The 52,060-nt window shown below is 72.8% G+C and carries 45 protein-coding genes and 1 tRNA gene; 24 read left to right on the plus strand and 22 right to left on the minus strand.

The window, feature by feature from the left end:
• Positions 1-1,459: DEAD/DEAH box helicase (locus IEY71_RS07355; RefSeq protein WP_189084586.1), on the minus strand; the 1,459-nt coding region annotated here is incomplete at its 3' end.
• Positions 1,460-1,589: 130 nt separating this feature from the next.
• Here IEY71_RS07355 and IEY71_RS07360 point away from each other — a divergent pair.
• Positions 1,590-2,333 (plus strand): ferritin-like fold-containing protein, encoded by a 744-nt coding sequence (locus IEY71_RS07360; protein ID WP_229781568.1) that lies wholly within the window; start codon positions 1,590-1,592, stop codon positions 2,331-2,333.
• Between the two features lie 58 nt (positions 2,334-2,391).
• On the opposite strand, the gene IEY71_RS07365 is transcribed toward IEY71_RS07360, so the two are convergent.
• Positions 2,392-2,700: a hypothetical protein gene (locus tag IEY71_RS07365; RefSeq protein WP_189084588.1), complete on the minus strand. Its 309-nt coding sequence runs from the start codon at positions 2,698-2,700 to the stop codon at positions 2,392-2,394.
• A 1-nt stretch (position 2,701) separates the two neighbouring features.
• The gene (locus tag IEY71_RS07370; RefSeq protein ID WP_189084589.1) at positions 2,702-2,926 is read right to left on the minus strand and encodes a DUF3107 domain-containing protein; all 225 of its coding nucleotides are present in this window, start codon (positions 2,924-2,926) and stop codon (positions 2,702-2,704) included.
• A 92-nt stretch (positions 2,927-3,018) separates the two neighbouring features.
• On the opposite strand from IEY71_RS07370, the gene IEY71_RS07375 reads away from it, so the two are divergent.
• Positions 3,019-6,144, plus strand: coding sequence for a UrvD/REP family ATP-dependent DNA helicase (locus IEY71_RS07375; RefSeq protein ID WP_189084590.1), 3,126 nt, complete (start codon positions 3,019-3,021; stop codon positions 6,142-6,144).
• Positions 6,141-9,587, plus strand: a complete 3,447-nt coding sequence (locus IEY71_RS07380) for an ATP-dependent DNA helicase (RefSeq protein ID WP_189084591.1) — start codon at positions 6,141-6,143, stop codon at positions 9,585-9,587. Before IEY71_RS07375 ends, IEY71_RS07380 begins: the two co-directional genes overlap by 4 nt.
• Here IEY71_RS07380 and IEY71_RS07385 read toward each other — a convergent pair.
• Positions 9,476-10,810, minus strand: coding sequence for a phosphotransferase (locus IEY71_RS07385; protein WP_189084592.1), 1,335 nt, complete (start codon positions 10,808-10,810; stop codon positions 9,476-9,478). The genes IEY71_RS07380 and IEY71_RS07385 overlap by 112 nt on opposite strands.
• An 87-nt stretch (positions 10,811-10,897) precedes the next feature.
• Here IEY71_RS07385 and nudC point away from each other — a divergent pair, with 87 nt between their 5' ends.
• Together nudC and IEY71_RS07395 are read left to right on the plus strand one after the other, a co-directional pair.
• Positions 10,898-11,854 carry an NAD(+) diphosphatase gene (gene nudC, locus IEY71_RS07390; protein WP_189084593.1) on the plus strand — a complete coding sequence of 319 codons (957 nt, stop codon included), beginning with the start codon at positions 10,898-10,900 and terminating at the stop codon, positions 11,852-11,854.
• Positions 11,839-13,608, plus strand: coding sequence for an ATP-dependent helicase (locus IEY71_RS07395; protein WP_189084594.1), 1,770 nt, complete (start codon positions 11,839-11,841; stop codon positions 13,606-13,608). Before nudC ends, IEY71_RS07395 begins: the two co-directional genes overlap by 16 nt.
• A gap of 819 nt (positions 13,609-14,427) precedes the next feature.
• Here IEY71_RS07395 and IEY71_RS07400 read toward each other — a convergent pair.
• On the minus strand, positions 14,428-15,747 hold the full coding sequence (locus tag IEY71_RS07400) for a zinc-dependent metalloprotease (RefSeq protein ID WP_189085118.1): 1,320 nt from the start codon (positions 15,745-15,747) through the stop codon (positions 14,428-14,430).
• Between the two features lie 207 nt (positions 15,748-15,954).
• Between IEY71_RS07400 and IEY71_RS07405 the strand changes: the two genes are divergently transcribed.
• The 3 genes from IEY71_RS07405 (at position 15,955) to IEY71_RS07415 (ending at position 20,985) form a co-directional block, all read left to right on the plus strand.
• Positions 15,955-17,082, plus strand: coding sequence for a YlbL family protein (locus IEY71_RS07405; protein ID WP_189084595.1), 1,128 nt, complete (start codon positions 15,955-15,957; stop codon positions 17,080-17,082).
• A gap of 130 nt (positions 17,083-17,212) precedes the next feature.
• Positions 17,213-20,137: a UPF0182 family membrane protein gene (locus tag IEY71_RS07410; protein WP_229781569.1), complete on the plus strand. Its 2,925-nt coding sequence runs from the start codon at positions 17,213-17,215 to the stop codon at positions 20,135-20,137.
• Positions 20,134-20,985 carry a class I SAM-dependent methyltransferase gene (locus tag IEY71_RS07415; protein ID WP_189084596.1) on the plus strand — a complete coding sequence of 284 codons (852 nt, stop codon included), beginning with the start codon at positions 20,134-20,136 and terminating at the stop codon, positions 20,983-20,985. The genes IEY71_RS07410 and IEY71_RS07415 overlap by 4 nt, the downstream gene beginning before the upstream one ends.
• A gap of 70 nt (positions 20,986-21,055) precedes the next feature.
• Here IEY71_RS07415 and IEY71_RS07420 read toward each other — a convergent pair whose 3' ends face one another.
• Positions 21,056-22,408, minus strand: coding sequence for a glycoside hydrolase family 18 protein (locus tag IEY71_RS07420; RefSeq protein ID WP_189084597.1), 1,353 nt, complete (start codon positions 22,406-22,408; stop codon positions 21,056-21,058).
• Between the two features lie 357 nt (positions 22,409-22,765).
• Between IEY71_RS07420 and IEY71_RS07425 the strand changes: the two genes are divergently transcribed.
• Together IEY71_RS07425 and IEY71_RS07430 are read left to right on the plus strand one after the other, a co-directional pair.
• Positions 22,766-22,839, plus strand: a tRNA-Met gene (locus IEY71_RS07425).
• Positions 22,840-22,995: 156 nt separating this feature from the next.
• On the plus strand, positions 22,996-23,430 hold the full coding sequence (locus IEY71_RS07430; protein WP_189084598.1) for a pyridoxamine 5'-phosphate oxidase family protein: 435 nt from the start codon (positions 22,996-22,998) through the stop codon (positions 23,428-23,430).
• On the opposite strand, the gene IEY71_RS07435 is transcribed toward IEY71_RS07430, so the two are convergent.
• Genes IEY71_RS07435 through IEY71_RS07455 form a run of 5 tightly spaced genes read right to left on the minus strand, consistent with a single transcriptional unit; the run spans position 23,393 to position 29,637 of the window.
• Positions 23,393-25,045, minus strand: a complete 1,653-nt coding sequence (locus tag IEY71_RS07435; protein ID WP_189084599.1) for an ABC transporter ATP-binding protein — start codon at positions 25,043-25,045, stop codon at positions 23,393-23,395. The genes IEY71_RS07430 and IEY71_RS07435 overlap by 38 nt on opposite strands.
• On the minus strand, positions 25,042-26,730 hold the full coding sequence (locus tag IEY71_RS07440; protein WP_189084600.1) for an ABC transporter ATP-binding protein/permease: 1,689 nt from the start codon (positions 26,728-26,730) through the stop codon (positions 25,042-25,044). Before IEY71_RS07440 ends, IEY71_RS07435 begins: the two co-directional genes overlap by 4 nt.
• The gene (locus tag IEY71_RS07445; RefSeq protein WP_189084601.1) at positions 26,727-27,716 is read right to left on the minus strand and encodes an ABC transporter substrate-binding protein; all 990 of its coding nucleotides are present in this window, start codon (positions 27,714-27,716) and stop codon (positions 26,727-26,729) included. The genes IEY71_RS07440 and IEY71_RS07445 overlap by 4 nt, the downstream gene beginning before the upstream one ends.
• Positions 27,713-28,522 (minus strand): ABC transporter ATP-binding protein, encoded by an 810-nt coding sequence (locus IEY71_RS07450; RefSeq protein WP_189084602.1) that lies wholly within the window; start codon positions 28,520-28,522, stop codon positions 27,713-27,715. The genes IEY71_RS07445 and IEY71_RS07450 overlap by 4 nt, the downstream gene beginning before the upstream one ends.
• The gene (locus tag IEY71_RS07455; RefSeq protein WP_229781570.1) at positions 28,519-29,637 is read right to left on the minus strand and encodes a FecCD family ABC transporter permease; all 1,119 of its coding nucleotides are present in this window, start codon (positions 29,635-29,637) and stop codon (positions 28,519-28,521) included. Before IEY71_RS07455 ends, IEY71_RS07450 begins: the two co-directional genes overlap by 4 nt.
• A 166-nt stretch (positions 29,638-29,803) precedes the next feature.
• Here IEY71_RS07455 and IEY71_RS07460 point away from each other — a divergent pair, with 166 nt between their 5' ends.
• Entirely contained in the window at positions 29,804-30,205 is a 402-nt protein-coding gene (locus tag IEY71_RS07460) for a helix-turn-helix domain-containing protein (RefSeq protein ID WP_189084603.1), read from the plus strand.
• On the opposite strand, the gene IEY71_RS07465 is transcribed toward IEY71_RS07460, so the two are convergent.
• The 5 genes from IEY71_RS07465 to IEY71_RS07485 all read right to left on the minus strand — a co-directional run bounded on the left by IEY71_RS07465 (position 30,187) and on the right by IEY71_RS07485 (position 33,547).
• Complete coding sequence (locus tag IEY71_RS07465; protein WP_189084604.1) at positions 30,187-30,816, minus strand: ClpP family protease; 630 nt, start codon at positions 30,814-30,816, stop codon at positions 30,187-30,189. The genes IEY71_RS07460 and IEY71_RS07465 overlap by 19 nt on opposite strands.
• Entirely contained in the window at positions 30,813-31,433 is a 621-nt protein-coding gene (locus IEY71_RS07470; protein WP_189084605.1) for a ClpP family protease, read from the minus strand. Before IEY71_RS07470 ends, IEY71_RS07465 begins: the two co-directional genes overlap by 4 nt.
• A gap of 129 nt (positions 31,434-31,562) precedes the next feature.
• The gene (locus IEY71_RS07475) at positions 31,563-32,036 is read right to left on the minus strand and encodes a peptidase inhibitor family I36 protein (RefSeq protein WP_189084606.1); all 474 of its coding nucleotides are present in this window, start codon (positions 32,034-32,036) and stop codon (positions 31,563-31,565) included.
• A gap of 39 nt (positions 32,037-32,075) precedes the next feature.
• Positions 32,076-33,020, minus strand: coding sequence for a hypothetical protein (locus IEY71_RS07480; RefSeq protein WP_189084607.1), 945 nt, complete (start codon positions 33,018-33,020; stop codon positions 32,076-32,078).
• Positions 33,008-33,547, minus strand: coding sequence for an RNA polymerase sigma factor (locus tag IEY71_RS07485; protein ID WP_189084608.1), 540 nt, complete (start codon positions 33,545-33,547; stop codon positions 33,008-33,010). Before IEY71_RS07485 ends, IEY71_RS07480 begins: the two co-directional genes overlap by 13 nt.
• Positions 33,548-33,655: 108 nt before the next feature.
• Here IEY71_RS07485 and IEY71_RS07490 point away from each other — a divergent pair, with 108 nt between their 5' ends.
• From IEY71_RS07490 to IEY71_RS07505, 4 genes are read left to right on the plus strand one after another with little or no spacing between them, the layout of a single operon-like run.
• Positions 33,656-34,828, plus strand: a complete 1,173-nt coding sequence (locus tag IEY71_RS07490) for a PP2C family protein-serine/threonine phosphatase (protein WP_189084609.1) — start codon at positions 33,656-33,658, stop codon at positions 34,826-34,828.
• Positions 34,828-36,780: a glycosyltransferase family 2 protein gene (locus IEY71_RS07495; protein WP_189084610.1), complete on the plus strand. Its 1,953-nt coding sequence runs from the start codon at positions 34,828-34,830 to the stop codon at positions 36,778-36,780. The genes IEY71_RS07490 and IEY71_RS07495 overlap by 1 nt, the downstream gene beginning before the upstream one ends.
• A complete protein-coding gene (locus IEY71_RS07500; RefSeq protein ID WP_189084611.1) occupies positions 36,777-37,109 on the plus strand; it encodes an STAS domain-containing protein in 333 nt (110 codons plus the stop codon). Before IEY71_RS07495 ends, IEY71_RS07500 begins: the two co-directional genes overlap by 4 nt.
• Entirely contained in the window at positions 37,099-37,530 is a 432-nt protein-coding gene (locus IEY71_RS07505) for an ATP-binding protein (protein WP_189084612.1), read from the plus strand. The genes IEY71_RS07500 and IEY71_RS07505 overlap by 11 nt, the downstream gene beginning before the upstream one ends.
• Before the next feature lie 13 nt (positions 37,531-37,543).
• On the opposite strand, the gene IEY71_RS07510 is transcribed toward IEY71_RS07505, so the two are convergent.
• Complete coding sequence (locus IEY71_RS07510) at positions 37,544-39,280, minus strand: L-aspartate oxidase (protein ID WP_189084613.1); 1,737 nt, start codon at positions 39,278-39,280, stop codon at positions 37,544-37,546.
• A 71-nt stretch (positions 39,281-39,351) separates the two neighbouring features.
• Between IEY71_RS07510 and IEY71_RS07515 the strand changes: the two genes are divergently transcribed.
• Positions 39,352-40,287, plus strand: coding sequence for a LysR family transcriptional regulator (locus IEY71_RS07515; RefSeq protein WP_189084614.1), 936 nt, complete (start codon positions 39,352-39,354; stop codon positions 40,285-40,287).
• A 194-nt stretch (positions 40,288-40,481) separates the two neighbouring features.
• On the opposite strand, the gene IEY71_RS07520 is transcribed toward IEY71_RS07515, so the two are convergent.
• Positions 40,482-41,021: an Rv1352/Rv1906c domain-containing protein gene (locus tag IEY71_RS07520; protein ID WP_189084615.1), complete on the minus strand. Its 540-nt coding sequence runs from the start codon at positions 41,019-41,021 to the stop codon at positions 40,482-40,484.
• A 208-nt stretch (positions 41,022-41,229) separates the two neighbouring features.
• On the opposite strand from IEY71_RS07520, the gene IEY71_RS07525 reads away from it, so the two are divergent.
• Positions 41,230-42,630 carry an APC family permease gene (locus IEY71_RS07525; protein ID WP_189084616.1) on the plus strand — a complete coding sequence of 467 codons (1,401 nt, stop codon included), beginning with the start codon at positions 41,230-41,232 and terminating at the stop codon, positions 42,628-42,630.
• A gap of 96 nt (positions 42,631-42,726) precedes the next feature.
• On the opposite strand, the gene IEY71_RS07530 is transcribed toward IEY71_RS07525, so the two are convergent.
• On the minus strand, positions 42,727-42,990 hold the full coding sequence (locus IEY71_RS07530) for a putative antibiotic biosynthesis monooxygenase (RefSeq protein ID WP_189084617.1): 264 nt from the start codon (positions 42,988-42,990) through the stop codon (positions 42,727-42,729).
• Between the two features lie 103 nt (positions 42,991-43,093).
• On the opposite strand from IEY71_RS07530, the gene IEY71_RS07535 reads away from it, so the two are divergent.
• The gene (locus IEY71_RS07535) at positions 43,094-43,690 is read left to right on the plus strand and encodes a TetR/AcrR family transcriptional regulator (RefSeq protein WP_189084618.1); all 597 of its coding nucleotides are present in this window, start codon (positions 43,094-43,096) and stop codon (positions 43,688-43,690) included.
• On the opposite strand, the gene helR is transcribed toward IEY71_RS07535, so the two are convergent.
• The gene (helR, locus tag IEY71_RS07540; protein WP_308426127.1) at positions 43,665-45,962 is read right to left on the minus strand and encodes an RNA polymerase recycling motor ATPase HelR; all 2,298 of its coding nucleotides are present in this window, start codon (positions 45,960-45,962) and stop codon (positions 43,665-43,667) included. The genes IEY71_RS07535 and helR overlap by 26 nt on opposite strands.
• A 76-nt stretch (positions 45,963-46,038) precedes the next feature.
• On the minus strand, positions 46,039-46,572 hold the full coding sequence (locus IEY71_RS07545) for a hypothetical protein (protein ID WP_189084619.1): 534 nt from the start codon (positions 46,570-46,572) through the stop codon (positions 46,039-46,041).
• A gap of 436 nt (positions 46,573-47,008) precedes the next feature.
• Here IEY71_RS07545 and IEY71_RS07550 point away from each other — a divergent pair, with 436 nt between their 5' ends.
• From IEY71_RS07550 to IEY71_RS07570, 5 genes are all read left to right on the plus strand, one after another.
• A complete protein-coding gene (locus tag IEY71_RS07550; protein WP_189084620.1) occupies positions 47,009-47,677 on the plus strand; it encodes a GntR family transcriptional regulator in 669 nt (222 codons plus the stop codon).
• Positions 47,677-48,315: a GntR family transcriptional regulator gene (locus tag IEY71_RS07555; protein WP_189084621.1), complete on the plus strand. Its 639-nt coding sequence runs from the start codon at positions 47,677-47,679 to the stop codon at positions 48,313-48,315. The genes IEY71_RS07550 and IEY71_RS07555 overlap by 1 nt, the downstream gene beginning before the upstream one ends.
• 486 nt (positions 48,316-48,801) lie before the next feature.
• Complete coding sequence (locus IEY71_RS07560; protein ID WP_189084622.1) at positions 48,802-49,107, plus strand: helix-turn-helix domain-containing protein; 306 nt, start codon at positions 48,802-48,804, stop codon at positions 49,105-49,107.
• A gap of 47 nt (positions 49,108-49,154) precedes the next feature.
• Entirely contained in the window at positions 49,155-49,652 is a 498-nt protein-coding gene (locus tag IEY71_RS07565) for a ClbS/DfsB family four-helix bundle protein (protein ID WP_189084623.1), read from the plus strand.
• Positions 49,649-50,458, plus strand: a complete 810-nt coding sequence (locus IEY71_RS07570; protein ID WP_189084624.1) for a carbon-nitrogen hydrolase family protein — start codon at positions 49,649-49,651, stop codon at positions 50,456-50,458. The genes IEY71_RS07565 and IEY71_RS07570 overlap by 4 nt, the downstream gene beginning before the upstream one ends.
• 21 nt (positions 50,459-50,479) lie before the next feature.
• On the opposite strand, the gene IEY71_RS07575 is transcribed toward IEY71_RS07570, so the two are convergent.
• Positions 50,480-51,697 (minus strand): aminotransferase class I/II-fold pyridoxal phosphate-dependent enzyme, encoded by a 1,218-nt coding sequence (locus tag IEY71_RS07575; RefSeq protein WP_229781571.1) that lies wholly within the window; start codon positions 51,695-51,697, stop codon positions 50,480-50,482.
• 166 nt (positions 51,698-51,863) lie between these two features.
• Between IEY71_RS07575 and IEY71_RS07580 the strand changes: the two genes are divergently transcribed.
• A partial coding sequence (locus IEY71_RS07580; protein WP_229781572.1) for a hypothetical protein occupies positions 51,864-52,060 on the plus strand: 197 nt, incomplete at its 3' end.

Consider the following 52,060-nt stretch of genomic DNA (forward strand, 5'->3'; position numbering starts at 1 on the left):
CGCTGCTCGAGCTGCCGCCGCGACGACGACGGCGTCGGCGCGGGGCCGCGTTGCCGTCGTGGTGCTCCTTGCCCTTGCCGTCGTGCGTGCCGGCGCCGACCTCGCGCTCGGCCCCGTCGCCGGCGGGCGTCTCGGCCGAGCCGGAGTTCGCGCCATCGGCGACCGGTGCGCCGCCGCGGGTGCGACGGCGGTTGCGGCTGCGGGGCGCGCGCTCGGCGTCGCCCTCGGAGCGGCCGGCGGTCGCCGAGCGGGTCGCCTGCGCCGCGGGGGCGGCCGGCTTCAGACGGCCCTTCGTGCCGGCGGGGATGTCGAGGTCCGTGTAGAGGTGCGGGCTGGACGAGTAGGTCTCGGTCGGCTCCGGCTGCCCGAACTCGAGCGCCCGGTTGATGAGCGCCCACTTGTGCAGGTCGTCCCAGTCGACGAAGGTGACCGCGATGCCGGTCTTGCCCGCACGGCCCGTGCGGCCCGCCCGGTGCAGGTACGTCTTGTCGTCGTCGGGGATGGTGTGGTTGATCACGTGGGTCACGTCGTCGACGTCGATGCCGCGGGCGGCGACGTCGGTCGCGATCAGCACGTCCTTCTTGCCGGCCTTGAACGCGGCCATCGCGCGCTCGCGCTGGTCCTGGTTCAGGTCGCCGTGCACGGCCGCCGCGTTGAAGCCGCGGTCGTTCAGCTCCTCGACGAGCTTGGCCGCCGCGCGCTTGGTGCGCGTGAAGATCACGGTCTTGCCGCGGCCCTCGGCCTGCAGGATGCGCGAGATCACCTCGTCCTTGTCGAGCGAGTGCGCCCGGTAGACGAGGTGCTTGATGTTCGCCTGCGTCAGGCCCTCGTCGGGGTCGTTCGCGCGGATGTGGATCGGCTTCGACATGAACCGGCGCGCGAGGGCGACGATCGGGCCGGGCATGGTCGCGGAGAACAGCATGGTGTGCCGCACGGCCGGAACCTTCGAGAAGATCTTCTCGATGTCGGCGAGGAAGCCGAGGTCGAGCATCTTGTCGGCCTCGTCGAGCACGATCTCCTGCACCTCGCCGAGGTTCAGGAGGCGCTGGCTGGCCAGGTCGAGGAGACGGCCGGGGGTGCCGACGACGATCTGCGCGCCGGCCTTGATCTGCTCGATCTGCCCCTCGTACGCCTTGCCGCCGTAGATCGAGACGATCTTCGTCGGGCGCTTGGAGGTGGCGAGCTCGAGGTCCTCGGTCACCTGCACCGCGAGCTCGCGGGTCGGCACGACGACGAGCGCCTTGACGCCGGGCTCGGGGTCGTCGCCGAGGCGCTGGATGAGCGGGAGGCCGAAGCCGAAGGTCTTGCCCGTGCCGGTCTTCGCCTGGCCGATGATGTCCTGGCCGGAGAGGGCGAGGGGGATGGTCTGCTCCTGGATGGGGAAGGCATCGACGATGCCCTTCCCGGCGAGGGCATCGACGATGTCCGACGCGATGCCGAGCTCGGTGAAAGTAGTCAAGAGGTTCTGCCTTGTCGTGTGCGTTCGCGGTGCGAATGATGGGGTGCGCCCTGCATTCGTCCACAGGCGCACGGCCGCGGGTCCGATGCCCGCGAGCCCGTTAAGACTAACGGAGGCTCGCCGTGAGGCCGTGCAGGCTGCCGATAAGCTGTCGCACGTGGTCTTCTGGTTGAAGCGGCGCAGGCCGCGCGCTGAGGCGCCCCGGCTGCGTCCGAGGGTCGCCGCGACCGAGCTCGCCCGGGTCGACTTCACGGAGCTGGTGCCCGACCCGCTGCCGTTCCTCGGGCAGGCGGCGTCGCTGCAGCTCGCGTTCTTCGAGTCCCTGGCGAAGGCCGTGGCCACCTCGCCCGACCTCGTGTCGAAGGAGGGGCTGTCGGTCGCGTCCGGTGAGGCCCTCGCGAAGCACCACGCGCTCATCGAGGAGCTGCGCCGCGCCGACGCCGAACCCGCCGAGTACCTGGCGATGTTCCAGGCGGCGACCGATCACTTCCGGCAGCTCACGAGCAGCGCCGACTGGCACGAGCTGCTGCTCGGCATCCACCTCACCTCGGGCATGCTCGACGACTTCTTCCTGCGCCTGTCCGACGGGCTCCCGGTGGAGCTCGGGCGCCGCGTGCGCGGCATCCTCGGCGATCGTCAGGGCGCCCCCGTGCTCGAGCAGCTGTTGACCCAGGCGATCGCGAACGAGCCGGGGCTCGCCGACCGCCTCGCGCTCTGGGGGCGCAGCCTCGTCGGCGACACGCTGCTCGTCGCCAGGAAGGCGCTCGAGGCCGCGGAGCCGGAGGCGCGCCACGGCGAGGACGTCGAGCCGGTCTTCACCGAGCTCATCGCCGAGCACACCCGACGCATGGATGCGCTCGGCCTGACGGCCTGACGGCCTGACCGCTGGGCGGTCCGGGCGCGCGCGACGCGCAGCGAGCGGATGCCTCGGCTCAGGCCTTGGCGCCGGCGCCCGGCCGGGCGAGCCGCTCGAACAGCTCGACGTCGTGGCGCTCGCGGCTCGGCCCGATCAGGAGGGCGGCGAGCGCCGAGACCACGCCGGACGCGGCGAGCGAGACCACCCAGATCCATCCGCCGTCCCACGGCCAGCCGAGCCAGGTGAGGCCGACCCACACGACCGCCGCGACGGCGGTGCCGATCGCGGGGATCAGCGCGACGCCGTGCGTCGCCCGCCCGGGCAGCGAATACCGGGCCGCGAGGCCGAGGATCGCGCCGCCCAGGGCGACGAACAGGAGTTCCATGTCAGGCGACGAAGCCGACGCGACGCGACTCCTCGGAGCCGATCTCGACGTAGGCGAGCGCCGCGCCGGGGATCACGTAGACCGTGCCCTTCTCGTCGCTCAGGCGCAGCGAAGGCGACTGCCCGGAGAGGGCCGCGGTGACGGCCTGCTCGACCTCTGCCGCGGTCTGCGCGGCCTCGAAACCGAGTTCACGGGGGGAGTTCTGGATGCCGATGCGAACGTCCACTGTGCGCCTTTCTCGTCGTGCTCTCACCCTATGTCACCCGGCCTCGGCGGTGCTTCGCGTTCACTGTCGGCGGAACGGGTTAGCGTGGCCGCATGCCCCGCCCCGAAGCCCTCGTCGAGCAGCCCGCGCTCTTCACCGACGACACCTTCGCGGGGCTCGAGCTCGAGCACCTCGGCACCGAGCGGTCGGCCGCGGTGTTCGGCGCCCCCGGCTCGGGAAAGACGAGCCTCGCGATCGAGCTCGTGGCCCGCCGCATCGAGCGCGGCTACGGCGCCGACGAGGTGCTCGCGCTCGCCGCGACGCGCACCACGGCGAGCCGCATGCGCGACCGCATCGCGGTCCGCCTCGGCGCGACCACGCGCGGCCCGCTCGCCCGCACCGCGAACTCCCTCGCCTTCCAGCTCGTGCGCGCCTACACCGGCGAGCCGGTGACACTGCTCACCGGGGCCGAGCAGGACCAGATCATCGCCGAGCTGCTCGAGGCCGCCGAGGCCGACGGCGGCGGCCCGGAGTGGCCGTTCGAAACGCGGGTGCGCGCGCTCCGCGGCTTCCGCACCGAGCTCCGCGACCTCCTGATGCGTGCGGTCGAGGAGCACGTCGACGGGGCGGCGCTGTCCAAGCTCGGGCGTGCCAGCGGCCGCCCCGAGTGGGTCGCGGCCGGCCAGTTCCTCGAGGAGTACACCGAGGTCAAGGAGCAGCTGCGCGGCGGCCAGTTCGACTCGGCGGAGCTCGCGGCCTTCGCCGCCGCGATCGTGCAGCGCAGCGTGCACGACGAGCGGGCGGCCGCGGCGCTCGGCACGCTGTCGCGACTGCGGCTCATCGTGGTCGACGACGCGCAGGAGGCGACGGCGGCGACCGCGGCGCTCCTCGCCGCCTTCGCCGCGCGCGGTGTGCACGTCGTCGCGCTCGGCGACCCCGACGTCGCCAGCAACGGCTTCCGCGGCGGCCGTCCCGAGCTGCTCGGCACGCTGTCCACGCTGCTCGGCACCCCCACCGATCGACTCGAGCTGCCGATGGTGCACCGCGGCCGGCCGGAGCTGCGCCGACTCGTCGCCTCGGTCACCGGGCACATCGGCGCGGCGCTCGGCGGCGGGCACCGGGCCGCGAGCCTGCCGGCCGACGCGCCGGCCACCCGCGATCCGCTCTCCCCGGTGGTCGGCATCGAAGCGGCCTCGCACGCCGGGGAGTGCCAGCAGATCGCCGCGCTGTTGCGCGAACGGCACTTGCTCGACGGGGTGCCGTGGTCGCAGATGGCGGTGGTGCTGCGATCCGGTGCCGACGCGCCCTCGTTCGAACGCGGGCTCGCCCTGGCCGATGTGCCGACCGCCGGCGCACTCGTGCGCACCGCCCTGCGCGACGCCCCCGCGGCTGCGGCCCTGCTGCGCGCCGCCTCGCTCGTGCTCGAGCGCGAGCCGTTGACGCCCGAGCTCGCCGTCGAGCTGCTCACGGGCCCGCTCGGCCGGCTCGACCCGGTCGGGCTCCGTCGGCTGCGCCTCGCGCTCCGGCACGAGGAGCTCGCCGCGGGCGGCGACCGCACCGGCGACGAGCTGCTCGTCGACGCGCTCTCCGCCCCGGGCGGGTTCGAGACGGTGGACGCCGCTGCGGGTCGTCGGGCCGCCCGACTGGCGAGGCTGCTCGCCGCGGCGCGCACCCGCGTCGGCACCGGCTCGACGATCGAGGAGATCCTCTGGTCCCTCTGGGACCGCAGCGGCCTGGCCGAGGAGTGGGGCGCGCAGGCCGCCGGCACCGGCGTGCTCGCCGAAGAGGCGAACCGCGCGCTCGACGCCGTCGTCGCGCTGTTCTCCGCCGCGCAGCGCTTCGTCGAACGCACGCCGGGCGCCCCCGCGGTGCGGTTCGTCGAGGAGCAGTTCTCGAGCGAGCTGCCAGAGGACTCCCTCGCGCCCCAGCGCGCCGCCGAGTCGGTGTTCGTCGGCACGGCGCCGGCGCTCATCGGCCGCGACTTCGAGGTCGTCGTGATCGCCGGGCTCCAAGAGGGGGTGTGGCCGAACCTCCGGCCGCGCGGCACTCTGCTGCACGCGGCCCTGCTGCCCGCCGTCGCGGCGGCGTCCCGCGCCGGGGCCCCGCTCCCCGCTCCCGACTCGACCGCCGACGCCCGGGCGGCGGTCCGCAGTGACGAGCTGCGCCTCTTCGCGCTCGCCGCGAGCCGGGCCACCCGGCAGCTCGTGCTCAGCTGCACGGCCAACGACGACGAGCAGCCCTCGATGCTGCTCGGCTACGCGGAGGAGCGGCTGACGCCGCGCCGTCGCCCGCTGCACCTCCGAGGGCTCGTCGGCGCGCTGCGCCGCGAGGCGGTCGCCGATCCGGGCGGTGAGGCCGCACCGGCACTCGCCCTGCTCGCCGAGGCCGGCGTGCCCGGGGCACACCCCGAGGAGTGGTACGGGCTGCGCGCCCCGTCGAGCACGGCGCCGATCGTCGACCTCGAGGCCGACCCCGAGGCCCGGGTGCCGGTGTCGCCGTCGCAGATCGACCGTGCCGAGGAGTCCCCGCTCGGCTGGTTCATCGACCGCGTCGCCTCGCCGCCCTCCGGGCTCGCCGCCTCGATCGGCACGATCGTGCACGCCGTCGTCGAGGAGGCGGGCGCGAGCGGCGAGACCGAACTGGAGGCGCTCTGGGCCGGGGTCGAGGCCAGACTCGAGGCGCTGCGCTTCGAAGCCGGCTGGGTGGCCGAACGCGAACGTCGCGGCGCGAAGCGCATGGTGGAGGGCGCGGCCGACTACCTCGGCCAGTTCGCCGACGACGCGAAGGTGCTGCTCGGCGCCGAGGGCCGCTTCACCCTCGAACTCGGCCGGGTGCGTCTCAGCGGCACCATCGACCGCGTGGAGGCCTCGCCCGACGGCACGACCGTCATCGTCGACCTGAAGACCGGGCGCACCACGCCGACCGCCGCCGAGACCGCGGCGCACCCGCAGCTGGCCGCCTACCAGCTCGCGGCCCGGCACGAGCAGGTGCCGAACCTCGGCAGGCTGGGCGGGGCGAAGCTCGTCTACCTCGCCCGGCCGCTCCGCGGCGCCGCCTACACCGAGCGCGCGCAGCAGCCCTTCGACGACGCCGACGAGCAGGCGTTCCGCGAGCGCCTCGACGCGGTCGCTGCGATCATGAGCGGCGCGAGCTTCGAGTCGCCGGTCGAGATCGGGCCGCGCTCGCGCTTCGGCGCCTGGCACTACCGGGTGCACCTCGTGCCGGCGGTGTCCGCATGATCGCCGCGGCGGAGATCGCGAGCCGGCTGGGCCTGCACCCGCCGACCGAGGAGCAGCGGGCGGTCATCGAGGCCGACCCTCGGGGCCGCTCGCTCGTCGTCGCCGGCGCCGGCAGCGGCAAGACCGAGACCATGGCGAACCGGGTCGTCTGGCTCCTCGCGAACGGCCACGTGCAGGTGCCAGAAGTTCTCGGGCTCACCTTCACCCGCAAGGCCGCGGGGGAGCTCGCCGAACGCATCCGCGCCCGCATCGGGCAGCTCGTGGCCGAGGGCATCGCCGAGCTCGAGCTCGATCCGCTCGAGGCGGCGACGGTATCGACGTACAACGCCTTCGCGAGCGCCATCTACCGCGAGCACGCCCTGCTCATCGGTCGTGAGCCGGATGCCGCGGTGCTGGGCGAGGCCTCCGCCTGGCAGCTGGCCCGCTCGATCGTCGCGGCGGCGGCCGACCCTCGGCTCGTCGAGCTCGACGCCTCGCTCGACAAGGTGACCGGTGCGGTGCTCGGGCTGAGCCGGGCGCTCGGCGAGAACGTCGCCGACGCCCGCGACGTGCGGGCGATGGCGCGCGAGTTCCTCGGCCTGGCCGATCTGCCGATCGGGGCGCCGCGCAAGCGCACCCCCTACGACTCCTTCGTCTCCGCGCTGGGCGCGGTGGACGCGCTGCCGCCGCTGCTCGAGCTCGCCGAGGCGTACGCGGAGGCGAAGCGCGCCCGCGGCTACGTCGAGTTCTCCGACCAGGTCTCGCTCGCTCTCGAGATCTGCACGGCGCACCCCGAGGTGGCGGTCGCGCACCGTGAGCGGTTCCGCACCGTGCTGCTCGACGAGTACCAGGACACGAGCGTCGTGCAGACCCGGCTGCTCGCCGCGCTGTTCCGCGGGCACTCGGTGATGGCGGTCGGCGACCCCGACCAGTCGATCTACGGCTGGCGCGGCGCGAGCGCCGCCAACCTCGCCCGCTTCGGCGGCGACTTCGCGGCCGAGCGAGCCGAGGCGAGGGCCGGACACCGCGACGATGCGAGCGCGGCGAGCGACGCCGTCGTCTACGACCTCTCGACGAGCTGGCGCAATCCGCGGATCGTGCTCGACGCGGCGAACGCGATCATCGAACCGCTCGACGGCGGCATCGACAAGGCCCCGCTCGCCGCTTCGCCGTTCGCCGGAGACGGCGTGCTCGACTGCGCCTGGGCCGAGACCATCGACGAGGAGGCGGAGCACGTCGCCCGATGGTTCGCCGAGCGCCTCGGGCACGCCGCGCCCGGTGGCCCGTCGAACGGGGACGCCGCCCGCCCGCGCGGCAGCGCATCGGCGGCCGCCGCGCGCACGGGTGCACTGCTCTGCCGCACCTTCGCGAACGTCGACGTCTTCACCGCCGCGCTGCGACGGCACGGGGTCCCCGTGCACGTCCTCGGCGTGGCCGGGCTCCTCGATCAGCCCGTCATCGCCGATCTCGTCAGCACCTTGCGCGTGCTGCACGACCCGACCGCCGGGGCGGAGCTCGTCCGCGTGCTCGGAGGCGCCCGCTGGGCGATCGGCCCCGCCGACCTGTCCGCGCTCGCGGGCCTCGCGCGCTGGCTCGTCGACCGCGACCAGGCGATGCGGCGGCTCGAGGACGGCGTGCGCGCGGGCCTGCGGGCCTCGATCGCGGCCGAGGAGTCCCCGTCGATCGTCGATGCGCTCGACTTCCTGCTCTCCGCACCCGACGACCACCGCGCGCTCGCCGCCTTCACCGCCGAGGGGCTCGCCCGTATGCGTCGGGCCGGCGCGCAGCTCCAGTCCCTGCGCCGGCGCGCGGGGCTCGGCCTCGTCGACTTCGTCAGCCTCGTGCAGCACGAGCTGCTCCTCGACATCGAAGTGGCCGCGAACGCCGAGCAGCCGCTCGGAGCGCCGAGTCTCGAGGCCTTCGACGAGCTGCTCGCCGGCTTCGTCGACGTCGCTGAGCATCCGAACCTCGGGGCGTTCCTCGGCTGGCTCACCGAGGCCGAGCAGCGCGACCGGCTCGCGCCGCGCCAGGACGAGCCCGAGCCGGGTGCCGTGCAGGTGCTCTCCATCCACGGGTCCAAGGGGCTCGAGTGGGACGTCGTCGCGATCCCGCGGCTCGTGACCGACGAACTGCCGGGCAAACCGCGCTCGGCGAAGGGCTGGCTCGCGTTCGGCGAGTTGCCGAACGAGTTCCGCGGCGACCGCGACGAGCTGCCCGAGCTCATGTGGCGCGGCGTGCAGAGCCAGCTCGAGTTCGACGAGGCCGTCGCCGGCTTCGCCGAGGAGAACCGGGAACGCCATGCCGAGGAGGAGCGCCGGCTCGCGTACGTCGGCCTCACCCGCACGCGCGACGAGCTGCTGCTCACCGGCTCCTGGTGGGCCTCGCAGAAGCAGCCGCGGCAGCCGAGCGTGTTCCTGCGCGAGCTCGTCGCGCACGGGCTCGTGCCGGCTTCCGCGCTGCCCGACCGCCCCGATTCCGACGAGAACCCGCGCGCGATCGGCGAGGAGCGGGTGAGCTGGCCGCTCGATCCGCTCGGTCGGCGCCGGCTCGGTGTGGTGCGCGCGGCCGACGCGGTGCGCGCCGCCGCCGAGGGGCCGAGCGGCGTGGGCATCGGTCAGCGTCTCGGCGACCAGCTCCGGCTCCTGCTCGAGGAACGGCGGCGGCGGATGGCCGGTCAGGCGGCCCCCGAGATCCCCGCGCGCGTGCCGGCGTCGCGCTTCAAGGACTACGTCGACGACGCCGCCGCCGTCGCCGAGCAGCTGCGCCGCCCGATGCCGCAGCGACCGTATCGCGCGACCCGTCTCGGCACGCTCTTCCACCGCTGGGTGGAGCATCGCTCGACCGGGGAGCTCGAGGCGAACGCGCTCGACTGGACCGAGGGCGCCGCTGATGACGAGCTCTTCGCGTGGCCGGAGCCCGAGGCCGGGAGCGAGACGGCATCCGCCGCGGGCGCGGCACCCGGCCACGCAGGCTCGGCCCTCGTCGACGGCTCAGCGGCGCGCTTCGCCAAGCTGCAGGCCACGTTCGAGGCATCCGAGTGGGGTCAGCGTCGCCCGAGCGCGGTCGAGCTGGAACTGCACCTGCCGCTCGACGAGCACGTGTTCGTCTGCAAGCTCGACGCGGTCTACGAGCTCGATCCGGCGAGCGAGCTCGGCCGGCAGGGGCTGCGCTACCAGGTCGTCGACTGGAAGACGGGTCGCGCGCCGCAGGGGGAGCGCGAACTCGAACTCCGGCAGACGCAGCTCGCGCTGTACCGGCTCGCCTATGCGAAGTGGGCCGGGGTGCCGCCGGAGCAGATCGACGCCGTCTTCTACTACGTCGAGGACGACCGGCAGATCCGCCCCGAGCGGCTCTACGACGAAGCGGAGTTGCGGCGCGCCTGGTCGTCGGCGCTGCGCTCGGCGGAGTCCGCGAATGACGACTCGTCGCCGTCCGCGGCGTCGGCGGCCGTGCTGCCGCGCTGAGCCGGGTCGGCGTCGCGGCTCGCGCCGTCGTCGGTCGATTCGCTCGCGTGCGCCGGGTCCGCGTCCGGGTCCGCCTTCGATTCGGGCGCGGCGTCCCCCCAGTCGCTGAGGTCGAGCGGGATGGGCGCCGTCATCGAGGCATCCGGCTCCGCGTCCGCCTCGCGACGCCGCAGCGCCGAGAAGTCGTAGCTGTCGGTCAGCATCGCACCCGCGGGCTCGCGCTGCGCGTCGAGCTGCGGCGTGCGGTCGAGCATGCGCTCGACGTCACCGACGGTGAGAATCGGGCCGGTCTCGGGGGAGAGCGGCTCGCTCGAACGGTCGTGCACGCTCTCGACGAGCGCATCGAGCATGCCGACGGCATCCGCGATGGTGGCGTCGTCGCGCTGCTCGACGCCGTGCAGGAGCCAGCGCGCGAGCTCGAGCTCGCCGTACAGCAGCGCGCGCTGCGGGATGTGCGGGTCCGCGCCGCCCTCCCGGGCGAGCAGATAGGTCTCGAGCGCACGCTCGGCCGAACCGCCGCGCGCGGTGAGCAGCCAGTGCAGGTCGACGGCCGGGTCGCCCTGCCCGAGCTCCGACCAGCCGACGATGCCGGTGACGGTGTCCTCGAGCACCAGGAAGGAATCCGCGCTGAGCTGCCCGTTTACCACGGTCGGCTGGAAGCGCCAGAGCGACTCGTCGTCGGTCGCCTCCTCCCAGCGGCGCAGCAGCGCTGCGGGCAGATGCCCGGTGTCAGTCGCGCGACCCACGAGCGCGACGACCTCGTCGCGCACCTCGCCCGGCGTGCGGCGCGGCAGGCCGGCCTCGCCGATGAACCCGGTCGGCAGGTTGTGCACGGCCGCGATGGCGAGCCCCACCGATTCGGCGATCGGGTCGGAGCCGGTGAGCTCATCGGCCGTTCGGCCCAGCCCGGGCACGAACGTGGTCACGACGCCGCGGGTGCCGTCGACTGGCGCCTGACCGACGTACTCCGCGAGCTCGAACGGCAGCATCGCGCGCACCCCGTCGCTGAGCGCGTGCAGGGCGAGCAGATCGGCGGACTGCTCGGTCTCGGCGGTCTGGTCCCGCGGGACGCGGATGAGCAGCTCGCGGTCGTCGCGCGAGCGGAGCCGGACGGCGTCGTACGAGCCGCCGGAGTTCCGGGTGTGCACCCGGACCGCGCGGACCTCGAGGCCGGGGACCGCCGCCGTCGCCAACGCGGCTAGAGTGAGTGGGGGTCTGGCCATGGCACACAGCTTAAGCAGCCGACGCCTGTGACCGGGCGACCGCCACACCTCTCCGACGAGTCCGCGAGCGCCATGTGAAAGGTGGTCATGCCCGAATCGAGCCTTCCGCCCCTGGCCCGCGCGGCGATCGATCGCGATGCCGCGGCGAGGTCCGATCCGGAGCGCGAGGCGCGGTTCGATGCGGATGCCTCGGCGCTGGTGCTCCCCGTCCACGACGGCCGGCTCCTCCTCGCCGAGCGGCACGAGGGCTCGGCTCCCGAGCTCGGGCTCGTCGCGCCGCTCGGGCTGCCGACCGAGGCGCTGCGCTGCTACCTCGGACGCATCGAGCTCGAAGGCGGGCGGACGGCGCCCGTCGAGCTGCGCGTCTACGACGACGCGGCGGCTGGGGCGATCGAGGCCGAGGAAGCCCGCTGGGCGCCGCTGCGACGCGCGGCCGCGCTCCTCGACGATCGCGGCCAGGCGCTCGCAGTCGAGGCGATTGCGCTCGCCTCGTGGCATGACGCCCACCCGTTCTGCCCGCGCTGCGGGAGCCCCACCGAGGTGAGCGACGCCGGCTGGGTGCGGCGCTGCATCGCCGAGGAGCGGCAGCTCTTCCCGCGCACCGACCCCGCGGTGATCGTGCTCGTCACGGACGACGACGAGCGGGTGCTGCTCGGCTCGAACGCCCTGTGGGAGCAGCGGCGCTTCTCGCTGCTCGCCGGCTTCGTCGAGCCCGGGGAGCCGCTCGAGCACGCCGTCGTCCGCGAGATCGCGGAGGAGGCGGGCATCCCCGCCGACCGGGTCGAGTACGCCGGCTCCCAGCCGTGGCCGTTGCCCGCGAGCCTCATGCTCGGCTTCCGCGCCCGGCTCGCCGCCGGAGCCGACCCTGCGATCGCGCGGCCGGACGGCGAGGAGATTCTCGAGCTCCGCTGGTTCTCGCGCGACGACATCGCCGCGGCGGGCGAGGAGCTCTTCCTCCCGACCGGCACCTCCATCGCCGGGTGGCTGCTGGAGCACTGGTACGGCGGCCCCCTCCCCACGGATGTGCCGTGGCCGAGCTCGTGAGCGCAGAGGACGAGCTGCTCGACGCGCTCGACGAGGAGCAGCGGGTCGTCGCTGAGGCGCTGATCGGCCCCGTGTGCGTGCTCGCCGGCGCCGGCACGGGCAAGACCCGGGCGATCACGCACCGCATCGCGTACGGCGTCGCCTCGGGGGCCTACGACCCCGCCCGGGTGATGGCGTTGACGTTCACCTCGCGTGCGGCCGCCGAGATCCGCGGCCGGTTGCACGCACTCGGCGCCGGCCGCGTGCAGGTGCGCACCTTCCACGCTGCTGCGCTCGCGCAGCTGAACCACTTCTGGCCGCTCGTCGCGGGCGGCGGCCCCGCACCGCGGGTGCTCGAGTACAAGGGTCGCCTGCTCGGGCACGCCGCCGAGCGACTAAAGATCCGGGTCGACACGGCGATCCTCCGCGACGTCGCGGCCGAGATCGAGTGGCGCAAGGTCTCCGGCCTCGGGATCGCCGCCTACGAGGCCCGCCTGGCGAGCCGGGGCGCGGTCGGTGCGTTGAGCGCCGAGCAGCAGCTCGCGCTCATGCAGGAGTACGAGCGGGTGAAGGACGAACGGCGCTCGATGGACTTCGAGGACGTGCTGCTCGCCACCGCCGGCATGATCGAGTCGGAGCCCTCCGTCGCGATGCACGTGCGCGAGAGCTACCGGCACTTCGTCGTCGACGAGTACCAGGACGTCTCGCCGGCTCAGCAGCGGCTGCTCGAGCTCTGGCTCGGTGATCGCAAGGAGCTCTGCGTCGTCGGCGACGCGAGCCAGACCATCTACTCCTTCGCCGGGGCGAGCTCGGAGTTCCTGCTGGGCTTCGAGCGGCGCTACGACGACGCCACGGTCGTGCGGCTCGAACGGAACTACCGCTCGACCGAGCCGATCGTGGGGGCCGCGAACCGCCTCATGCGCGGGCGATCCGGTGCGCTCCGACTCGAGGCCGCGACGAACGGCGCGGCGGCGAACGCGCCAGCGGCCGAACCGCAGCTCGCAGAGTTCGCCGACGACCTCGCGGAGGCGCGCGAGGTCGCGAACCGGGTGCGGGCCTCCATCGACGCCGGCGCCCCGCCCGCGGAGATCGCCGTGCTGCTGCGGGTGAACTCCCAGTCCGCGATGTACGAGCACGCGCTCGACGAGGTCGGCGTGCCCTACCGGGTGCGCGGCGCCCAGCGCTTCTTCGATCAGCCCGACGTGCTGAAAGCGGTGCATGCGCTGCGGGCGCAGGCCCTCGTGCCGAGCGACGAGCCGCTGTTCAAGTCGGTGAGCGACGTGCTGCGCTCGCTCGGCTGGTCGGCGCAGGCGCCTGAGGGACCGGGCGCCGTGCGGGCGCGCTGGGAGGCGCTGAACGCCCTCGCCGGCCTCGTCGACGAGCAGCCGCCTGGCACGACGCTGCGCCAGTTCGCCGACGAACTGCGGGCGCGGGCCGAGTCCCACCACGAACCGGCGGTGCAGGCCGTGACGCTCGCGACGCTGCACTCCGCGAAGGGCCTCGAGTGGGACGAGGTGCACCTCGTCGGACTCAGCGAAGGGCTGCTGCCGATCGCGTACGCGAAGGGGCTCGAGGCGATCGACGAGGAGCGCCGCTTGCTGTACGTCGGGCTCACCCGAGCGCGTCGGCGACTCGCGTTGAGCTGGGCGCGACGCGGCCAGGCGGGGCGCGGCGAGCGGGAGCCGTCGCGGTTCCTCCGTGAGCTCGACATCCGCACTCCGGGTGCGGCGGCTGCAGCGAGCTCCGGGGCGCAGCCCCCGAGACGGGGACGCTGAGCCTCCAGCCGGCGACCGCCGCGCGGTCGAGGAGCAGATCGAGCGCGGCCGCGGCGTGCGCGGCGGCGACGCCGAGCACGGCGGCGGGCAGAGGCGGGGCCGGATGCGTCGCGAGCTGCGCCGCGATCGCGGGCCACGCGGGGTCGAGGTCCCGGCGATGCAGCTCCCCGCAGCGCACGCAGGCGCCCGCTCCGGGGAGGACGAGCGGACCGATCGTGATCGCCTCGCCCTCGTGCACGACCGGCAGGTGCGGCACGTCGCGTCGGAGCCAGCGCACGTGCGCGGCCGGCGGGACGACCCACGCGGCGGCGAGCACGACGGCGGCCGGCCGCTCGGGTCCGTGCGCCGCCAGCACGGGCCGGATGCCGAGCGCACCGAGCGCGGTGGCCACGGCGCGCGCGAGGCGCGGCTCGGCATCGTCGATCGCGACGATCGGGGGATCGCCGGCGCCCGCCATGCCGGCCGAGCCCGACGCCGATTCTTCGCGCAGCGCGGGGGAGAGGAGCTCGAGGAGCGCGTCGAGCCGCGCGGCGGGGATGCCGAGCGTCGAGACGATGGCGTGCAGGGCGTCGCGCCCGGCCCCGCGCTGGAGCAGGGCGAGCACCGCGTTCTCCAACTCGCCCGGATCGCGCAGGACGAGGACGGGACGGCTCGCGCCGATCTGCAGCTCGGTGGGTGAGCGCCAGACGAGGGGCAGCGCCGGGTCGAGTCGGAGGGTCATCCCGAGAGCCTGGCGCACGCGCGTCCAGGGCGGCCCGGGCCATCCACAGGCCCTGGTCCGGTCGGCGTCCGCCTTCGCGCGACGCCGACCGTTCCGGCTCAGGCCTTGGGCGGCTCCTCGCCGTCCTCGCCGGGCCCGGCGGGCGTCTCGCCTCGGAGCAGCTGCTCGAGCGCCTCGTCGAACTCGGCGTCCTCGGCGTCGATCGGGGTCTCGCCCGTCAGCCGTGCGATGAGCACCGCGGGGTCGTCGAGGTCGGCGGCCGTGGGCAGCAGATCGGGGTGGGACCACATCGCGTCGCGCTGCTCGACGCCGACGGCGTCGGTCACCGCCCGCCACATCGCCGCGGCCTCGCGCAGGCGCCGCGGCCGCAGCTCGAGGCCGACGAGCGTCGCGAGCGCCGACTCCGCGGGGCCGCCGGACGCCCGCCGGCGGCGGATCGTCTCGGCGATCGCGACCGACTTCGGCAGGCGGGCGGTCGCCTCGGCCGTGACGACGTCCACCCAGCCCTCGACGAGGGCGAGCATCGTCTCGATGCGCGCGAGCGCGGCCTGCTGGGCCTCGCTCTTCGGCCGGATGAGCGCTCCGCTCACGACGGCCTCGCGCAGCGCCTCGGTGTTCGAAGGGTCGAAGCTCTCGGCGAGCTCCTCGAGCCGCCCGGTGTCGATGTCGATGCCGCGGGCGAAGGAGGTGATCGCCGTGATGAAGTGCAGGCGCAACCACTTCGCGTGCCGGAACAGCCGCGCATGCGCGAGCTCCCGCACCGCCAGATAGAGCTCGACCTCGCTCGAATCGACGTCGAGGCCGTCGCCGAACGCGGCCACGTTCTGCGGCAGCACGGCGGCGCGGCCGTCCTCGATGATCGGGATGCCGATGTCGCCGCCCGAGACCACCTCGGCCGAGAGCTGCCCGACGACCTGGCCGAGCTGCATGGCGAAGAGCGCCCCGCCGATGCTGCGCATCATGCGGCTGGCGCCCTGCACCATCTGCCGCATCTCCTCGGGCGCCTGCTCGCTCATGACCCGGGTCAGCGCGTCGGAGATCGAGAGGGCGACGGGCTCGGCCAGCTGCGTCCACACCGGCATGGTCGCCGCGACCCAGGCGCGCCGGGTGAGCAACTCGGGCGGCGAGGGCAGGGCGGTCACGTCGACGGTCTCGTCGAGCCAGAGCGCCGCGACCTGGAAGGCCTGGTCGAAGCGGGCGCGCTCGGCGTCGTCGAGCTGGCGCTGGCCGTTCGCCGCGTGCTGCTCGCCCTGCTTCAGCGCCACCGACCAGTCGATGCTGTCGTCGGCGTGGTTCATCGCCTGCTGCAGCTGCGAGAAGAGCGCGGCGATGCTCGCCGGGTCGTTGGGCAGGCCCGCCGCGCCGGCCAGCTTGGACGGGTCGATGCCGCCGGAGCCGGAGAGCAGCTCGCGGAGCATTTCGCGGAACTCCTCCTCGGGGTTCTGCTCGCTCGGGTCTTCGCCTCGATCGGCCACGTGCGCCACCTCCAGTCGCGTCGGGTTCAACGCTAACGCGGGCGCACGGTGACCTGACTGGGAAATGGCCTAGGCTGGGCGTTCCGGGTGTCCGCCCTTCGCGAACAGCGCCCGAGCTGCGCCGAAGGCAGAGCCTGGAAGGATGACCGCGTGAGCCTCTTCGAGGACGAGCCCCAGGCCGACCCCCGCTGGCGCCACGACCCGGCCGTCGGCCGTCGCACGCTGCGGGAGCGCATCGGCTGGACGGCGATCAGCGTCGCCCTCGTCATCGGCGTCGTCTTCGCCCTGCTGCCCTCGCCGTACGTCATCGAGCAGCCGGGGCCGGTGTACAACACGCTCGGCTCGCAGGAGCACGACGGCGAGGAGCGGCCCCTCATCGCCGTGCCCGGCGAGCAGACGTATCCGACCGACGGCGAGCTCAACCTGCTCACGGTCTCGGTCGTCGGCAAGCCGGGGCGCACGCCGAACTGGCTCGAGGTGCTCGGCTCCTGGTTCGACCGCACGAAGTCGGTGGTTCCCGTCGAGGCGATCTTCCCGCCCGGCATCAGCGAGAGCGACCGCGACCAGCGGAACCAGGCGGCGATGGTCGACTCCCAGCAGGACGCGATCGCCGCGGCGCTCGTCGAACTCGGCTACGACTTCCCCCGCGAGGTCACCGTCACCGGCTCCGCCGAGGGTACGCCCGCCGCGGGTGTGCTGCAGGAGGGCGATGTCATCGAATCGGTCGCCGGGCAGCCGGTGCACTCGATCGGTGAGCTCCGCGAGGCCGTGCAGGCGCACGGGACCGAGTCGCCCGTGGCGCTGGTCATCAGCCGCGACGGCGCCGAGCAGTCGGTCGAGCTCACCCCGGTCGACAACGGCGGCACCGCGATCCTCGGCATCGGGGTGCGCATGGTCTACGACTTCCCCATCGACGTCGAGATCCAGCTCGACGACGTCGGCGGCCCGAGCGCGGGCATGATGTTCGCGCTCGGCATCGTCGACACGCTGACCCCCGGCGACCTCACCGGCGGCGAGAGCATCGCCGGCACGGGCACGATCGACTCGGCCGGCGCGGTGGGGCCCATCGGCGGCATCCGCCAGAAGATGTGGGGCGCGCTCGACGCGGGCTCGACGTGGTTCCTAGCCCCCGCGTCGAACTGCAACGAGGTCGTCGGCAACGTGCCCGACGGGCTCACCGTGTTCTCCGTCGAGACGCTCGACGAGGCGCGGACGATCGTCGAGGACGTCGCCGACGGCGCGGTCGACGGCGAGTACGCGAGCTGCAGCGCGGGCTGACGCCGCGACGCCCCCTCATCGCGGGGCGGTTCCCCGCCCCGTTCCGGGCAAGCTCCAAGACTCGGCCGCCTAGGATGGGTGTTCGATCCATTCCGACCGACTCCGTTCCGACCGAACCACAGAGGCCAGAGTGTCAGCAGAGACGCAAGACCCCCGTCCGTCGCGCCGCAGGGCGCCCATCGCGATCACGATCGGGGTGGTCGCCGTACTGCTGGTCGGGTTCTTCCTCTTCGCCGGGGTCTACGCCGACATCCTCTGGTTCCGCCAGCTGGGCTTCTTCGACGTCCTCGCCACCGAGTGGATCGCCCGGATCGCCCTCTTCCTCATCGGCTTCGTCGCGATGGCGCTGCCGGTCTGGGCCTCGATCTTCATCGCCTACCGCACCCGTCCGGTGTACGCGAAGCTCAACTCGCAGCTCGACCGCTATCAAGAGGTCTTCGAGCCGCTGCGCCGCCTCGCCATGTACGGCGTGCCCGTGGTCCTCGGCGTCTTCGCCGGCGTCTCCACCGCCTCGCGCTGGGACGCCGCGCTCGCTTGGCTGAACCGCACCCCGTTCGGCACGACCGACCCGCAGTTCGGCCTCGACGTCGGCTTCTACGTGTTCGAGCTGCCGTTCTACCGCTCCATCGTGGGCTTCGCCTCCGCCGTCGTGCTGCTCTCGGGCCTGCTCGTGATCGCGACGAACTACCTCTACGGGGCCATCCGCGTCTCCGGTCGCGAGGTCGTCATCTCGAAGTCGGCGCGCGTGCAGATCGCGATCACCGCGGGCCTCTACCTGCTGCTGCAGGGCGTCAGCATCTGGCTCGACCAGTACGCCACCGTGACCGAGCAGGGCACCCTGTTCACCGGTGCGAGCTACACCGACGTCAACGCGGTCATCCCCGGGCAGTGGATCCTCGCCGCGATCGCCATCGGCGTCGCCATCCTGTTCTTCGTCACCGCCATCATGGGCCGCTGGCGGCTGCCGCTCGTCGGCACCGTGCTGCTGCTCGTATCGAGCCTCATCATCGGCTCCATCTACCCGTGGGTGGTGCAGCGCTTCCAGGTCGAGCCGAACGCGCGAACGGCCGAGGCGCCGTACCTCCAGCGCAACATCGACCTGACTCGCGACGCCTACGGCGTCGACACGGTCGAGGAGATCCCGTACGCGGCGAAGACCGACGCGGAGCCGGGCGCGCTCCGGGCGGATGCCGAGACGACCGCCTCGATCCGGCTGATGGACCCGCAGCAGATCAGCCAGGCCTTCGGCCAGCTCGAGCAGTTCCGCCAGTACTACCAGTTCCCGCAGAGCCTCGACGTCGACCGCTACGAGATCGACGGCAAGTCGCAGGACGCGATCGTCGCGGTGCGCGATCTCAACCTCGAGGGCCTGAGCGACGCGGCCACCTGGTACAACACGCACATCGTCTACACGCACGGGTACGGTCTCGTCGCCGCCGCCGGCAACCAGCGCTCCTCCGACGGGCAGCCGGTGTTCATCCAGTCGGGCATCCCGCAGACCGGCTCGCTCGGCGAGTTCGAGCCGCGCGTGTACTTCGGCGAGCACTCGCCGAACTACTCGATCGTCGGCGCCCCCGAGGGCTCGAAGGCCGTCGAGCTCGACTACCCCTCGGGCACCGAGGGCTCCGAGCGCACCGAGACGACCTTCACGGGCGACGGCGGGCCGAAGCTCGACAACGCGTTCACGAAGCTCATCTACGCGCTGAAGTTCCAGTCCGAGCAGATCTTCCTCTCCGACGCGGTGAACGAGGAATCGCAGATCCTCTACGACCGCGACCCGATCGACCGCGTCAAGAAGGTCGCGCCGTACCTGGAGCTCGACTCCGACACCTACCCCTCGGTGGTGGACGGCCGGCTGGTCTGGATCGTCGACGGCTACACGATGACCGACCAGTACCCGTACTCGAACAAGGTCAGCCTCAGCGAGGCGATCGCCGACAGCGAGGGCGCCGCGCCGTCGCTCGCGTTCGACGAGATCAATTACATCCGCAACTCGGTGAAGGCGACCGTCGACGCGTACGACGGCAAGGTCACGCTGTACGCGTGGGACGAGTCCGACCCGATCCTGCAGACCTGGCAGAAGGTGTTCCCGTCGACGCTCGAGCCGATCAGCAAGATGTCGGGCGATCTCATGAGCCACGTGCGCTATCCGTCCGACCTGTTCAAGGTGCAGCGCGCCGTGCTCGGCCGGTACCACGTCACCGACGCCGACCCGTTCTACTCCCGTGAGGACGCCTGGACGACGCCGAAGGAGCCGACGGCCCCCGCGCAGAGCAACGCCCTGCAGCCGCCGTACTACCTGACGATGCAGATGCCGGGCCAGGACTCGCCCGCGTACTCGCTCTACTCGACGTTCATCCCCGATGCCCGCGGCGAGAACAGCCGCAACGTGCTGCGGGGCTACCTCGCGGTCGACTCCGACGCCGGCGCGAGCGACGGCGAACGTTCGGAGGGCTACGGCAAGCTGCGGCTGCTGACCCTGCCGGAGGACGACAACGTGCCCGGCCCCGGTCAGGTGCAGGCGAAGTTCAACTCCGATCCGACCGTGTCCCAGTCGCTGAACCTGCTGAAGCAGGGGCAGTCCGACGTGATCAACGGCAACCTGCTCACGGTGCCGGTCGGCGGCGGTCTGCTCTACGTCCAGCCGGTCTACGTCAAGTCGACCGGTGGCACGAGCTATCCGCTGCTGCAGAAGGTGCTCGTCGCCTTCGGCGACCAGATCGCCTTCCAGGACACGCTCGACCAGGCGCTGAACGTGCTGTTCGGCGGCGACTCGGGTGCGTCCGCCGGTGACGAGCAGGTCGAACCGGGCACCGGGCAGGAGGGCGGCACCCCCGACGAGCCGAGCACCGATCCCGGTGACAGCACGACGCCGACGGCGCCGAGCAGCGAGATGCAGTCGCTCCTGAACCAGGCCAAGCAGGCCATCTCCGACAAGCAGGCGGCCCTCGCCTCCGGCGACTGGACCGCGTACGGCGCCGCCGACGCGAAGCTCGCCGACCTGGTCTCGAAGATGATCGCGCTGGCGGAGTCCGAGAAGACGGCCGGGCAGTGACCGTCGACCCGCGCGCGGGGGAGTGGCTCGAAGCGAATCGGGCGAACTGGGACGAGCGCGTGCCGCTGCACGTCGCGTCCGAGTTCTACGATCGGAGCGCCCTGCGCGCGGGCGGCAGCCTGCTCGACCCCATCGCGGCCGCCGGCATCGAGCGGCTGTTCCCCGATGGGCTCGAGGGCGTGCGCGTGCTGCACCTGCAGTGCCACTTCGGCTCCGACTCGCTGTCGCTCGCGCAGCTCGGGGCGACCGTCGTCGGCATCGACTTCTCGCAGCCGGCGGTCGAGGAGGCCAGGCGGATGGCGGAGGAGCTCGGCCTCGCCGAGCGCGCCCGCTTCATCGAGGCCAATGTCTACGACGCCCGGCACATGCTGCCCGAGCCCGAGTCGTTCGACCTCGTGTTCACCACGTGGGGCACGATCGGCTGGCTGCCCGACGTGGCCGAATGGGCGCGCATCGTCGCCTGGTATCTGAAGCCCGGCGGACGGCTCTACTTCGCCGACGGGCATCCGGCCGCATATATGCTCGACGGCGACGACGGCCCCGACGGCCTGCCCAGCCTGCGCTACGCGTACGCGGGCGATGAGCCCGACGTCGTCGACAGCGGGGAGGACTACGCCGATCCCGACGCGCGCCTGCAGCACACGCGCACCTGGGAGTGGATGCACCCGCTGAGCGAGGTGCTCGGGGGCCTGCGCGAGGCCGGGCTCACGGTCGAGGAGTTCGCCGAGCACTACCAGGTGCCGTGGCGCATCTTCCCGGCGACGGTGCCGCAGGGGCACGGCCTCTACGGCTGGCCGGGCACGCGCTGGGCGCCGCTCAGCATGGAGCTCGTCGCCCTGGCTCCCTGAACCGGGCTCCGGTCCGGAACGGCAGGAGGGGCCGCGACGACGTCGCGACCCCTCCGGGGTAGGTGCGCGCTCAGTCGAGCGGGCCCTCTTCGGCGTCGCGCAGCGCGTCGCCGAGCGCCCCGCCGAGTTCGTTGCGGTAGTCGCCCGAGAGGTCCCACCACATGGCGCCGCCGAGGCCCTGCTCGGCGAGCCAGGCCGCCTTCGCGCGGACCGAGTTCGCGTCGTCGAGGCTCCACCACTCGCCGCTCGCGGCGTCGTAGCGCCACGATGCGCCGATCGCCGGGTCGAAGTACCCCTGCCCGAGCGAGCGGATCTCGAAGTAGGGCTTCGTGCCGATCGCCGTCACCGCCGGGTCGGGCGTCCAGCCCGCGCGGTCCCCGACGGTCACGCCGCTCCAGCCCTGCCCGTAGGCGGCGAGGCCGATGTTCAGCTGGGCCGGGTCGGCGCCGGCTGCGGTGTACAGGCCGACGGCGTTGTCGAGAGCGAGCCCCCAGTTGTTCGTCCCGTCGGGGTGGAGGTTGCCCTGATGGCCGGTGTTGCCGGTCCATCCGCCCGCGTAGTCGTAGCCCTGGATATTGAGCCAGTCGACGACCTCGAAGAGCCGGGGGTCGGCCCATCCGCCCGCGTTCGTGTTCCAACCGCCGGCGGGGGCGAACGCGGTGAGGAGGTAGTCCTCGTCGGTCTGCTCACCGTAGGCGTCGAGCTGGGCGCGGAACTCCTCCATGAGCGCGAGGAAGTTCTCGCGGTCCGCGGGGGAGGCGTTGCCCGTCTCGCCGCCGTTCACCGGCCACTCCCAGTCGATGTCGATGCCGTCGAAGATCCCGGCAGCGGCGCCGGGGCCGCCGAAGGTGCCGATCTGGGGCAGGTTGCCCTTCAGGTACACGTCGATGCACGACGAGACGAGCGCGGTGCGCCGCTCGGGGGTGGCGGCCGCCTCCGAGAAGTGGTCGGACCAGGTCCACCCGCCGAGGGAGATGAGCACCTTCGTGTCCGGGCTGCGCTCCTTGAGCTTGCGCAGCTGGTTGAAGTTGCCGGCGATGCGCTGGTGCTTGTTCGTCTTGTCGTTCTTGCCGTCGACGGAGTCCTGCGGGCCGACGAGGCGCAGGTAGTCGTTGTAGGCGTCGCCCTCGCCGGGCACGTTCGTGATCTCGCACCTGAGGTTCGAGGTGACGTTGCCGAAGGCGTAGTTCAGGTGGGTGACGTCCTCGATCGCGCCGGTGGTGAATAGGTCCTTGACCTGCACGTCCCGGGTGACGGGGGAGTCGGCCATCAGGTAGCCGACGGCGCGGTAGCCGTTGATCTCCTCCGGGCCGCTCGGCTGATGGTGCGGCTTGGCGGCGGCCGGCGCTGCGGCGGCGACCGCGACCATGGCCGTGGCCGCGCCGAGGGCGGCGAGCGGGTGGAGCAGTCTGCGTCGTGTCATGGGATCCTCATCGATCGGAACGGGCGCTGGGTGATCCGTCGTCGTCGCGCCGCGGCTGCGGCTGCGATGGGCGACGTTCCGCAGGAAGCTAGCAAGGCGGGCGGAGTTTGGAAAGACTCCTGACAAACGATGGTGGATGCCTCGAGCGAACTGCCGGATCCGCTGTGGCGCATCGACAGTTCTGCCCCCCGAAGTGTGCACATGCTGCACCGCCGCCGGGGTGCTCTGCGGGGCTGCCGATCGCGTCCGCGGGGCTTCGTGGCGCCCGCGGGAGCGCCGCGCGCGAGGCATCCGTCCGCTCTGCGCCGGGCTCGATTGGACGGCCCGCGAAAGCCGTGCTAGTGTTATCTCTTGTGCCGCGGGGTGGAGCAGCTCGGTAGCTCGCTGGGCTCATAACCCAGAGGTCGTAGGTTCAAATCCTGCCCCCGCAACAAAACGAGGCCCGGAATCGTCAGATTCCGGGCCTCGATCTTTTTCTCCGCCCGCCGCTGGAACCGTCTGGCGCCCCGCGCCGGTGCCGCCTTGACGTCGCATCCCGCCGGGAGTAGACAGGCCGCACCGGACCGATCCAGGGGGAGGAGTCGATCGTGACGGACGCGGAGGAACGACCGCCCATGCGCGAGATGCGCTCGGCCGAGTGCTGGGAGCGGGTCGAGGCTGCGCCCTACGGCCGGCTCGGGACCTACGCCGGCGGCGAGATGGATCTCTTCCCCGTGAACCACGGCGTGGACCGATTCAGCATCGTCTTCCGCACCGCGCCGGGCACCAAGCTCCTCGCGTTGACGGTCGACCAGGATGTGCTGTTCCAGGTCGACGGCATCGACGGCGACGAGGTGTTCAGCATCGTGATCAAGGGCCGCGCCAATCGGGTCGAACGGGACCGGGAGATCGAGGCGGCGGAGCGGCTCGATCTCGTCACCTGGGCGCCGGGACGGAAGGACCGCTGGGTGAGGATCACGCCGCGCGACGTCCAGGGCCGCGCCTTCACACTCCCGGCTGGACTCGCCCGCCCCGGAGGCTGATGACCCGGTCGCATCGGGCGATCGTCGAGGGGCGGTGCGCGACCACGAGGACGGCGTAGCGGTCGAGCCCGGCGAGAACCTCCCCGATGGCGTCGTCGGCGGCGTCGTCCAGGTTGGCGGTCGCTTCGTCGAGCACCAGGACGAGCGGGTCCATCAGGAGGGCGCGCGCGATGGCGACCCGGGCGCGCTGGCCGCCCGAGAGGCCGGCGCCGTGCTCTCCGACGGGCGTCGCCAGCCCTGCACCGAATCGGGCACCGGGCGATCGGATGCCGGCGGCCTCGGCCGCCGCCGCGACCTCGGACTCGCTCGCGTCCGGCCGGCCCAGGCGGATGTTGGACTCGACCGTGCCGCGGAGGAGCCCCGGCTCCTGCGGAACCGCGCTGACCACGAACGGGAGCTCGTCCGCGTCGATCTCCGGAAGGGGCACCCCGTTGACGGTGATCTCGCCGGCGGCCGGGTCCCAGGTGCGGACCGCCAGCCGTGCGCAGCTCGTCTTGCCGGCGCCGGACGGGCCGACGAGGGCCACGCGCTCGCCGCGGCGGACGACGAAGGAGACCCCGTCGAGGGCCGGCGCCGAGGCGTCGCCGTACCGGAACGACACCTCCCGGAACTCGAGCCCGCGGCGCGATCGCCGCGGCACCGGGCGCCCCCGGGCCGGGAACGTCACCGCGGCCGGCCGGTCGAGGGCGTCGGCGAGGCGGCGGCTCACCGCGAGCAGCGTGCCGCCGTTGCGCAGCAGTTCGGACAGCTGGGCGACAGGGCCGAGCGTCGCGGTGACGAGGACGAGCATGACCGGCACCGAGCCCGTGGGCACCCCGCCGCCGGGGAGAAGGGCGACGAGCAGCGCGCCCACCGCGGCGGACGCGAGCACGAGCTCGGCGACCGCCCGCTCGAGCCCTTGGCGTACGGCGATCCGCGCCTGCCACGAGGTGACCCGGTCGCTGGTCGCGGCGAGCCGCGACCGCATGCGGCCGAGCGCGTTGCCTGCGGAGAGTTCGCGGAGGCCCTGCACGACCTCGATCACCTCGGCGTTCAGTTCGGCGCGCGCCGCCTCGAGTCGGCGGCCGTCGTGCTCCGCCGCGCGGATGCCCACCCAGGGGATCGCCGCGGTCGCGACGAGGAGCGGAAGGGTCACGAGGAGCAGCCAGGGGCTGATGAGTGCGGAGCCGACGAGCCCGACCGCGAGCACCACCGAGGCCGACAGCCCCTGTGCGAGGGTGTGCGCGTACAACCATTCGAGGGCGTCCGCATCCGCGAGTGCGACGCGCACGAGGTCGCCCGTCCGTCGCGGGTGCGCGCGGTCGGGCAGGCTGCGGCGGTAGGCGTCGAAGACGCGGGACCGAAGCGAGGTGATGAGGCCGTACGCGAGGTCGTGGCCGAGCCAGGCCTCGATCGAGGTCGCGGCGGCGGTGACGACGGCGGCCGCGGCCAGTGCGATCCCCAGCGCGGTCATCCCGGGGAGGCCGGACGTCACGCCGTCCGCGGCGATGCGCGCGGTCAGGACCGCGACGGCGAGGACGCCGAGCTGGACGAGCAGGTTCGTCGCGATCGTCGCGGCGAACACGCCTCGGCGCTCGGCGATCACGGGCAGGAGACGCAGGACCGGATGGCTCACCGCGACGCCCCATCGAGCGTTCGGGCCGCGTCGAGCGCCGGGCCGGGATCGGCCATCCGGCCGGCGTCGAGCCGCAGTATGCGATCCGCACGGGCGAGCGCGGACGCCCGGTGCGCGATGACGAGGCACGCGGTCTCGAGTCCGGCCGCGGCGATCCGGTCCAAGACGCGGGCCTCGGTGGCGGCGTCGAGCGCTGAGGTCGCCTCGTCGAGGACCAGCACCGGTCTCGCGGCGACGAGGCCGCGGGCGATGGCGAGGCGTTGGCGCTCACCGCCGGAGAGCCGGCCGGCGCGTTCGTCGAGCACGGTGTCGTAGCCCTGCGGGAGCGCGTCGACGAAGGCCGCCGCGTCGGCGAGGTGCACGGCGTGTCTGAGCGCCTCGTCCGTCGCCTCAGGCCGCGCGAGCCGGAGGTTCTCCGACACGGTTCCGTGAAAGAGGTACGTCTCCTGGCCGACGACGAGGATGCTGGCCCGCAGCGCGTCCAGGGTGAAGTCCGGCATCGGCGAGCCGTCCAGCTCGATGACGCCGGACGCGGGATCGAACCGGCGCTCGAGGAGCTTCGCGATCGTGCTCTTCCCGGCGCCGGACGGGCCAGTGAGGCCCAGCGTCTCCCCGCCGGACAGCTCGAAGCTCACCCCGTCGACGCCGAGCCCGTTCGCGTACCGGAAGCTCACCTCGCGAAGTCGGAGCCGTGTGCGGCCGCGCGCCGGCTCGGCGCGCGTGCCGGTGTCGGCCACCGCGGGCCGGGCGGACATCAGGCGTTCGATCCCCTCGACCGCATTGAGTCCCTGGTAGCCGGCGTGCCAGTGCCCGGCGAGCTCGGCGATGGGGCGGAAGCACTCGCGCGCGCACATGAGGAAGACGAAGGCGGCGATCGGCGCGGCGTCGCCCGTCGCGACCCCCACCGCAGCGGCGAGCACCGCGAGGCCGGTTCCCAGGTGCAGCGCCAGGGCGCTGACGCCGGGCTCGACGAGCGAGACCCGCAGCTGCCGCATCGTCGTCCGGTAGAGCGAGTGCGAACGCTGGGCCAGCGCGTCGGCCGTCCGGGCATCCGCCCCGAAGATCCGCAGCGTCGGGAGAGCCTGCGCCGCCTCGACGTAGGCCCCGGCGAGGCGTTCGTACTCCCGCCAACGCGCGCTGCCGAGCCGCAGCAGCCGTGCGTCCCAGAACCGCGGCAGGACGACGGCGCCGACGACCGCGACGAGGAGGGCGGTCGCCGCGGGGCCGGACACCTGGAGCAGGCCGACGGCGATGGCGACGGGCACCACGGCGACGACGAGGAGCTGCGGCAGGTACCGGCTGAGATACGCGTCGAGCCCCTCGACGCCATCGACGACGGCGACAGCGGATTCCCCCGCCGGGGTCCGTTCCGCCCACGCCGGACCGAGGTCGGCGAGGCGCCCGATCAGCGCGTCCCGCAGCCTGGTCCGGATGACGCCGCCGGACCGTGCCGTGGCGATCTCCCTTGCCCAGAGGGTTGCGGCACGCAGGCCGGCCAGGCCGAGGCCGGCCGCGATCGGGAGGACCGCTCCGGCTCCGTCCGCGACGACGACGCGGCGCAGCGCCTCGGCGAGCAGCAGCGCCTGAGCGAGCGCCAGCCCCGAGGCGAGCGTCGTGATCGCCGCGATGAGCGCCAGCTGGGCCGGAACGAGTCCCGCGAGCCGGAGCAGCCTCCGATGGATCACCGGTCGAACGCGTCCGGGTGCAGCTGCTCGGCGATCTCCCGGACCACCGAGATGTTGCCGAGGGTGCCCGGGAACGTGTCGGCTGCGCTGACGGGGATGAGCCGGCCCTGCCGGACCGCGCTCAGCGTCGGGAAGGTGCGCGTGAGGTAGTCCACGGTCGCGCGCTCCTGCTCGGCGTCGGCGACGGCGAACACCAGCGCGTCCGGATCGAGCGCGGCGAGCGACTCGGGCGAGATCTGCGCGGCGAAGAAGTCGGCGAATTGCGGGTCGTCCGGGGAGAACACGTTGTCCCCGCCGGCGAGTCTGACGATGTCGTACTCGATGCCCGCGCCGATGGCGGAGAGCGTGCTCCCCTCGACGTACACCTGCGCGACCCGCGGCAGCTCGCGGCCGGCGACGGCGGTCTCGATCTCGGCCAGCTGCGCGGCGCCCTCCTGGATCAGACCGTCGGCCGCGTCCTGGACGCCGAAGATCTCGCCGAGGTTCTTCAGATCCACGAAGAGGTCGTCGACGGTTCCCGCCATGCGGCGGTCGAAGCAGCCGCCGGTGGCGACGTAGGCGGCGACCCCGGCTTCGTCCAGCTGCTCGAGGCTGGCGAAGCCCTGCTCCGCGGTGAACTCGTACGTCGTGGGCGAGAAGACGAAGTCCGGCTCGACGCGGAGGAGCTCCTCGCGGCTCGGCGGCGTCGTCTCGCTGAGCACGGGGATGCCGGCGGCTTCGTCGGTGAGGTCGCCGGGCAGCGGTGCGGTCGCCGTCTGCGCCTGTCCGACCAGTCGGTCCGCGAGTCCGAGCCGAAGGAGCAGCTCGGTCTGCGAGGGGCTCATGCCGACGACCGCCGTCGGTTCGGATGCGATGCCGACCTCGCGCCCGCAGTTCATGATCGTGACCGCTGCCGCGGCGCCGTCGGCGGCCGGGCCGCCGGACACCCCGGAGCCGCACGCCGTAAGGCTGAGCGTCCCGGCGGCGAGGAGGATGGCTGCACTCATTCGTTGGCGCACTGGAACCTGCTTTCTTCTTCTCGTGGTGCGGGGTCCTCGTGTCCGAAGGCGAGCACGGGGGCGCCCGATCTGGGGTGGGTGAATCGCTCGGCGTGCACGCCGAAGACCTCGCGCACGAGCGCGGGAGTCAGGATCGAGGGCGGGCCGGCGGCCACGACCCGTCCCTGGTGCAGCACGACGACGGCGTCGCAGTAGCCGGCCGCGAGGTTCAGGTCGTGCAGCGCGGCGATGACCGTGCGATCGAGGGTGGAGGCGAGTCGCATGAGCTCCAACTGGAACGCGATGTCGAGGTGGTTCGTCGGCTCGTCCAAGAGGACGACGGGCGTCTGCGCGGCGAGTGCGCGCGCGAGCAGCACCCGCTGGCGCTGGCCTCCCGAGAGGTCCGCGAGCGGTCGGTCGGCGAACTCGCTCGCCCGCGCCTGTTCGAGCGCGGCGCGGGCGAACTCCAGATCAGAAGCGGAGTCGCGCCCGAAGCCGCGCTGGAACGGCACCCTGCCGAGGAGCACGACCTCCAGCGCGGTGAAGTCGAACTCGGTCGAGCTGTCCTGGGTCATCACGGCCACCGTGCGGGCCACGTCGCGACGGTGCGCGGACCAGACGTCGAGCTCGCCGATCCGGACCGACCCGGCCGCGGGGCGGACAGCGCGGTACATCGTCCGGAGCAGGGTGGACTTGCCGCTGCCGTTTGGCCCGAGGATGCCGACGAAGCGACCCGGTTCGGCGGAGAATGCGATGTCGCTGAGGATGGTGCGCCCGCCGAGACGGACGGTCACCCCGTCGAGTGCGATCCTCATCGCTCGAGGCCGGCCTGAGCGGCGGAGTCGCGGTGCATGAGCCAGAGGAAGAACGGGGCTCCGACGAGCGCGGTGAGGATGCCGAGGGGGATCTCGGTCGGGGCGGCGACGGTGCGCGCGAGCAGATCGGCGAGCATGAGGAATGCCGCACCGCCGAGCACCGCGACGGGGAGCATACGACGGTGGTCGGAGCCGACGAGGATGCGGGCGACGTGCGGGACGACGAGTCCGACGAAGCCGATCCCGCCGCTCACGGAGACGATGGCGCCGGTCAGCAGCGCAGAGCTCAGCAGCAGCTCGCCCCGGAGTCGGGAGACGTGGAGTCCGAGCGCGGTCGCGGATTCGTCGCCGGTCAGGAGCGCGTTCATCGCGCGTGACCGCAAGCCGACGTGGATTCCCGCGACGACGAGGGCGATCGCCGGGGCGATCAGGGTCGGCATCGTCGCGGCGGAGACGCTGCCGAGCAGGAAGAACAGCACGCTGACCACGTTCTGCGCATCGGTGGTGATCGTGAGGTAGCTCGTGATCGCGCTGAACAGTGAGCCGAGCGCGACGCCCGAGAGCACCATCCTGGTCGGCGAGAGCGAGCCGCGGCGCCGCGCGACGAGCGCGACGGCGATGCTCGCCGCGAGGGCGCCGACGAAGGCGGCTGCGCCGAGGGTGAGCCCGCCGACTGCGGCCGAGCCGAGGACGATGACGAGGACCGCCCCGACGCTCGCTCCCGAGGAGACGCCGAGGATGTACGGCTCCGCGAGGGGGTTGCGCACGATCGCCTGCATGATGGCGCCGGCGAGGGCGAGCCCGGCTCCGGCGAGCCCCGCGAGGAGTGCTCTCGGCAGCCGGAACTGCCAGACCGCCTGGTCCTGGAGCGGGGTGAGGCTGCCGTCGCTCATCCACGGTAGGCCGGGCAGCAGATGCCCGGCGACGAGGCGACTCGCGTCCCCGAGCGTGACCGGCACCGTGCCGGTCGCCGCGGAGACCACCAGCAGCGCCAGCACGGCTCCCGCGAGGCAGCCGAGCAGCAGCGCGGTGCCCGGACGCCTGGGGGCGCGCCCGACGATCTCGTCGCGTCGGCGGGCGGTGGTGGACGAGCGGGTGGTTGGGGGAGCGGTCACGGTGCACACGTTAGACGATAATGAGAACCATTACCAACTAGGGGTCGATGGGCACTCGGCGCGCGAGCCGTTCTTCGGATGCCCGCCGCTGCGCGCCATGCCGACGCCGTTCTGCTCTCAGCGGATCGACGTATCGCTCGGTTGCCGCAGTGCGTAGCCTCGGGGCATGGGTGAGCTCGTCGAATTCCAGCCGATCCGTCGCCGTCCGAAGCCGCTCTGGCGCGAGTCGCTTGGCGAGGTCCTCCGCGCCGAGCGGCTCGAGCAGGAACGCATCCTCACCGAGGTCGCCGCCGAGGCCGGCGTCTCACCGCAGTACCTCTCGGAGATCGAGCGCGGACGCAAGGAGCCCTCGAGCGAGATCCTGGGCGCGGTCACCGAGGCGCTCGGCCTCGAGCTCCACGACGTCGTGCGGCGGGTCGGCGCGGCGCTCGAGACCCGTCACGAAGCGGCGCGACGCGAGACGGAGCGCCGCGAGTTCCTCGAGCTCGCACGCTCGGTCTCGCCGGCGCCCCGCGGCGGCACGGAGCTCGCCCCGCCGCAGGGCGGCGCCTATCTGCTCGCGGCGTAGTCGGCGGCGCCAGTCCCGTCGCTGACCCGGGCGCTCAGCACGCGGTCGGCGAGACCGTACTCGACGGCGGCCTCGGCGGGCAGGATGAGGTCCCGATCGGTGTCGCGTCGCAGGGCGGCCACGTCCCGGCCGGTGTCGGCGGCGAGGGCCGCTTCGAGCTCGGCGCGAACGCGGACGACCTCGTCGGCGTGCAGGATGAGGTCGGGGATCGTGCCGCGACCCTGCGAGGACGGCTGGTGCAGCACGACGCGGCCGTGCGGCAGAATCGCGCGCTGCCCCTTCGCTCCGCCGGCGAGGAGCACCGCGGCGGGGCCGGCGGCCTGGCCGACGCAGGTGGTCGCGACATCCGGCCGGATGTGCTGCATCGTGTCGTAGACCGCGAGCGCCGCGCCCGGCGAGCCGCCCGGCGAGTTCAGGTAGAGGCTGATCGGCGTCTCGCTGGATTCCGAGGCGAGGTGCAGGAACTGCGCGATCAGCACGTTCGCGACGCCGTCGTCGATCTCGGTGCCGAGATAGACGATGCGCTCCGAGAGCAGCCGGCTGTACACGTCGAGGGAGCGTTCCGAGTTCCCGCGCCGCTCGACGACGTAGGGGATCGTGTAGCTGGTCATGCCGTCACCTGCAGTCCGGTCAGGGGGCGTTCCACGCTCGGGAACATCTCGTCGAAGCCGTCGACGACGCGGTCGATGAAGCCGTAGGCGACGGCCTGCTCGGCCGTGTACCAGCGATCGCGCAGCGAGTCCTCGGCGATCCGCTCGATCGGCTGCCCGGTGTTCGCGGCGGTGATGCCGAGCACCGTGTCCCGCATGTGCCGGAGATCGTCGGCCTGCAGCTCGATGTCGACGGCCGTGCCGCCGATGCCCGCCGAGCCCTGGTGCATGAGGATCCGGGTGTGCGGCAGCGCGAAGCGCTTGCCCGGGGTGCCGGCGGTGAGGAGGAACTGGCCCGCGCTCGCCGCGATGCCGTAGGCGATCGTCGCGACGTCGTTCGGGATGGAGCGCATCAGGTCGGCGATGGCGAGCATCGCCGACACCGAACCCCCGGGGGAGTTGATCCAGAAGCGGATGTCGCGGCGGGGGTCGTCGCCGGCGAGGGCGATCAGTTGCGCGCAGAGCCGGTTGCCGCCCTGCTGGTCGAGCTCGTCGCCGAGCACGATGATGCGTTCGTGGAACAGCCGGGCGGTCAGCTCGGCGTCGATCGGCTGGATGGTGGGAGTCGATTCGCTCATGCCTCCAGCGTGGGCGGGCGAGGGCCCGGGCGGGGAGCGATGCTGCCACGGGCAGTGCTGCGCTCGGCAGCACTGCCCGGAGCGGTGCCGCTCACGGCAGCGCGGACGGGCGCGGGGCGGCGCGTTTCGTCAGCAGCCGACCTTCGTCACGCCCCACGAGCTGGTGCTCGCGGACCCGTTCGCCGAGACGGATCCGACGACGCCGATGCTGTTGTACGCGCGGACGACGACGGAGCGGGCGTTCGCGATCGACGCGACGGGCGCGCCGAGCGGAGCCACGGACTGGGTGCTGCACGTCGAGAACGTGAGCTTCGAGCCGGACAGCCCGCTGCCGCTGTAGACGCAGTGGGTTCCGGTCGCGCAGGAGCCCACCGAACGGGCCGCGAGCTGCCCCTCGCTCTCGAGCGTGAGCACGACCGCGCCGTCCTGCCAGCTGACCTCGTCGGGACCCGTCTGCGTGCCCCCGGGGAACTCGGCGAGCACCGCGTCGATCCGCTGCTGGAGCCCGGGATCCTCCGATGCCGTCGCGGCGACGGCGGGCACCGGGGCGAGCACGACGGCGGCGGCGATGAGCGCGGCAGCGGCGATTCGGGGAAGCATCACGGTTCAGGTCCTCTCGTTCCCGATCCGGTGCGGGTTCGGCTACTCCCAGGCGGTGTAGTTGATGACCGCCGGACTCGGGATATCCGTGCGGTCGTGCCCGATGTACGTCGTCTCGATCGAGAGGATACCGAGTCCCTCCTCGGAGACGATGATGCGCTCAGCGTACTCGCCGGGTGACCGGCTCTCGGTCACGAACGAGAGGCCGGCGCGCCCGAGCCGGTCCTCGACCGCCCCCTCGACTCGGAGATCGGGGCGCTCGGCGAGGAACCGGAGCGCGGCCCGGAGCTGCTCGGCGTCGAGTCGCTGCTCGCTCAGCAGGTTGCCGAGCTGCAGCAGGGCGTCGCCGGTGGTGATGCCGGTCCGCCCGAGCGGCTGCTCGAGGAAGGGGCCGAACTCGGCGGCCGTCGTCGGCGCCGTGCCGAAGACGAAGGCGTACTCGCCCGGGCCGAACTCCTGCTCCCAGATCACGGAGCCGACGTCGTAGCCCTCGACCTCGATCGGCACGCCGTCGGAGTCGTACGGCTGGCCGCGGCGCACCTCGACCCTGGACCCGCCGTCCCCATGCTCGATGGTGCGGACCTCGGGTTCGATGCTCGACTGCTCGACCGCACCGCCTTCGCCGATGACGAGCGACAACGACCAGGATTGGAACCGCACGGTCCCCGTCGCGCCCGTCGGCGCGACGCTCTCGCTCAGCTGCATCAGCAGGTCCTTCGGTGCGCCGTCGACGGGGGTGGGTTCGAGCAGCGGCGGGGTCGCCGCAGCGAAGCTGGCGCTGGGCTTGCCGAGCGCGACGAAGCCGATCGTCGCCGCGAGGAACACGACCACGGCGGCGGCCACCGAGAGGAAGAGCGGTCGGCGGGATCTCGGCTCGGCCGCGTGCACGATCCCGCGCATCCGCTCCTCCGTCGCCGCCGCGAGCGGATCGCCTCGGCGTGGCAGTGCCGGGCGCGCGGCGTCCAGTCTGCGGGTCAACTCGTCCATGCGTCCTCCTTCACCGTCGATGCCGGATCGAGCGCGAGCAACTGCTCGAGACGTCGTCGTGCGCGGTGCAGCCGGACCCGGACGGCCGAGATCGAGCAGCCGAGGATCTCGGCCATCTCCTCCCGACCGAGGTCCTCCCAGTACGCCATCCAGATCACCTCGCGGTCGGCCTCGTCGAGCCGGTTGACCGCGAGGCGCACCTCGAGCACGTCCTCGGACGCGAGCGCGTGCGGCGCCTCGACCTCGTGCTCGACGCGCTCGGCGCGCCGCAGGTGGCGACTCCGACCGCGATAGGTGTTGCCGACGATGTTGCGCAGCGTGGCGTAGAGCCAGGCGAGCGTGAACACCTGCGCGTCGTCGCGGCGGCGCCAGGCCTGCGCGAAGACCTCGGCCGCGGCATCCTCGGCGTCGGTCCGGTCGCTCAATCGGTTGAACGCCGCAGCGACGATCACCGCGTGATAGGTGCGGAAGAGCTCCTCGAACTCGCGCTCGCCCGCGGCGAGGCGCTGCGCTCGGGAACTGGACACCATCACATCATCCCTGTTTCCAGCCGAGGGTGTTTCGTTACCCGCCGTCGGAAACTCTTCGCCCCGCTGCTGCGGCGGTCCGACCCGAAGGGTGGCTATGGTGGGGCCATGGGGGATCGGATCGGGGTGTTCGACGACGATGCGCGCCAGGTGGCGCTCGACCGGCTGGGGATCCTCGACACCCCGCGCGAGGAGCGATTCGACCGGGTGACGAGGCTCGCGCAGGAGCTGTTCGGGGTGCCGATGGTGAGCGTGAGCTTCATCGATCGCGACCGGCAGTGGCGGAAGTCCTTCATCGGGCTGCCCGGCCACGAGGCACCGCGTGAGCAGGCGTTCTGCGACGCCACCATCCGTCAGCCCGGCACGCTCATCGTCGAGGACGCCGCGCTCGACGAGCGGTTCTCCGCGAACCCCTTCGTCGTCGGCGACCCGCACCTGCGGTTCTACGCGGGGCATCCGCTGCAGGCGCCCGGCGGCGAACAGGTCGGCACCCTCTGCATCATCGACACCGAGCCCCGCCGGCTCTCCGAGCGGGAGGCGGCGCTGCTGCGGGATCTGGCCGGCTGGGTGCAGTCGGAGATCTCGCACGACGACGAGCTCGATCGCGCGTCGATCGTGCAGCGCGGACTGCTGCCGAGACGCACCCCCGAGCTGGAGGGGTACGAGATGGCGGCGCTCTGCCTCCCCGCGGGCCATCTGGGAGGCGACTTCTACGACTGGTACCGGGTGCCCGGAGGCATCCGCTTCACCGTCGCCGATGTCATGGGCAAGGGCCTCGGCGCGGCCATCATCGCCGCGGAGGTGCGGGCCGCGCTGCGCACCGGAGCCGACCGCACCCTCGCCGAGGCGGCCGCCACGACCACGCGCCTGCTCGACGAGGACCTCGCCGGTGCGACCGCGTCGTTCGTCACCGCGTTCCACGCCGAACTCGACGCCGCGAGCGGTCGGCTCTCGTACGTCGACGCGGGGCACAACCTCGTCGGGGTGCTCAGAGCGGACGGCACCTGGCAGCACCTCGCCTCCGACGGGCTGCCGCTCGGCATGTCCTTCGGCGGCCCCGTCCTCGAGTCCCGCGTCGAGCTCGCTCCCGGCGACGCGGTCCTCTGCTGCAGCGACGGCCTGCTCGATCTCCTCGGACCGTCGCCGATGCAGCAGATCCTCGCGGTGGCCCGGGACACCGATCCTGCGGGCGCCCTCGACGTGCTCCGGGGGATCGCCGCGTCCCGGCCCGTCCCGGACGACATCACCGCCGTGATCATCCGGCGACGGGGAGGCGACTGATGCGGCTCGCGCTGATCCGCGTGCTGGCGGTGCTGTCGATCGTGCTCGGCACGAACTACGTCGTCTGGCGATGGCTCGACTCGGTGAACTGGTCCGCGTGGTGGATCGCGGTGCCGCTCATCGTGGCCGAGACGTACAGCCTCATCGACACCGCCTTCTTCGCGCTCACCGTCTGGCGCCTGAAGGAGCGGCCCGGCCCGATCGCTGCCCCCACGGGGACGGTCGACGTCTTCATCACGAGTTACGACGAGCCGCTCGAGCTCGTGCTCGCGACGGCGCGGGCGGCGAAGGCGATCGCCTATCCCCACACGACGTGGATCCTCGACGACGGGGCGCGACCCGAGTTCGAGGCCGCGGCGGCCGCGGAGGGGATCGGCTACCTCGCCCGGTCGAGCGAGTGGGACGGCAAGCCCAGGCACGCGAAGGCCGGCAACCTCAACAACGCCCTCTTCGCGACCGAGGGCGAGTTCCTGCTCATCCTGGACGCGGACCAGATCCCGGACCCGCTCATCCTGCACCGGACCCTCGGCTACTTCGCCGACGACCCGCAGCTCGCGCTCGTGCAGACGCCCCAGTGGTTCGTGAACGTCGACGAGGCCGACCCGCTCGGCAGCCAGGCGCCGCTCTTCTACGGCCCGATCCAGCAGGGCAAGGACGGCTGGAACGCGGCGTTCTTCTGCGGCTCGAACGCGGTGCTGCGCCGGGAGGCGCTCATGCAGCTCGGCGTGGTCGGCTACGTGCGCGACGTCGAGCGTTCGACGCAGCGCGCGCTGCGGGCCGCCGAGGCCATGCTGGGCACGAGCGTGCGGGGCCGTGAGCACGACGAGGCGACCCTCGAGACGCTGCGGGAGCTGCGCACGGTGGTCTCCGGGGCGCGGCGCGCGCTCGCCGAGGGGGAGCCCGTCGCCGAGGCGACGTACCGCGTCGAGACGGCGCTCGATCAGGCATCCCGCCGCATCGTGGACCGGGATGCCGCCGCGCTGCGGCAGGATCTCGCCGTGCTCGCCACCCTCCCGATCGAGGCCGACGCCGAGCTGCAGGGCATCGTCATCGACGACGCCGCCCTCGACCGGCTCGCCGCGCGCGACTGGACGCCGCTCGGGGCGATCGACTCGGTGCGGTCGCTCCTCGCGGCCGTCCGCATCGACCGGCCGGGCGAGGCGCAGCCGCTCATGCCGATGGCGACGATCTCCGTCACCGAGGACATGGCGACGGCGATGCAGCTCCACGCGCTCGGCTGGCGCAGCGTCTACCACCACGAGATCCTGGCGAGAGGCCTCGCCCCGGAGGACCTCCGCACCATGCTGCAGCAGCGCCTGCGCTGGGCGCAGGGCACGCTGCAGGTGATGCTGCGGGACAACCCCCTCGTCAAACGGGGACTCCGGCTCGGCCAGCGGTTGATGTACTTCGCGACGATGTGGAGCTATCTCTCGGGCTTCGCCGCACTCGTGTACCTCGCGGCCCCGGTCGTGTACCTCGTCTTCGGCGTGATGCCGGTCACCGCGTGGAGCGTGGACTTCTTCGCCCGCTTCCTGCCCTACTTCGTGCTGAACCAGGCGCTGTTCTTCGTCGTCTCCAGAGGGGTGCGGACCTGGCGTGGCCAGCAGTACGCGCTGGCGCTCTTCCCGGTCTGGATCCGGGCGTGCACGAGCGCGGTGGCGAACGTCGTGTTCCGGCGCCCGTTGACCTTCGTGGTCACGGCGAAGGACGGCTCGCGCGACGGCCGCTCCCCGTGGACCGCCGTCTGGCCGCAGCTCACCGCGATCGTGGTCCTGGCGATCGCGCTCGTCATCGGTCTCGCTCGGCTGGCCGTCGGCACTGCGGACGGCACCGGAACCCTGGTCAACACGGCCTGGGTGCTCTACGACCTGCTCGTGCTCTCGATCATCATCCGGGCGGCGCGGTATCGCGGCCCGTCGCTCACCGCATCCCAAAGACCGGAGACCGCATGAACGTGACCGTGACCGCCCACGACGGCTTCGCCGTCATCCGTCCGAGCGGACGCCTCACCATGGTGTCGGCGCCGCAGCTCCGCCACGCCGTCGACGACCTCGTCGGCCATGGGACGTCGCGGGTCGTCGTCGACCTCGCCGGAACGGAGTTCATCGACTCCTCCGGCCTGGGGTCGTTGATCGGCGCGCTGAAGGCGACCCGGCTGGCCGGAGGCGACCTGCGCATCGCCGCGGCACCGGAGCAGGTCCGCACCGTGCTCCGGTTGACGAACCTCGACCGCGTGCTGCGCAACCATCCCTCGGCGGAGACGGCATTCGATGCCGAGTGAGCCGCACTCGGCACGCCGGGTCGCCATGCCGGCGGATCCGGCGATGCTCGAGCGGGCGGCGGGTGAGCTCGCCGCCTTCGCCGCGGCGTCCGGGCTCACCGGCGACGAGCTCGCGCGACTCGATCTCGCGCTCGGGGAGGTGCTCGCGAACATCGTCGCCCACGCCCGTCCCGTCGGGGACGCGGAGCGGGGCATGGTCGAACTGCGCCTCTCGGCGGGTCCGGACGCCGTCCTCGTGACCGTCGAGGACCGCGCTGCGGTCGCCGCCGTTGATCTCTCCGCCGTCTCGATGCCCGCCGAGGATGCGGAGTCCGGCCGGGGCCTCGCCCTCGCGCTCGCCGTGCTGGACGGCTTCGCCCACGACGGGCGCGAGGGCGGCGGCAACCGCTGGACGCTCAGGCTCGACCGGCGCCGCGGCTGAGCCGCGCGGGCCGCTACTCGACGAGCTTGCCGGCCAGCGAGATCTCGCCGCCCATCAGCTCGGCGATCTCGGCGGGGATCTCCGGGATCGACTCGCGCACCACGCCGGTCGAGGGCGACCAGACGAGGTTGACCTGCAGCGCCGGGTCGAGCTCCGGGTAGTCGCTGCGGTTGTGGCAGCCGCGGGTCTCGCGGCGCTCGAGCGCCGCCTCCAGGGTCGCTCGGGCGGCGAGCGCGGCGGACTTCAGGTCGAAGGCGTGCGCGAGGTCCTGGAAGCCGGCGATGTCGGGGTGGACGCCCACCTGGGCGATCCGCGCCTCGATCGCGTCGAGCTCCGCGAGCCCGGCGCGCAGGCCCGCCTCGGAGCGGACGACGCCCGCGTGCTCGGTCATGGTGTCGCGGATGGCGCGCTGCAGAGCCCGCACGTTCTCGGGCCCGTCTGCGGCCAGGAGCGCGGCGATCTCCTCGCGCGCGGTCGCGACCGCCTCCGCGGAGCGGGACTGCGCCGGCAACCCGGCCGAATAGGCCGCGGCGGCCTGTCCGACGAGCCGGCCGTAGACGAGCAGCTCGATGAGCGAGTTCCCGCCGAGGCGGTTCGCGCCGTGCAGGCCGCTCGCGGCCTCGCCGATCGCGTAGAGGCCCGGGACATCCGTCGAGTGGTCCTCCGAGCGCACCCAGACGCCGCCCATCGAGTAGTGCGCGGTGGGCGCGATCTCGATCGGCTCCTTCGTGATGTCGAGCATCTGCAGCTCGAGCATCGTCTGGTAGACGCGGGGGAGCCGGGTCATGATCGTCTCGCGGGGGAGGTGCGAGACGTCGAGCCAGACGCCGCCGTTCGGCGTGCCGCGGCCCTCCGCGATCTCGGTGTAGCACGCGAGGGCGACGCGGTCGCGGGTGGACAGCTCGGCGCGCTCGGGGTCGTACTTCGGCATGAAGCGCTCGCCGAGGCCGTTGCGGAGGATGCCGCCCTCGCCTCGGGCCGCCTCGGAGACGAGCGTGCCGGCCGCGCTCTCCGGCTCGAGGATGCCCGAGGGGTGGAACTGCACGAGCTCGGGGTCGCGGATGCGTCCGCCGGCCTCGACGGCGAGGCGGAAGGAGTCGCCGGTGTTCTCGTCGCGGCGCGAGGAGGTGCGCCGCCAGATGCGGTTGTGCCCGCCGGCGGCGAGGATGACGGCGTCGGCGTGGATGAGGTACCGGGTGCCGGTCTCGAGGTCGAAGCCGTAGGCGCCGAAGACCGCGCCGTCGTTGTTCACGAGGATGCGGGTGACGTAGACGGTGTCGAGGACCGGGATGTCGAGCTGCGCGGCCCGGTTGATCAGGGTGCGCTGGATCTCGAGCCCCGTGTAGTCGCCGGCGAAGGCGGTGCGGCGGTAGGTGTGGGCGCCGAAGAAGCGCTGGGAGATCCGGCCGTCCGCTTCGCGAGCGAAGGGCATGCCGTAGCGTTCGAGGTCGTCGATGCCGCGAGCGGCATGCTTGGTGACGGTCTCGACCGTGTGCGGGTCGGCGAGGAGGTAGCTCTCCTTGAGCGTGTCGGCGGCGTGCTGCTGCCAGCTGTCCTCGGCGTCCATGGTCGCGAGCGCGGCGTTGATGCCGCCGGCCGCGAGCGAGGTGTGGGCGTCCGACTTGGGGCGCTTCCCGAGCGCGAGCACGTCGACGCCGGCCTCGGCGAGTTCGATGGCGGCGCGGAGGCCGGAGCCGCCGGTGCCGATCACGAGCACGCTGGTGGAGATCTGCCGTTCTGAGGTCTGCATGCGCCCGAGGCTAGGTCGATCGCGTCGATTCCTCCAATGCATTTATAGAGTCATCACGATGCGCTTAGGCTATGCATGTGAACCTCGAGCAGCTGCGCGGCTTCGTCGCGGTCGCACGCCTCGGCAACTTCACGAGGGCCGCGTCGGAGCTCCATCTCGCGCAGCCCTCGCTGAGCCGGCAGATCGCCGCGCTGGAGCAGGACCTCGGCGCCGAGCTCTTCCACCGCGCCCGCACCGGGGCGACGCTCACGGTGGCCGGCGAGTCCCTGCTGCCGCTCGCGCGGCGCATGCTCGCCGACGCCGAGTCGGTCCGGCGCGAGCTCGCCGAGCTCGCCGGGCTCGAGCGCGGGCGGGTGCGGCTCGGCGCGACGCCCACGCTCTGCATCAGCCTCGTCGCGGAGGTGCTCAGCGTCTTCCACACGGCGCACCCCGCGATCGAGCTGCACCTGTCGGAGCAGGGCTCCCGGCGCCTCCTCGACGAGCTGGCCGGTGGGGAGCTGGACCTCGCGCTGATCACGACGTCGGATGCCACGGCGGCCGAGCGCTTCTCCGTCGTCCCGCTCATCGACGAGGAGCTCGTCGTCGTCTCCTCGGCGGCGGCACCGCCGGTGGTCGCGGGGGACCGCATCTCCCTCGCCGAGCTCGCCGCGCTCCCGCAGATCGTGTTCAGTTCGAGCTACGACCTGCGCAGCGCGACCGACGGCGCCTTCCGTGCCGCCGGGCTCTCGCCCGAGGTCGTGCTCGAAGGGGCCGAGATGGATGCCGTGCTGCGCTTCGCCGAGCGCGGCCTCGGCGTCGCGATCGTGCCGGCGATGGTGCTCATCGACCGTCCGGGCCTCCGCTCGGTCCGGCTGCGCGGCGAGACCCTCACCCGCACGATCAGCCTCGCCCGGCCGTCCGATGTCGCGCCCACGATCGCCGTGGGTGTGATGCAGCGCACGATCGCGGCGACGGCCACGGCGTTCGCCGCCCGCGCGGGCGACACGATGCGGCTCGTCGGGGCGTGACCCGATCGCAGGCTGCGCCGCCCGCGTTTCTGCGTCGATCCGAACGGCTTCTTGAGCTGGACTTGAGCTGATCCTGAGCTGTCTGCGTCAGGCTGGAGCCGTGCTCGCAGGGGCCGCCAGTACACCGCAGCTCACCGCTTCCTGACCCGAACTCGAAGCGTGGATCAGCGGCCGGGCGGCCCCTGAGCAGCGCGTCAGCCGACCCGCTCCCAGCCGATGCAGCCCGTCGAGCTGAAGTCCTGCCCGGCTTCGACGACGACCGAGACGGGGTCGCCCGCCCCCTGCCCGGTTTCGAGCAACGCGCCGGCGCCCGGTTCCGCGGGGTCCGCGACCGAGATCGACCACGTGCACGCCTCGTCGCCGGCCACCGCCTCGTAGGTCCCCGGCACCATCGAGGTGCCGCCCGTGTACCAGCGACCGTCCTCGAGCGCCGTCACTGGCAGTGCGGCTTCCGCCGCGGCGACCGCCTGCTCGCGGGCGACGAGCTCCGCCTCCCGCTCGGCGAGCGCCCGCTCGCGGGCCTGCAGCCCGGCATCCTGGTCCTCGTAGGCGCCGAGCTGTTCGACGAGCCGGTCGGCGCGGTCCCGGTCGAGCTGCAACTGCGCCTCGAGCTCGACGATCCTGGCCTCGTCCGTCGCCCAGATCGTGATGGTCGCGGCGACCGCCGCCGTGGCGATCATGGAGATGCCGATCAAGGGGAGCAGCAACCGGTTGGCAGGCAGATGGAACTCCATCGTCCGCTCCTCGGGTCGGTTGCAGGCACTCGTAGCAGTATGGCCTACCGGCACTGAGGAATCCTCCCCAGTTCAGGGGGCGCCTGCGGGGAATGTGCCCCGCTCGCGGGTGCGCATCCGGGGCGCCCATCTATGGCATGCTTGTCCGGCGCCGAACACCGTTGGTTCTCGCCTCCTGGTGCCGCGCACGGCTCATGAAGGAGAGAGCATGGCTTCAACGTCGGTGAGCGCCCCGAGCAAGGGCGCCAGCCTCAAGCGGAACCTCGGACTGTGGGCCATCGTCGGCCTCGGCCTGGGGTACATGACCCCGACCGTGGTGTTCGACACCTTCGGCATGGTCGCTCGCGATACGGACAACGTCGTCCCGGCCGCGTACCTCGTGGCGCTCATCGTGATGATGTTCACGGCGATCAGCTACGGCAAGATGGCCGGTGCGATCCCGAGCGCGGGCTCCGCCTACACCTACGCGCGGGAGTCGATCCACCCCAACGTCGGGTTCATGGTCGGCTGGACCTCGCTCATCGACTACGTGCTGCTGCCGATGGTGAACTGCCTCATCATCCGCAGCTACCTCGAGGCGCTCTTCCCCGAGATCCCGGGCTGGATCTGGGTCGTGATCTACTGCGCCCTCGTCACCTCGGTGATCTACCTCACGATGCGCGGCACCTCGAACATCAACATGCTGCTGCTGGTCTTCTCGATCGTCGTGATGGCCGTCTTCGTGGTGATGGTGTTCGCGCAGCTCATGCGCGGCGAGGGGCAGGGCACCGTCGCCTCCATGCAGCCGTTCCTGCACGACGGCGTGACCCTCGGCGCGGTGCTGATGGGCGCGACGATCGTGTGCTTCTCGTTCATCGGCTTCGACGCGGTCACGATGTACGCCGAAGAGGCGAAGACGCCGAAGATCATGCCGAAGGCGATCCTGCTGACCGTCGTCATCGGCGGCGCGATCTTCCTCGTCGCGGCGTACTTCACCCAGCTCCGCTTCCCGTCCTCCGACGCCTTCCCCGTCGAGGCGATCGAGGACAGCACGCTCCCCGAGATCGGCCTCCAGGTCGGCGGGCCCGTGTTCCAGGCGATCCTCACCGCCGCGGGCTTCGCGGCGACGCTCGCGTCCGGACTCGCGTCGCACGCCTCCGTCTCGCGCATGCTGCTCGTGATGGGTCGCAACAACGTGCTGCCGAAGCGCTTCTTCGGGTACATCAACCCGAAGACGCACACGCCGACCTTCAACATCGTGCTCGTCGGCGTGATCAGCCTGCTGGCCGCGGCCTTCACCCTCGAGCTCATCGCCGCGTTCATCAACTTCGGCGCGCTCATCGCGTTCACCTTCGTGAACGTCTCGGTCATCGCCTGGTTCGCGATCCGCAAGGGCCGTCGGCGCACGCCGAAGGACATCTTCACCTTCATCGTGCTGCCGGGGATCGGCATGGTGCTCACCGGCGTCCTCTGGGCGAACCTGCACGTCGACGCGCTGATCGGCGGCATGGCCTGGGCCGTGATCGGCTTCGTCTACCTGCTGGTCCTGACCCGCGGGTTCCGCCGCAAGGTCGCGGCCTTCGACGAGGCGCAGCCGGTGACCGGGTTCAACAAGGTCGTCGACGAGTAGTCGCCGCGAGCGATCGCGCCCCTCGGCGTGGACGGGCCCGGGATCGCCGATCCCGGGCCCGTCGGCACGTCTGCTCCGCTCGGTGGCCTGCCCCGCTCAGCGCCGGCGCAGCCGCCCGTACCCGGCCAGCAGGCGCGGCACCACGAGGTAGACCGCGAGTGGCACCACGATCGCGGTGAGCAGCAGCGCGCGAAGCACGGGGTTCCAGTCCGCCCAGAGCGGGGCGAAGGCGAGCATGCCGATCGCGACGAGCGGGAAGATCGCGAGCCAGGTGAGTGCGGCACGCAGGTGGATCGAGGGCGGCGCCGCGGGCGCGCCGGCGGGAGCGGTCGGGTTCGAGGTGGGCGGTTCGGTCGACATGGCATTCTCCAACTGTTTGGTTGCTTCCAACTGAACGGTTGCAACCATAGGGTGGGCTCGTCTATTCCGCAACCGCCCGGTTGGACCTTGCTAGCCTGCTGGCATGGCCTGGGACACCGAGGGCACCAAGCGCCGACTGCTCGACGCCGCGACGGTCGAGTTCGCGCAGCACGGCTTCGCCGGCGGGCGCGTCGACCGCATCGCCGCGGCCGCCGGCGTCAACAAGGAGCGCATCTACCAGTACTTCGGGAAGAAGGGCGAGCTCTTCGACGCCGTCCTGGTGAGCGAATTGCGCCGGGTGATGGACGAGGTGCCGCTGCGCGGCGAGGGCCCCCGGGCCGTCGCCGACTACGCGGGGCGGCTGTTCGACCACCACGTCGATGACCCGACCGTCCCGCGGCTCGTGACCTGGGAAGGGCTGGAGCGTGGGCGCGACACGGTCGCCCGGGCCGAGCGGCTCGAGCACCACACGTCCAAGGTCGCGGCGCTGATGCGGATGCTTCCGGGCGTCGACTCCGCCGGGGCCGCCGAACTCCTCCTCACGATCGTCACGCTGTGCGACTCATGGCCGGTGCTGCCGCAGGTCGACGAGTTCCTGAGCGGGCGCGTCGAGGGCCGACGCGCGGAGCGGCGCGCCAGCATCGTCGGCACCGTCGAACTCCTCGCCCGCGAGCTCAGCGCCGAGTCGGCGCGCCGCTGAGCACGACGAGCCGCCGGGTCGCCCTGGTCATCGACACGTAGCGGTCGACCGCGCCCTCGATGCCGTCCCCGAAGCCGTCGGGCTCGACGAGCGCCACGAGGTCGAACTCGAGGCCCTTGGCGAGCTCCGGGGTGAGCCGGCGCACTCGGGGGTGCCCGGCGAGCGCGGCCTCGACGACGGTCCTCGTCGAGTCGGCGACGGCGGCCGAGTGGATGACGCAGGCGCTCGCCTCCGGGTGCTCAGCCGACCATGCCTCGAGCACCGTCGCGAGCTCGGCGAGGGGGAGCCGCTCGACCGGGTGCCCGCTCGAGCGGATGCTCCTGGGGACGTTCGCGTCCGGGATGGCGGCCCGAATGCCGGGCGCGGCCTCGGCCATGATCTCCGCCGGAGTGCGGTAGTTCACGGTGAGCCCGGCGAGCTCGACGCGGCCGAAGCTGACCCGGCGCATCCGATCGGCCCAGGACTCCACGAAGCCGTGCCGCGCCTGCGCCCGATCGCCCACCACGGTGAAGCTGCGGGAGGGGCAGCGGGCGAGCAGCATGCGCCACTCGGCATCCGTCAGTTCCTGCGCCTCGTCGACGACGACGTGCGCGAACGGGCCGTCGAGCGGGGCGGTGCGCTCCGGTCCCGGCAGATCGCCCAGCAGCGTGTGCTGCACGTCCGCCCCGCGCAGCATGGTGACGAGCCCCTCGCCGTCGTCGTCGGCCGCGATGAGCTGATCGACCACCAGGTCCATCTGCTCGCGATCGGCCTCGGCCTCGGCGCGCGCGCGGCGGATCCGGCCCGGGGCGTCCGGGTCGCCGATGCGACGGCGGGCCGCGTCGAGGTAGGGCACATCCGCGCGGGTCCACCTCCTGGGCTCGTCGCGCCGGAGCGCCTCCGCCTCCGCCTCGCTCAACCACGGCGCGCAGCGTCGCAGGTGATCGGGCGAGCTCCAGAGATCGGCGATCACCCCGACCGGGTCGAGCAGTGGCCAGGCCCGATCGAAGCGACGCCGCAGCGCTTCGTCCGCCTCCAGCTCCCGCCGCAGGAGCCGGGCGGGGACCCCGGCCGGCTGCTGGTCGGCGAGGATCTCCAGCACCGCCTCCCAGACGACGCCGCGCGCCTCGTTGTGCGGCGTGCCCGGCTCGGGGGCGGCGAACGCCTCGGCCCACTCCACCGGGCCGAGGAACGACTCGCCCCACTGGGTGTCGACCAGGAATTCCGCGGTCGGCGGCACCTCGTACGCGTCGACCGCCGCGCCGACGGCGCTCAGCAGCCGGGCGCCGGCCTTCAGCGCGGCCGCCGCGGGGGAGCGCTCCGGCGCCAGCGCCGCGCCCTCGGGGGCGAAGTCGCTCGGCACGGCCATCGCGACCTCCTGCTCGCCGAGGCTCGGCAGCACGTCGGCGACGTAGTCGAGGTAGGGATGCGAGGGGCCGACGACGAGGACGCCGCCGCGGTGCGCGGCGACCCGGGCGTCGGCGTAGAGCAGGTAGGCGGCGCGGTGCAGGGCGACCACGGTCTTGCCCGTTCCGGGGCCGCCGTCGACCACGAGCGCGCCCTCGGAGCCGGCGCGGATGATCGCGTCCTGGTCGGCCTGGATCGTGCCGAGCACGTCCCGCATCCGCTCGGAGCGGTCGGTGCCGAGGCTCGCGATGAACGCGGACTGGTCGTCGAGCGCGAGCGCACGCCCGTCGCCGCCGGGCTCGAGCAGCTCGTCCCAGTAGTCGACGATCCGGCCCCGGGTCCAGCGGTAGCGGCGGCGGCTGCGGAGCCCCATCGGCTGCGCGGGCGTCGCGGCGAAGAACGGCTCGGCCGCCGGCGTGCGCCAGTCGACGAGGAGCCGTTCGCCGTCTGGGCCGGCGAGTCCGATGCGGCCGATGTAGCGCGGCGCTTCGCCGTCGTCGACGACGATGCGCCCGAGGCAGGCGTCGATGCCGTAGCGCCGGAGCGTGCGGAGCCGGCTCTCGAGCCGGTGCACCTCGAGGTCGCGATCGAGCGCGGCCTGACCGTGCCGGGCCGGTGATCGGAGCGCCGCGGCGAGGGCCTCGCGGGCTTCGGCGATCGCGGCGGCGAACGCCTGCTCGATGGCGGCGAAGTGCTGCTCGTCCTCGGCGAGGAGCGCCGGGCTCGACTTCTCGGCGAGGTGGGCGGGCAGGTGGAAGGGGCTCGCGGACAGGGGTCCTCCAAGGGCGGCAGACGGGGTGGGTCCGCCAGTATGCGCCGCCGAGGGGGCCTTGCGGCAAGCCCCTGGGCCCGCGGTATCCTGGAACTGCAGGCGACCGCAGCCCACCGAGGCGTCGGCGCACGGCCTTCGCTCCGGGTGATCCGGCCCGCGGGACTCGTCACAGAGGGTCCGGCCTGGGCGATCAGGCCGGAGGTTGCGGCCGGTCGGCGGGCCTCGGCAGCGGCCCGAGCACCTCGGTGCGCCGTCGTCGGCGATCGGCCTCGTGACGGGACGTGATCGCGCGCTCCGCCCCGTCGGGATCGGCTGCCCGGATCGCCTGTGCCAGGCTCAGGTACGCAGCCGCGCCGCGCCTGGAGGGGCGAACGGGGGAGCGCTCGGCCAGCAGCACGAGGGTCTCGAGCAGCAGCGGCACCTGCGCGGCTTCGGCGAGGCGGCGGACGAAGGCCAGCTCGACGGCGTCCACCTCGCGCCCGGCGGATTCCGTGCGAGCGTCGGACTCCGCTGGAGGGGCGGCTTCCGCGGGATCGGCGGCTTCCGCTGGATCGGCGGGCTCCGCTCGCTCGACGGCGGCGACGAGCCGCTGCGCCGCGTCGAGCAGCGCATCGGCGTGCGCGATCGAACGGTGCACGGCCGCGCGCCGAGCCGCGGCGACCTCGAACGCCAGGCGGGACTCGCGATGATCGTGCTCGGAACTCGACTCGGCCTGCGTTCGCATCGTGGCGGCTCTCCCTGTGCCGGTCCGCGCCGTTCGGCGCGTGGTCGGTGCATCCCCGTTCCCGGCGTCGCACGCTGCGCCGCCGACTCAGCTCGATCGAGCGGGATGCCAATTCAACCTGAGCACGAGGGGGCCCGGACCGTTTCCCCCAGGTTCCGGACCCCCTCTCCGCACCGATTCCCAGTCGCGCGGAAGCGTCGACATCAACGCTCGCGATGATGTGGACGTCCCGAACATAGCACATGGGATACCATTGTCTCGATCTGTGTTGCCTCATGCTTCGCTCGGCTGCGAGTCCCGCCTTCTGGGGTGGGCCGCCCGGGCGAACTCGGCGCGCCCGCGCGCATCGTTGCTGATACAGTTCTGCTATGTCGTTCAGGATGCAGTTTTCGCGTGGCAGTGCGGCCGCGCGCGTCGGCAGACTGAGCGTGGCGGCATGACCGACCAGGTGCGTACCGAAGCCGAGCGGGTCGCCGACGCCTTGCGCGAGTCGATCATCGCCCGCACTCGTCCGCCGGGGTCCCGCCTCATCGAGCGCACGATCGCAGCAGAGCTCGGCGTGAGCCGGCTGCCGGTCCGCGATGCGCTCCGGGTGCTCGAGCGCGAAGGACTCGTGGCGCGCGTCGGCCGCAGCATCGCGGTGCGCCAGCTCGGGCTCCGCGATCTCGGCGAGCTGGCCGAGGTCTCCGAGGCGTTCGACGTGGTGGCGGCGCGCCTCGCCGCCGAACGGCGCGACGACGCAGAGGTCGAGCGCATCCGCAGCACCTTCGCCGAGGTGGGCCGGTCGATCGGCGGCGACGACGCCGGCGCCACGGCCCGGTCGGTCCTCGCGTACCGTGGCGCCATCGCGGACGCCTCGCGCAATCCGTTCGTGCTCGAGATCAGCACGCTGCTCCGCGGCCGTGAGGCCGGAGCGGTGCTCGCGCCTCGGCTGATCGCCGAGCACGGTGCAGCCGTCGTGCGGGCGATCGAAGCGCGCGACGCCGCGGCGGCCGACGAGGGGGTGCGCGCCCAGTACGCGGCCGCTCGGTCGGCGGTGCGCGCCGAGGTGCTCGCCGAGCTCGAGGCCAAGGTCGCCGCGAGCCGCGCGGCGGGAGGGCGATGATGGCGAGCGAGCCGGCGGCCCGGGTCCCCGAGGCGAAGCGCATCCAGATCGCGTTGCGGCAGCAGATCGTCGAGGGCCAGCGCGTGCCCGGTACCCCGCTGGTCGAGCGGTCGATCGGCGAGGAGTTCGGCGTCAGCCGCTTGCCGGTGCGGCAGGCCATCCAGGGGCTCGTCGCCGAGCAGCTCGTCGTTCCGGGCGGTGCGCGCTCACCCGCGACCGTGCGCGGCTTCGACGACGAGGAGCTCGACGCGCTGAGCGTCGTGCACGCCACACTCGAGCGGCTCGTCATCCGCTGGGCCGCGATGCGCCGTACGGCCGAGCAGGTCGAAGCGCTCCGCTTGATCGTGCCAGAGACCGCGCTCGACGGCGCGGTCGACGCCGCTGCGATGCGCCGGGCCGTGCTCGAGTTCCGCGCGTACCTCTTCGTCATGGCCGACAGCCCCATCCTCGACGAGCTCAACCAGCTGGTCGGCGCCCGAGTGACGCAGGTCATCTCGCACGCGCTCGAGCCCGCCGTCGCCGGCCACTACCTCGAGGCGCTGTACCGGGCGATCGCGCTCGGCGACGCCGAGCTGGCCGAGACGGTCCTCGGCGAGTACATCGCGCCGGGCAAGTTCGACTCGGCCAAGCGCGCCTGACGCCTGACGTCTGACGCCTGTCCGGCCGGGCGGCAGGGGCGGCTCGGCCGCTGCCCGCGCCCAGCGGATCTGCGGGCGGCCGTGGCGGCGGCCGCGCCCGCGCCCGCCTCGATCCGTCGGCGCCCGGTGCTGGAGCCCGTACTGGCGTGCGTTCGGCACTCACGGCGCGGCTCGTTTCGGGATGCCATGGATCCACCTCAAACGCGGCAGGTCGCCTGGAATTACAGGGGCAAGTCAGGGTTTCGATCTGGAGTTGCATCCCGTGGATAGTTCGCGATACCATCATTCTCGTCGCGAACGGCGCTCGATCGGGTTGAGGTCGAACAAGCCTGTAGTGCCGAGCGCGATGCTCCGTTTCCTCGGGGCTTGCAACGCAGTTGCAAACGGGCTCCCGAGACCTGGATCCCCCCGGATCACCCGAGTCTCGGGAGCCCGATCTCTGCCCCGGGGCGATCGGACGGCCCAGGGCGATCGGGAAGGGTGGACATGCCGACACGACGCGAGCTCGACGGAGCTCCGGGGCGGATCGCCTCGATGCAGCAGGCGCTCGCCGGGGCGGCTCGGGCCAGCGTGCTCCGGCACGTCGTCCACCATCCGCGCAGCTCGCACACCGAGATCGTCGCGAGCACCGGAGTGAGCCGCGGCTCGGCGACGACCGCGCTCCGCGACCTCGAGCAGCTCGGCTACCTGGTGGTCGACGGTCCGAGGGAGGGACGAGTCGTCCGCTATCGAGCGGTCGACGACCAGCTCGCGGCCGACCTCGCTGCGCTGTCCGACTGGCTGCTCGCCTGAGTCCACCCGCCCGAGCTGCGCGCGAGGCATCCGTCTACGATGGGACCATGCCGACTCCGGAGACGCAGATCGCCCTGCAGGCCGCCGCGATGCGGTCGCTCCGGAGCCTCGAAGCGGTCGTCGACGCCATCCCGCCGTCGGAGCGCGACGCTCCGTTCCGCGATCGCGACGGGCGGGATCGCGATCTCCAGGACGTCCTCGATCACGTGTTCGCCTGGCACGAGCTGCTCCTCGGCTGGATCGCGGCGATCGAGCGCGGCGAGACTCCGGCATACCCGGCCGAGGGGTTCTCCTGGAGCGAGCTCGACGAGCTGAACCTCAGCCTCCGCGACCGTACCCGCACCCGCGGCGGCGCCGAACGCGCGTTCGCGCGGCTGCAGGGCAGCCACGCCGTCGCCCTCGCGAAGGTCGGCGCGCTGGACGCCGACGTCCTCTTCGATGCCACGCGGTTCCCCTGGCTCGGCGGGCCGCTCGCCGAGCCCGTGCACGAGTGCCTCGGCGGTCACTACGACTGGGCCGTCGGAGCGATCGGGGCGGCGCGGTGACCGCGGGCGCGGCGCTCGGCGTCGCGGTCGGCCAGTTCGCACCGGTCGCCGACGTCGCAGCGAACCTCGCGCAGATCGAGCGGCTCGCACAGCTCGCGGTGGCGCGGGGTGCGAAGCTCGTCGTGCTCCCCGAGTACGCCATGTTCTTCACGCCCGAGCTCGGCCGGGAGATGGCCGAGGCGGCCGAACCGGTCGACGGCGCCTTCGTCGGCGCATTCAGCGCCCTCGCCGGACAGCTCGGCGTGCACCTCGTCGCCGGGATGCTGGAGCGACGCGACGACGGCCGGTTCTCGAACACGCTCGTCGCGGCCGACGCCGACGGGGCCGTGGTCGCGCGCTATCGCAAGCAGCACCTCTACGACGCCTTCGGTCAGCGGGAGTCGGAGCACGTCGCTGCGGGCGAGCTGGCCGCGCCGGAGCTCTTCGAGCTCGACGGCTTCACCGTCGGCATGCAGACCTGCTACGACCTGCGCTTCCCCGAGGTCACGCGGACCCTCGTCGACGCGGGCGCCGAACTCGTCCTGGTGCCCGCGGAATGGGTGCGCGGACCGCTGAAGGAGCACCACTGGCGCACGCTCGCCACGGCCCGCGCGATCGAGAACACGGTGTACCTGGCCGCCGCGGACCAGACGCCGCCCGTCGCGGTCGGAGCGAGCCTCGTCGTCGACCCGATGGGGGTCGAGATCGCGGGCCTCGGCGAGGAGGCCGGGGTGGCGATCGCCTGGCTCGAACGGGACCGACTCGATCGCGTTCGACGGGTCAACCCCGCGCTCGAGCTGCGCCGCTACCGCGTCGTCCCGCGCTGATCGGGCGCGCGGCCGGCCGCTTCAGGCCGCGCCCAGCGCGGCGAGACGCGCGGATGCCTCCCGCAGCACGTCCTCGCGCTTACAGAAGGCGAAGCGCACGAGCCGGGCGACCTCGTGCCGGTGCTCCGGCCGGACGAACGCCGAGACCGGGATGCCGACGACGCCGGCGAGCTCCGGCAGGCGGCGGCACAGCTCCTCGGCGTCGTCGAAGCCGAGCGGACCCGCATCGGCCACGACGAAGTAGCCGGCGCGCGGGCGGGAGACGACGAAGCCCGCAGCTTCGAGCCCCGCGGAGAGCAGCTCGGCGCGCCGGCCCAGCGATGCGGCGGCGGCCGTGAACACCGCATCGGGCAGGTCGAGGCCCGTCGCGATCGCGGGCTGGAACGGGGCGCCGTTCACGTAGCTGAGGTACTGCTTCACGGCGAGCACCGCGGTGACGAGCTCCGGGCGGGCCGTCACCCAGCCGATCTTCCAGCCCGTGGTGGAGAACGTCTTGCCGCCCGAGGAGATGCTGATCGTGCGCGAGCCCGCGCCCGGGCGGCCCGCGATCGGGCGGTGCGGCCCGTCGAAGCGGAGGTGCTCGTAGACCTCGTCGGTGACGAGGAGTGCGTCATGCCGTTCGGCGAGCTCGACGAGGAGCTCGGCGGTGGCGTCGTCGAGGACGGCCCCGGTGGGATTGTGCGGGTCGTTGACGATGATGAGCCGGGTGCGATCGGTGACGGCCGCGCGCAGCTCGTCGTGGTCCGGGCGCCACTCGGGGAAGCGCAGCGGCACGGTGCGATGCACGCCGCCCGCGCGGGCGATGAGTGCGGCGTACGCGTCGTAGTACGGCTCGAAGGTGACGACCTCGTCGCCGGGCTCGACGAAGGCCAGCACGGTCGCCGCCAGGGCCTCGGTCGCGCCCGCGGTCACGAGCACCTCCTGCTCGGGGTCGACCTCGATCCCGTACCAGTGCCGCTGGTGCCGGGCGATCGCCTCCCGCAGCACCGGCATGCCGGTGCCCGGCGGATACTGGTTCATCCCGCTCCGGATCGCGTCGATCGCGGCCTCGAGCACCACCGCCGGGCCGTCCTCGTCGGGGAAGCCCTGACCCAGGTTGATGGCGCCGGTGCGCTGCGCGAGCGCGCTCATCTCGGCGAAGACGGTGGCCGCGATGCGCCCATCGGCGCCGAGCAGCCCGGCGCCGGCCGCGGTGCGCTGCCAGGGGGAGAGGTGGCCCTGAGCGAGGGAATCGGTCACGCTCACACCGTACCCGCAGCGCCCGGCGCTACGCTGGCGAAGGCCGGCCGCCGGCCGCTCGTGCCGTTCGGAGGCTTCACTGCCGGCCGATAGCCGATCCATAGACTTCGCCGATGCCGCGCACAGCTTTCGCCGCGAGAGTGGGGTCAGCTTGGAAGGAGCAGACATGACCGATCACACCACCGGCCCCGTCTCGGAGGAGCCGCGGGACCCCGAGGAGCGTGACGTCACGGAAGCCGCCGACGTCACCGGAACGAACGACGCCGCCGCGCCGAGCGTCGCCGAGGCCGCCGCAGCGGCTCCCGCCGCCGCGCCGAGCGCCCCCGAGGCCGCCGCAGCGGCTCCCGCCGCCGCGCCGAGCGC

Source organism: Agromyces mediolanus (assembly GCF_014648575.1).
Classification (GTDB): Bacteria; Actinomycetota; Actinomycetes; order Actinomycetales; family Microbacteriaceae; genus Agromyces; species Agromyces mediolanus.

Coding starts and splice junctions, on each gene's coding strand:
- IEY71_RS07460 (WP_189084603.1), top strand. CDS start 29,804: ATGGGTGAGCTCGTCGAATTCCAGCCGATCCGTCGCCGTCCGAAGCCG.
- IEY71_RS07550 (WP_189084620.1), top strand. CDS start 47,009: ATGACCGACCAGGTGCGTACCGAAGCCGAGCGGGTCGCCGACGCCTTG.
- IEY71_RS07470 (WP_189084605.1), bottom strand. CDS start 31,433: ATGAGCGAATCGACTCCCACCATCCAGCCGATCGACGCCGAGCTGACC.
- IEY71_RS07400 (WP_189085118.1), bottom strand. CDS start 15,747: ATGCTCCGCGAGCTGCTCTCCGGCTCCGGCGGCATCGACCCGTCCAAG.
- IEY71_RS07445 (WP_189084601.1), bottom strand. CDS start 27,716: ATGAGTGCAGCCATCCTCCTCGCCGCCGGGACGCTCAGCCTTACGGCG.
- IEY71_RS07555 (WP_189084621.1), top strand. CDS start 47,677: ATGGCGAGCGAGCCGGCGGCCCGGGTCCCCGAGGCGAAGCGCATCCAG.
- IEY71_RS07510 (WP_189084613.1), bottom strand. CDS start 39,280: ATGCAGACCTCAGAACGGCAGATCTCCACCAGCGTGCTCGTGATCGGC.
- IEY71_RS07375 (WP_189084590.1), top strand. CDS start 3,019: ATGCCCCGCCCCGAAGCCCTCGTCGAGCAGCCCGCGCTCTTCACCGAC.
- IEY71_RS07465 (WP_189084604.1), bottom strand. CDS start 30,816: ATGACCAGCTACACGATCCCCTACGTCGTCGAGCGGCGCGGGAACTCG.
- IEY71_RS07535 (WP_189084618.1), top strand. CDS start 43,094: ATGGCCTGGGACACCGAGGGCACCAAGCGCCGACTGCTCGACGCCGCG.
- nudC (WP_189084593.1), top strand. CDS start 10,898: ATGCCCGAATCGAGCCTTCCGCCCCTGGCCCGCGCGGCGATCGATCGC.
- IEY71_RS07365 (WP_189084588.1), bottom strand. CDS start 2,700: ATGGAACTCCTGTTCGTCGCCCTGGGCGGCGCGATCCTCGGCCTCGCG.
- IEY71_RS07545 (WP_189084619.1), bottom strand. CDS start 46,572: ATGCGAACGCAGGCCGAGTCGAGTTCCGAGCACGATCATCGCGAGTCC.
- IEY71_RS07420 (WP_189084597.1), bottom strand. CDS start 22,408: ATGACACGACGCAGACTGCTCCACCCGCTCGCCGCCCTCGGCGCGGCC.
- IEY71_RS07495 (WP_189084610.1), top strand. CDS start 34,828: ATGCGGCTCGCGCTGATCCGCGTGCTGGCGGTGCTGTCGATCGTGCTC.
- IEY71_RS07520 (WP_189084615.1), bottom strand. CDS start 41,021: ATGGAGTTCCATCTGCCTGCCAACCGGTTGCTGCTCCCCTTGATCGGC.
- IEY71_RS07515 (WP_189084614.1), top strand. CDS start 39,352: ATGCATGTGAACCTCGAGCAGCTGCGCGGCTTCGTCGCGGTCGCACGC.
- IEY71_RS07560 (WP_189084622.1), top strand. CDS start 48,802: ATGCCGACACGACGCGAGCTCGACGGAGCTCCGGGGCGGATCGCCTCG.
- IEY71_RS07480 (WP_189084607.1), bottom strand. CDS start 33,020: ATGGACGAGTTGACCCGCAGACTGGACGCCGCGCGCCCGGCACTGCCA.
- IEY71_RS07500 (WP_189084611.1), top strand. CDS start 36,777: ATGAACGTGACCGTGACCGCCCACGACGGCTTCGCCGTCATCCGTCCG.
- IEY71_RS07450 (WP_189084602.1), bottom strand. CDS start 28,522: ATGAGGATCGCACTCGACGGGGTGACCGTCCGTCTCGGCGGGCGCACC.
- IEY71_RS07490 (WP_189084609.1), top strand. CDS start 33,656: ATGGGGGATCGGATCGGGGTGTTCGACGACGATGCGCGCCAGGTGGCG.
- IEY71_RS07505 (WP_189084612.1), top strand. CDS start 37,099: ATGCCGAGTGAGCCGCACTCGGCACGCCGGGTCGCCATGCCGGCGGAT.
- IEY71_RS07565 (WP_189084623.1), top strand. CDS start 49,155: ATGCCGACTCCGGAGACGCAGATCGCCCTGCAGGCCGCCGCGATGCGG.
- IEY71_RS07380 (WP_189084591.1), top strand. CDS start 6,141: ATGATCGCCGCGGCGGAGATCGCGAGCCGGCTGGGCCTGCACCCGCCG.
- IEY71_RS07525 (WP_189084616.1), top strand. CDS start 41,230: ATGGCTTCAACGTCGGTGAGCGCCCCGAGCAAGGGCGCCAGCCTCAAG.
- IEY71_RS07385 (WP_189084592.1), bottom strand. CDS start 10,810: ATGGCCAGACCCCCACTCACTCTAGCCGCGTTGGCGACGGCGGCGGTC.
- IEY71_RS07530 (WP_189084617.1), bottom strand. CDS start 42,990: ATGTCGACCGAACCGCCCACCTCGAACCCGACCGCTCCCGCCGGCGCG.